56 protein-coding genes and 1 pseudogene (1 of these 57 only partly in view) are annotated in these 55,167 nt (G+C 72.9%); 16 read left to right on the top strand and 41 right to left on the bottom strand.

Translation table 11 applies throughout. The features are described 5' to 3' along the window. Nucleotides 1–72: 72 nt before the first annotated feature. Both rpsB and LRP67_RS18250 read right to left on the bottom strand, forming a co-directional pair. Nucleotides 73–1,119: a 30S ribosomal protein S2 gene (gene rpsB / locus LRP67_RS18255; protein ID WP_231271580.1), complete on the bottom strand. Its 1,047-nt coding sequence runs from the start codon at nt 1,117–1,119 to the stop codon at nt 73–75. A gap of 273 nt (nt 1,120–1,392) precedes the next feature. Beyond that, the gene (locus LRP67_RS18250) at nt 1,393–1,563 is read right to left on the bottom strand and encodes a hypothetical protein (protein WP_231271579.1); all 171 of its coding nucleotides are present in this window, start codon (nt 1,561–1,563) and stop codon (nt 1,393–1,395) included. Between the two features lie 147 nt (nt 1,564–1,710). Between LRP67_RS18250 and LRP67_RS18245 the strand changes: the two genes are divergently transcribed. From LRP67_RS18245 to LRP67_RS18215, 7 genes are all read left to right on the top strand, one after another. Further along, the gene (locus tag LRP67_RS18245; RefSeq protein ID WP_231271578.1) at nt 1,711–4,587 is read left to right on the top strand and encodes a Na+/H+ antiporter subunit A; all 2,877 of its coding nucleotides are present in this window, start codon (nt 1,711–1,713) and stop codon (nt 4,585–4,587) included. Then, entirely contained in the window at nt 4,584–5,078 is a 495-nt protein-coding gene (locus LRP67_RS18240) for a Na(+)/H(+) antiporter subunit C (RefSeq protein WP_231271577.1), read from the top strand. Before LRP67_RS18245 ends, LRP67_RS18240 begins: the two co-directional genes overlap by 4 nt. Next, nucleotides 5,075–6,766: a Na+/H+ antiporter subunit D gene (locus tag LRP67_RS18235; protein ID WP_231271576.1), complete on the top strand. Its 1,692-nt coding sequence runs from the start codon at nt 5,075–5,077 to the stop codon at nt 6,764–6,766. Before LRP67_RS18240 ends, LRP67_RS18235 begins: the two co-directional genes overlap by 4 nt. Continuing rightward, a complete protein-coding gene (locus LRP67_RS18230) occupies nt 6,763–7,323 on the top strand; it encodes a Na+/H+ antiporter subunit E (protein WP_231271575.1) in 561 nt (186 codons plus the stop codon). The genes LRP67_RS18235 and LRP67_RS18230 overlap by 4 nt, the downstream gene beginning before the upstream one ends. Further along, the gene (locus LRP67_RS18225; RefSeq protein WP_231271574.1) at nt 7,320–7,610 is read left to right on the top strand and encodes a monovalent cation/H+ antiporter complex subunit F; all 291 of its coding nucleotides are present in this window, start codon (nt 7,320–7,322) and stop codon (nt 7,608–7,610) included. Before LRP67_RS18230 ends, LRP67_RS18225 begins: the two co-directional genes overlap by 4 nt. Further along, entirely contained in the window at nt 7,607–7,972 is a 366-nt protein-coding gene (gene mnhG / locus LRP67_RS18220) for a monovalent cation/H(+) antiporter subunit G (RefSeq protein WP_231271573.1), read from the top strand. Before LRP67_RS18225 ends, mnhG begins: the two co-directional genes overlap by 4 nt. A gap of 109 nt (nt 7,973–8,081) precedes the next feature. Continuing rightward, nucleotides 8,082–8,717, top strand: coding sequence for a murein hydrolase activator EnvC (locus tag LRP67_RS18215; protein WP_231271572.1), 636 nt, complete (start codon nt 8,082–8,084; stop codon nt 8,715–8,717). Nucleotides 8,718–8,720: 3 nt separating this feature from the next. Here LRP67_RS18215 and LRP67_RS18210 read toward each other — a convergent pair whose 3' ends face one another. Together LRP67_RS18210 and LRP67_RS18205 are read right to left on the bottom strand one after the other, a co-directional pair. Next, nucleotides 8,721–9,620 carry a tyrosine recombinase XerC gene (locus tag LRP67_RS18210; protein ID WP_231271583.1) on the bottom strand — a complete coding sequence of 300 codons (900 nt, stop codon included), beginning with the start codon at nt 9,618–9,620 and terminating at the stop codon, nt 8,721–8,723. A gap of 91 nt (nt 9,621–9,711) precedes the next feature. Next, on the bottom strand, nt 9,712–10,347 hold the full coding sequence (locus LRP67_RS18205) for a hemerythrin domain-containing protein (RefSeq protein WP_231271571.1): 636 nt from the start codon (nt 10,345–10,347) through the stop codon (nt 9,712–9,714). Nucleotides 10,348–10,454: 107 nt separating this feature from the next. Here LRP67_RS18205 and LRP67_RS18200 point away from each other — a divergent pair, with 107 nt between their 5' ends. After that, nucleotides 10,455–11,693, top strand: coding sequence for a D-arabinono-1,4-lactone oxidase (locus LRP67_RS18200; RefSeq protein WP_231271570.1), 1,239 nt, complete (start codon nt 10,455–10,457; stop codon nt 11,691–11,693). 24 nt (nt 11,694–11,717) lie between these two features. Here LRP67_RS18200 and dprA read toward each other — a convergent pair whose 3' ends face one another. From dprA to LRP67_RS18180, 4 genes are all read right to left on the bottom strand, one after another. Next, entirely contained in the window at nt 11,718–12,848 is a 1,131-nt protein-coding gene (gene dprA, locus LRP67_RS18195) for a DNA-processing protein DprA (protein WP_231271569.1), read from the bottom strand. After that, complete coding sequence (locus LRP67_RS18190; protein WP_231271568.1) at nt 12,845–14,449, bottom strand: YifB family Mg chelatase-like AAA ATPase; 1,605 nt, start codon at nt 14,447–14,449, stop codon at nt 12,845–12,847. Before LRP67_RS18190 ends, dprA begins: the two co-directional genes overlap by 4 nt. Further along, nucleotides 14,449–14,817: a YraN family protein gene (locus LRP67_RS18185; protein WP_231271567.1), complete on the bottom strand. Its 369-nt coding sequence runs from the start codon at nt 14,815–14,817 to the stop codon at nt 14,449–14,451. Before LRP67_RS18185 ends, LRP67_RS18190 begins: the two co-directional genes overlap by 1 nt. A gap of 155 nt (nt 14,818–14,972) precedes the next feature. Continuing rightward, nucleotides 14,973–15,281: a DUF2469 domain-containing protein gene (locus LRP67_RS18180; RefSeq protein ID WP_134738610.1), complete on the bottom strand. Its 309-nt coding sequence runs from the start codon at nt 15,279–15,281 to the stop codon at nt 14,973–14,975. A gap of 69 nt (nt 15,282–15,350) precedes the next feature. Here LRP67_RS18180 and LRP67_RS18175 point away from each other — a divergent pair, with 69 nt between their 5' ends. Then, nucleotides 15,351–16,130, top strand: coding sequence for a YqjF family protein (locus LRP67_RS18175; protein ID WP_231271566.1), 780 nt, complete (start codon nt 15,351–15,353; stop codon nt 16,128–16,130). On the opposite strand, the gene LRP67_RS18170 is transcribed toward LRP67_RS18175, so the two are convergent. From LRP67_RS18170 to rpsP, 8 genes and pseudogenes are all read right to left on the bottom strand, one after another. Further along, nucleotides 16,062–16,790: a ribonuclease HII gene (locus LRP67_RS18170; RefSeq protein ID WP_231271565.1), complete on the bottom strand. Its 729-nt coding sequence runs from the start codon at nt 16,788–16,790 to the stop codon at nt 16,062–16,064. The two genes, LRP67_RS18175 and LRP67_RS18170, sit on opposite strands and share 69 nt — an antisense overlap. Nucleotides 16,791–16,794: 4 nt before the next feature. Continuing rightward, the gene (gene lepB, locus LRP67_RS18165) at nt 16,795–17,637 is read right to left on the bottom strand and encodes a signal peptidase I (RefSeq protein ID WP_231271564.1); all 843 of its coding nucleotides are present in this window, start codon (nt 17,635–17,637) and stop codon (nt 16,795–16,797) included. Nucleotides 17,638–17,675: 38 nt separating this feature from the next. Then, on the bottom strand, nt 17,676–18,026 hold the full coding sequence (rplS, locus tag LRP67_RS18160) for a 50S ribosomal protein L19 (protein ID WP_231242294.1): 351 nt from the start codon (nt 18,024–18,026) through the stop codon (nt 17,676–17,678). 218 nt (nt 18,027–18,244) lie between these two features. Next, on the bottom strand, nt 18,245–18,607 hold the full coding sequence (locus tag LRP67_RS21635) for a GNAT family N-acetyltransferase (protein ID WP_308189782.1): 363 nt from the start codon (nt 18,605–18,607) through the stop codon (nt 18,245–18,247). A gap of 120 nt (nt 18,608–18,727) precedes the next feature. Beyond that, nucleotides 18,728–19,405: pseudogene (gene trmD / locus LRP67_RS21630) on the bottom strand (tRNA (guanosine(37)-N1)-methyltransferase TrmD); the annotation flags it as partial. After that, entirely contained in the window at nt 19,402–19,950 is a 549-nt protein-coding gene (rimM, locus tag LRP67_RS18150; protein WP_231271562.1) for a ribosome maturation factor RimM, read from the bottom strand. The gene rimM and the pseudogene trmD, both read right to left, overlap by 4 nt. Before the next feature lie 69 nt (nt 19,951–20,019). Beyond that, nucleotides 20,020–20,262, bottom strand: a complete 243-nt coding sequence (locus LRP67_RS18145; RefSeq protein ID WP_134738606.1) for an RNA-binding protein — start codon at nt 20,260–20,262, stop codon at nt 20,020–20,022. 5 nt (nt 20,263–20,267) lie between these two features. Continuing rightward, nucleotides 20,268–20,771 carry a 30S ribosomal protein S16 gene (gene rpsP / locus LRP67_RS18140; RefSeq protein WP_231242291.1) on the bottom strand — a complete coding sequence of 168 codons (504 nt, stop codon included), beginning with the start codon at nt 20,769–20,771 and terminating at the stop codon, nt 20,268–20,270. 180 nt (nt 20,772–20,951) lie between these two features. Between rpsP and LRP67_RS18135 the strand changes: the two genes are divergently transcribed. After that, nucleotides 20,952–21,560, top strand: coding sequence for a hypothetical protein (locus tag LRP67_RS18135; RefSeq protein WP_231271561.1), 609 nt, complete (start codon nt 20,952–20,954; stop codon nt 21,558–21,560). A gap of 1 nt (nt 21,561) precedes the next feature. On the opposite strand, the gene LRP67_RS18130 is transcribed toward LRP67_RS18135, so the two are convergent. After that, entirely contained in the window at nt 21,562–22,632 is a 1,071-nt protein-coding gene (locus LRP67_RS18130; RefSeq protein ID WP_231271560.1) for an amidohydrolase family protein, read from the bottom strand. Between the two features lie 150 nt (nt 22,633–22,782). Here LRP67_RS18130 and LRP67_RS18125 point away from each other — a divergent pair, with 150 nt between their 5' ends. Next, nucleotides 22,783–23,952 carry an ROK family transcriptional regulator gene (locus LRP67_RS18125; RefSeq protein WP_231271559.1) on the top strand — a complete coding sequence of 390 codons (1,170 nt, stop codon included), beginning with the start codon at nt 22,783–22,785 and terminating at the stop codon, nt 23,950–23,952. 10 nt (nt 23,953–23,962) lie between these two features. On the opposite strand, the gene LRP67_RS18120 is transcribed toward LRP67_RS18125, so the two are convergent. The 6 genes from LRP67_RS18120 to LRP67_RS18095 all read right to left on the bottom strand — a co-directional run bounded on the left by LRP67_RS18120 (nt 23,963) and on the right by LRP67_RS18095 (nt 30,547). Then, nucleotides 23,963–24,331, bottom strand: coding sequence for an NYN domain-containing protein (locus LRP67_RS18120; RefSeq protein ID WP_231271558.1), 369 nt, complete (start codon nt 24,329–24,331; stop codon nt 23,963–23,965). Nucleotides 24,332–24,586: 255 nt separating this feature from the next. After that, nucleotides 24,587–26,170, bottom strand: coding sequence for a signal recognition particle protein (gene ffh / locus LRP67_RS18115; protein WP_231271557.1), 1,584 nt, complete (start codon nt 26,168–26,170; stop codon nt 24,587–24,589). Between the two features lie 53 nt (nt 26,171–26,223). Next, on the bottom strand, nt 26,224–28,443 hold the full coding sequence (locus LRP67_RS18110; RefSeq protein ID WP_231271556.1) for a [protein-PII] uridylyltransferase: 2,220 nt from the start codon (nt 28,441–28,443) through the stop codon (nt 26,224–26,226). A gap of 13 nt (nt 28,444–28,456) precedes the next feature. Beyond that, nucleotides 28,457–28,795: a P-II family nitrogen regulator gene (locus LRP67_RS18105; RefSeq protein WP_231271555.1), complete on the bottom strand. Its 339-nt coding sequence runs from the start codon at nt 28,793–28,795 to the stop codon at nt 28,457–28,459. A gap of 124 nt (nt 28,796–28,919) precedes the next feature. Further along, nucleotides 28,920–29,258, bottom strand: coding sequence for a P-II family nitrogen regulator (locus LRP67_RS18100; RefSeq protein WP_231271554.1), 339 nt, complete (start codon nt 29,256–29,258; stop codon nt 28,920–28,922). Then, nucleotides 29,255–30,547, bottom strand: coding sequence for an ammonium transporter (locus LRP67_RS18095; RefSeq protein ID WP_231271553.1), 1,293 nt, complete (start codon nt 30,545–30,547; stop codon nt 29,255–29,257). The genes LRP67_RS18100 and LRP67_RS18095 overlap by 4 nt, the downstream gene beginning before the upstream one ends. A gap of 310 nt (nt 30,548–30,857) precedes the next feature. On the opposite strand from LRP67_RS18095, the gene LRP67_RS18090 reads away from it, so the two are divergent. Next, nucleotides 30,858–31,781: a rhamnan synthesis F family protein gene (locus LRP67_RS18090; RefSeq protein ID WP_231271552.1), complete on the top strand. Its 924-nt coding sequence runs from the start codon at nt 30,858–30,860 to the stop codon at nt 31,779–31,781. Then, nucleotides 31,771–34,953, top strand: a complete 3,183-nt coding sequence (locus LRP67_RS18085; protein ID WP_231271551.1) for a glycosyltransferase family 2 protein — start codon at nt 31,771–31,773, stop codon at nt 34,951–34,953. The genes LRP67_RS18090 and LRP67_RS18085 overlap by 11 nt, the downstream gene beginning before the upstream one ends. A gap of 12 nt (nt 34,954–34,965) precedes the next feature. Here LRP67_RS18085 and LRP67_RS18080 read toward each other — a convergent pair whose 3' ends face one another. From LRP67_RS18080 to LRP67_RS18070, 3 genes are read right to left on the bottom strand one after another with little or no spacing between them, the layout of a single operon-like run. Then, nucleotides 34,966–35,736 carry a class I SAM-dependent methyltransferase gene (locus LRP67_RS18080; RefSeq protein WP_231271550.1) on the bottom strand — a complete coding sequence of 257 codons (771 nt, stop codon included), beginning with the start codon at nt 35,734–35,736 and terminating at the stop codon, nt 34,966–34,968. Beyond that, the gene (locus tag LRP67_RS18075; protein ID WP_231271549.1) at nt 35,733–36,755 is read right to left on the bottom strand and encodes a DUF563 domain-containing protein; all 1,023 of its coding nucleotides are present in this window, start codon (nt 36,753–36,755) and stop codon (nt 35,733–35,735) included. Before LRP67_RS18075 ends, LRP67_RS18080 begins: the two co-directional genes overlap by 4 nt. Before the next feature lie 45 nt (nt 36,756–36,800). Further along, the gene (locus tag LRP67_RS18070) at nt 36,801–37,577 is read right to left on the bottom strand and encodes a class I SAM-dependent methyltransferase (RefSeq protein WP_231271548.1); all 777 of its coding nucleotides are present in this window, start codon (nt 37,575–37,577) and stop codon (nt 36,801–36,803) included. Nucleotides 37,578–37,846: 269 nt separating this feature from the next. On the opposite strand from LRP67_RS18070, the gene LRP67_RS18065 reads away from it, so the two are divergent. Next, nucleotides 37,847–38,596: a sulfotransferase gene (locus LRP67_RS18065; RefSeq protein ID WP_231271547.1), complete on the top strand. Its 750-nt coding sequence runs from the start codon at nt 37,847–37,849 to the stop codon at nt 38,594–38,596. An 18-nt stretch (nt 38,597–38,614) separates the two neighbouring features. Here the strand turns inward: LRP67_RS18065 and ftsY are convergent, their stop codons facing one another. The 14 genes from ftsY to LRP67_RS17995 all read right to left on the bottom strand — a co-directional run bounded on the left by ftsY (nt 38,615) and on the right by LRP67_RS17995 (nt 53,400). Then, nucleotides 38,615–39,748: a signal recognition particle-docking protein FtsY gene (gene ftsY, locus LRP67_RS18060; protein WP_231271546.1), complete on the bottom strand. Its 1,134-nt coding sequence runs from the start codon at nt 39,746–39,748 to the stop codon at nt 38,615–38,617. 63 nt (nt 39,749–39,811) lie between these two features. After that, nucleotides 39,812–40,030 carry a hypothetical protein gene (locus LRP67_RS18055; RefSeq protein ID WP_231271545.1) on the bottom strand — a complete coding sequence of 73 codons (219 nt, stop codon included), beginning with the start codon at nt 40,028–40,030 and terminating at the stop codon, nt 39,812–39,814. A gap of 78 nt (nt 40,031–40,108) precedes the next feature. After that, the gene (locus tag LRP67_RS18050; RefSeq protein WP_231271544.1) at nt 40,109–40,555 is read right to left on the bottom strand and encodes a thioesterase family protein; all 447 of its coding nucleotides are present in this window, start codon (nt 40,553–40,555) and stop codon (nt 40,109–40,111) included. Next, nucleotides 40,552–44,109, bottom strand: a complete 3,558-nt coding sequence (gene smc, locus LRP67_RS18045; RefSeq protein ID WP_231271543.1) for a chromosome segregation protein SMC — start codon at nt 44,107–44,109, stop codon at nt 40,552–40,554. Before smc ends, LRP67_RS18050 begins: the two co-directional genes overlap by 4 nt. A gap of 132 nt (nt 44,110–44,241) precedes the next feature. Beyond that, complete coding sequence (locus LRP67_RS18040; RefSeq protein WP_231271542.1) at nt 44,242–45,483, bottom strand: MFS transporter; 1,242 nt, start codon at nt 45,481–45,483, stop codon at nt 44,242–44,244. A gap of 68 nt (nt 45,484–45,551) precedes the next feature. Continuing rightward, the gene (locus LRP67_RS18035) at nt 45,552–45,758 is read right to left on the bottom strand and encodes a hypothetical protein (protein ID WP_231271541.1); all 207 of its coding nucleotides are present in this window, start codon (nt 45,756–45,758) and stop codon (nt 45,552–45,554) included. A gap of 78 nt (nt 45,759–45,836) precedes the next feature. Further along, complete coding sequence (gene mutM / locus LRP67_RS18030; RefSeq protein ID WP_231271540.1) at nt 45,837–46,724, bottom strand: bifunctional DNA-formamidopyrimidine glycosylase/DNA-(apurinic or apyrimidinic site) lyase; 888 nt, start codon at nt 46,722–46,724, stop codon at nt 45,837–45,839. Nucleotide 46,725: 1 nt separating this feature from the next. Further along, nucleotides 46,726–47,469, bottom strand: a complete 744-nt coding sequence (gene rnc / locus LRP67_RS18025; protein WP_231271582.1) for a ribonuclease III — start codon at nt 47,467–47,469, stop codon at nt 46,726–46,728. Between the two features lie 16 nt (nt 47,470–47,485). After that, complete coding sequence (gene rpmF, locus LRP67_RS18020; RefSeq protein WP_149751386.1) at nt 47,486–47,671, bottom strand: 50S ribosomal protein L32; 186 nt, start codon at nt 47,669–47,671, stop codon at nt 47,486–47,488. 74 nt (nt 47,672–47,745) lie between these two features. Then, nucleotides 47,746–48,267: a DUF177 domain-containing protein gene (locus tag LRP67_RS18015; protein WP_231271539.1), complete on the bottom strand. Its 522-nt coding sequence runs from the start codon at nt 48,265–48,267 to the stop codon at nt 47,746–47,748. Between the two features lie 124 nt (nt 48,268–48,391). Then, on the bottom strand, nt 48,392–48,892 hold the full coding sequence (coaD, locus tag LRP67_RS18010) for a pantetheine-phosphate adenylyltransferase (RefSeq protein ID WP_231271538.1): 501 nt from the start codon (nt 48,890–48,892) through the stop codon (nt 48,392–48,394). A gap of 9 nt (nt 48,893–48,901) precedes the next feature. Further along, on the bottom strand, nt 48,902–49,489 hold the full coding sequence (gene rsmD / locus LRP67_RS18005; RefSeq protein WP_231271537.1) for a 16S rRNA (guanine(966)-N(2))-methyltransferase RsmD: 588 nt from the start codon (nt 49,487–49,489) through the stop codon (nt 48,902–48,904). 7 nt (nt 49,490–49,496) lie between these two features. Then, nucleotides 49,497–51,728 carry an ATP-dependent DNA helicase RecG gene (locus LRP67_RS18000; RefSeq protein ID WP_231271536.1) on the bottom strand — a complete coding sequence of 744 codons (2,232 nt, stop codon included), beginning with the start codon at nt 51,726–51,728 and terminating at the stop codon, nt 49,497–49,499. Nucleotides 51,729–51,738: 10 nt separating this feature from the next. Further along, nucleotides 51,739–53,400, bottom strand: coding sequence for a DAK2 domain-containing protein (locus LRP67_RS17995; RefSeq protein WP_231271535.1), 1,662 nt, complete (start codon nt 53,398–53,400; stop codon nt 51,739–51,741). Nucleotides 53,401–53,551: 151 nt separating this feature from the next. Here LRP67_RS17995 and rpmB point away from each other — a divergent pair, with 151 nt between their 5' ends. Further along, the gene (gene rpmB, locus LRP67_RS17990; RefSeq protein WP_134738582.1) at nt 53,552–53,737 is read left to right on the top strand and encodes a 50S ribosomal protein L28; all 186 of its coding nucleotides are present in this window, start codon (nt 53,552–53,554) and stop codon (nt 53,735–53,737) included. A 177-nt stretch (nt 53,738–53,914) separates the two neighbouring features. Here the strand turns inward: rpmB and LRP67_RS17985 are convergent, their stop codons facing one another. Continuing rightward, complete coding sequence (locus LRP67_RS17985; RefSeq protein ID WP_231271534.1) at nt 53,915–54,868, bottom strand: thiamine-phosphate kinase; 954 nt, start codon at nt 54,866–54,868, stop codon at nt 53,915–53,917. A 115-nt stretch (nt 54,869–54,983) separates the two neighbouring features. On the opposite strand from LRP67_RS17985, the gene LRP67_RS17980 reads away from it, so the two are divergent. Beyond that, nucleotides 54,984–55,167, top strand: the 5' portion of a protein-coding gene (locus LRP67_RS17980) for an Lrp/AsnC family transcriptional regulator (RefSeq protein ID WP_134738580.1). 53 nt of this gene lie beyond the right edge of the window; the window shows 184 of its 237 coding nt (coding positions 1–184); the start codon lies at nt 54,984–54,986; its stop codon lies beyond the right edge, outside the window.

Here is a 55,167-nt window from a genome sequence, read left to right as displayed (position 1 = left end):
GTGGGGGGGGGGGGTGCCTTCACCGGGGGGGGGGCGGCTTCCTTCGTCGGCCCCACCGCGGTCCGGAGACGGTCAGGCCGAGGCCTCGTCGGTCGCGGGCTCGGCGTCCTTCTCGGCGGCGGCGGTGTCGACCGACGCAGCCTCCGTGGCAGCGGCGTCCACGTCGGCGGCGACCTGCTCGGTCGTCGCCTGCGCGTCGCCGGCCGCGGGGGCGGGCGTCTCGTCGGCGGGCGCCTCGGTCGCGGCCTCGGCGACCTCGGCGGCGGCGGCGCCCTCGGTGGACGCACCCGTCGCCTCGGAGGCCGGAGCCTCGGGGTCGGCGGCGGTCGCCTTCTCGGCGGCCTTCTCGGCGTCACCCTCGAGGAGCTCGCGCTCCCAGTCGGCCAGCGGCTCGGCCGCGCCGGGAGCGGTGCTCTCGGACTTGGCGCCGGAGCGGGCGATGAGGCCCTCGGCCACGGCGTCGGCGACCACGCGGGTCAGCAGGCCGACCGCGCGGATGGCGTCGTCGTTGCCCGGGATCGGGAAGTCGACCAGGTCGGGGTCGCAGTTGGAGTCCAGGATGCCGATGATCGGGATCCGCAGCTTGCGGGCCTCCTCGACGGCGAGGTGCTCCTTGTTGGTGTCGACGATCCAGACCGCGTTGGGGGTCCGGCTCATCTCGCGGATGCCGCCGAGCGACTTGTTCAGCTTGTCGCGCTCGCGACGCATCTGCAGCAGCTCCTTCTTGGTGCGGCTGCTGCCGGCGACGTCGTCGAAGTCGATCTCGTCGAGCTCCTTGAGACGGTTGATCCGCTGGTGCACGGTCTGGAAGTTGGTGAGCATGCCGCCGAGCCAACGCTGGTTGACGTAGGGCATGCCGACGCGCGTCGCCTGCTCGGCGATGGCCTCCTGGGCCTGCTTCTTCGTGCCGACGAACATCACGGTGCCGCCGCGGGCGACGGTCTCCTTGACGAAGGCGAAGGAGCGGTCGATGTAGGCCAGCGACTGCTGCAGGTCGATGATGTAGATGCCGTTGCGCTCGGTCATGATGAAGCGCTTCATCTTGGGGTTCCAGCGACGGGTCTGGTGCCCGAAGTGGACGCCGCTCTCGAGGAGCTGGCGCATGGTGACAACTGCCATGATGGTTCTTATCTCCTGATTCGGAGCAGCGCCGTACGCACACCCTTGAGTCAGGGCGAGCCGGGGCTGGGCTCCGGGTCGTTTTCAGTTCGTCCACGACCGGCGGGTGCCGCTCGTGCCTGACGCCCGCGCGCGGCCCGACCTGCTCGACCTGGTGGTCTCACGGGACTGAGGGCCGTCGCCCACGGGTGGTCGGGACCCGGGGGCCCCATCGTGGTCGGCGAGCGTGCGAATTTCGGAGCGCGGTCGAGACCGCACGCCGATGTACCCAGCCTAGTCGAGCGCGGGCCGTCCCCGCGAATCCACCCGGGCCCGCGCGCACGAGGCGGCCCGGGCCACCCGCACCCGCCTGATCCGGGAGCGGTCATGGCGGGTCAGCCACACCTGGAGTGCGATCAGCGCCCACGCGATCACGGTCAGCACGATGCCGGCTGGTTCGCCCATGCTTCCATCGAACGGGCGCGGGTGGCGACGCCCCATGGGGTCTACCACCCATCTTCGCGTCGGCAGCCCTCCTGGGCGCCGGCGAGGAGCTCTCGCCTTGTAGAATCACGGTGATCCCCCGACGTTCGACAGCGAGGACCTTCGCCTGTGCTGGAGCTGATCGCCGCCGTGCTCACGGCGGCGGCGCTGTCGCCGTGGCTGGTCCTCCGAGCCGGCCGCCGCGCCTTCCTGCTTCTCGCCCTGGTCCCCCTGGCCGGAGCGGCCTGGGTGGGCGCCCAGGGCGGTCGCGTCGTCGACGGCGACACCCTGCTCGAGGTCCACCCCTGGGTCGGCAGCATCGGCATGGAGCTCGCCTTCGCGATGGGCCCGCTGCAATGGGTCATGGCGCTCATCGTCCTGGGCATCGGCGCACTCGTGCTCGCCTACTGCGCGTGGTACTTCGGCGAGGCCGACCCCGGCGTCCCCCGCTTCGCCGGCGTCCTGGTCGCCTTCATCGGCGCGATGCTCGGTCTGGTGCTGGCCGACGACCTGCTGCTGCTCTACGTCTTCTGGGAGCTGACCACGGTCTTCTCCTTCCTCCTCATCGGCCACGACCCCGGCCGGCGCAGCAGCCGGCGCGCGGCCATCCAGGCGCTCGTGGTCACCACCCTCGGCGGCCTGGTCCTCCTCGTCGGCGCCCTCCTCGTGGGCGGGCAGGCCGGCACGTTCCGCATCTCCGAGATCCTGGCCGCCCCCCCGACCGGCACGGCGGTGACCGTCGGCGTGCTCCTGATGCTCGTGGGAGCGATCAGCAAGTCGGCCCTGCTCCCCTTCCACTTCTGGCTGCCCTCGGCCATGGCCGCACCCACCCCGGTGAGCGCCTACCTGCACGCGGCGTCGATGGTGAAGGCCGGCGTCTACCTCGTCGCGCTCCTGGCGCCCGCCTTCGCGGACGTGCCCGGGTGGCGCGGCATCCTCCTGACACTCGGCCTCGCGACGATGATCCTCGGCGGCGTCCGCGCGCTGCGCCAGCACGACCTCAAGCTGCTGCTGGCCTACGGGACGGTGAGCCAGCTGGGCCTCCTCATCCTGGTGCTGGGCGTCGGCACCCGCAGCACGATGCTCGCCGGCCTGGCGCTGCTGGTGGCGCACGCGCTCTTCAAGGCCGCGCTCTTCCTCACCGTCGGCGTCATCGACCACAGCACCGGCACCCGCGACCTGCGCCGCCTGACGGGCCTGGCCCGCCGGATGCCGGTGCTCGCGGTGGCCGCCACCCTCGCGGCCGCGTCGATGGCGGGGGTGCCGCCCCTGCTCGGCTACGTCGCGAAGGAGAGCGTGCTCGTCGCGCTGCTCGACGTGGCCCGGAAGGGCGACGGCACCGGCTTGAACGCCGCGAGCGGCTGGCTCCTGCTGTTCGGCGTCGTCCTCGGCTCGGTCCTCACCGTGGCCTACTCCGCCCGGTTCGTGTGGGGCGCCTTCGGCCACCGCGAGGTCGACCAGGCCCCCGTCGTGCACGACCCGGCCCCGGCGTTCGTCGCGGCGCCGGTCGTCCTCGCGGGACTCTCGCTCGTCTTCGGCCTGCTCGGCGGGCCCCTGACGACGATGCTGCGCGGCCAGGCCGACACCCTCCCCCTCGGTGCGCACGAGCCCGAGCTCACCCTGTGGCACGGGGTGGGCCTCCCCCTGCTGCTCACCCTCACCACGCTCACGCTGGGCGGCCTGCTCTTCGTGGCCAGGGCGCCGGTCTCGCGCCTGCAGACCCGGCTGGCCCACGAGTGGAGCCTCGAGCGCGCCTACCACGCCGGGATGCGGCTGCTGGACCGCTCCGCAGTGGAGATCACCGGTGTGCTGCAGCGCGGCTCGGCAGCCGCCTACCTGGCGATCATCCTGATGGTCGTGGTGGTGCTGCCCGGCTCGACCCTGCTGGACGGTCTCGGGGACCTGCAGGTCCGCGCCTGGGACACCCCCATGCAGGCGGTCGTCGGCGTGGTGATCGTCCTCGCCGCGCTGATGACCACGCGCTCACGCCGGCGCATCCGCGCGGTCCTGCTCGTCAGCGTCACCGGCTACGGCACCGCGCTCCTCTTCGTCCTGCACGGCGCGCCGGACCTCGCCTTGACCCAGGTCCTGGTCGAGACCCTCACCGTGGTCGTCTTCGTGCTGGCGCTGCGGCGCCTGCCGGAGTACTTCACCGACCGGCCCCTGAGCCGTCAGCGCTACCTCCGGGCTGCGCTGGGCCTCGCCGTGGGCGTCGTGACGGCCGGCTTCCTGCTCATGGCCGGGGCCGCCCGCAACAGCGACCCGGTCTCGCTCGCCCTCCCGAAGGAGGCCCTCGACTACGGCGGCGGCGGCAACATCGTCAACGTCATCCTGGTCGACACCCGGGCCTGGGACACCCTGGGCGAGATTGCGGTCCTCGTGGCCGCCGCCACCGGGGTGGCCAGCCTGATCTTCGTCCACGCGCGAGGCGCCGACATCCGGCGCGTCCAGGACATCCCCTACCCCGCGGGCGTCAAGAAGCTCGCGACCTCCCCGGGCCGCCGAGCCTGGCTCCCGGGGTCGCGCACGCTGGCCCCGGAGAAGCGCTCGATCATCTTCGAGGTCGTGGTCCGCCTGATATTCCACACGCTGGTCGTCATCTCGGTCTACCTCCTGCTCGCCGGCCACAACGCGCCCGGAGGCGGCTTCGCGGCCGGGATGACCACCGGGCTGGCGCTGGTCGTGCGCTACCTGGCCGGCGGCCGCTACGAGCTGGACGAGGCGGCGCCGGTGGACGCCGGACGCCTGATCGGCTCCGGCCTCGCGATCGCCGCGCTCGCCGCCCTCTTCCCGCTGGCGTTCGGCGGCGAGGTGCTCCAGTCGGCTGTCGTCGACGTCCCGCTGCTCTTCCTCGGCGAGCTGCACCTGGTCACGTCGGTGCTGTTCGACGTGGGGGTCTACCTCGTCGTCGTCGGCCTGGTGCTCGACCTGCTGCGCGCCCTGGGCTCGCACATGGACCGGGACATCCAACGCGCCCAGCGCCGGAGCACGGCGGAGGCCGCATGAACGTCAACCTCACCCTCGTCCTCATCGCCGCCGCCCTCCTCGGCTGCGGGGTCTACCTCCTGCTCGAGCGCAGCCTCTCCCGGGTGCTGGTGGGCCTGGTCATGATCGGCAACGGCGTCAGCGTCGCCTTCCTGGTCGCCGGCGGCCCGGCCGGCCGGGCCCCGATCGTGACGAAGGACGGCGACGTCACCGGGCTCTCGGACCCGCTGCCTCAGGCGATGGTGCTGACGGCGATCGTGATCACGCTGGCGACCACGGCGTTCGTGCTGGCGATGGCCTATCGCAGCTGGCAGCTCAACGGCCACGACGACGTGCAGGACGATGTCGAGGACGCCACGATCCGCAGGCTGGCCGCCGGCGACGTCACCTCCGAGGCCTACGACGCCACCACGTCCGACTTCCCGGGCGACGACTCGAGCGGCGACCCCGGCGAGGGGCCCGACGACGACCCGCTCGCAGCGGACGCGGCCGAGATCATGGCGGCGAAGTGAACGCCCTGGTCCCGCTCCCCGTGCTGCTCCCGATCCTGGGGGCCGGCGCGTCCCTGGCGCTGCTGCACCACCCCCGCCTCCAGCGCTGGCTCAGCCTCGTCGTGCTGGTCGGCGTCGTGGCGAGCGCGGCGGTGCTGCTCGTCCAGGCCGACCACCACGGCCCGCAGACGGTCTGGATCGGCGCGTGGCCCGAGACGCTCGGCATCGTCCTGGTGGCCGACCGGCTGGCGGCGCTGATGCTGCTGGTCAGCGCCCTGGTGACGCTGGCCGTGCTGGCGTACTCGGTGGGCCAGGGTATGACGGAGGACGAGGAGGGGGCCCCGATCTCGGTCTACCACCCGACGTTCCTGGTGCTCGTCGCCGGCGTGGCCAACGCCTTCCTCGCCGGCGACCTGTTCAACCTCTTCGTCAGCTTCGAGATGCTGCTGTTCGCCTCCTACGTGCTGCTCACGCTCGGCGGCACCGCGACCCGGATCCGCGCGGGGACCATCTATGTGCTGGTCAACCTGCTGTCCTCCACGCTCTTCCTGATCAGCCTGGCCGTGACCTATGCCGCCACCGGCACGCTGACCCTGGCCCACCTGGCCGAGCGACTGGCCGCACTGCCCGACCACGTCTCGCTCATGATCCAGCTGCTCCTGATCACGACCTTCGCCATCAAGGCGGCGATCTTCCCGCTGTCGTTCTGGCTCCCGGACAGCTACCCCACGGCGCCCGCACCGGTGACCGCGGTCTTCGCAGGCCTGCTGACCAAGGTCGGCGTCTACGCGATCCTGCGGGTGCAGACCCTGCTCTTCCCCGACAGCCCGCTGTCCGACCTGCTCCTGTGGGCGGCCCTGCTCACGATGCTGATCGGGATCCTCGGCGCCGTGGCGCAGTCCGACATCAAGCGGATGCTCTCGTTCACTCTCGTGAGCCACATCGGCTACCTCGTGCTCGGCATCGCGCTCGGCAGCCGTGCCGGCACCGCCGGCACGACGTTCTACGTGGTGCACCACATCACCATCCAGACCGCCCTGTTCCTGGTGCTCGGTCTGGTCGAGCGTCGCGCCGGCAGCACCGCCCTGATGCGGATCGGCGGCCTGGCGCGCCTCGCCCCGCTGCTCGCCGTGCTGTTCTTCATCCCGGCGATGAACCTCGCCGGGATCCCGCCGTTCTCGGGCTTCATCGGCAAGGTCGGCCTGTTCCAGGCCGCCCAGCAGGAGGGCGGCTGGCTCGCCTGGACGCTGGTGGCCGGGGGCGCCCTGACCAGCCTGCTGACGCTGTACGCCGTCGCCAAGACGTGGGCGGTCGCCTTCTGGCGCACCCCGCAGGAGGCCCACGAGGCGCTCGAGGCCATCGGCGGGGGCGGCGAGCCGGTCCCCGGCCACGACACCGGCGTCGTGCACGAGCACCGCGGCCATGTCCACACCGCGGCCGGCACCGTCTCCAAGCAGGACATCGAGGAGGCACGCCGGCTCGGCGACGACGACCTGCCGGACCGGGACTTCCACACGCTCATCGAGGCCGGCGAAGACAACCGCCACTCCCCCATGGGGATGCTGGTCCCCACCGCCGGCCTGGTGGTGATGAGCGTGCTGCTCACCGTGGTCGCCGGCCCGCTGTACGCGCTGTGCGAGCGCGCCGCGGCGGACCTCCACGAGCGCGACCCGTACCTGTCCTCCGTGCTGGGCGAGGACCGCGGATGAGCCCCGTGACGCGCACCCGGCCCGACGGCAGGACCCGCCCCGCGCGGCACCGCGCCGTCCAGCCCCTGGCGGTGGTCTGGCTGACGCTCGTCTGGCTGGCGCTGTGGGGCGAGGTGACGCCGCTGCTCCTGGTGGGCGGGGTCCTGGTCGCCGTGCTGGTGTGCGTCGTCTTCCCGCTGCCGCCGATCGACCTGGTCTGCCGCGTGCGGCCACTGCTCCTGCTCGGGGTGCTCGCCTGGTTCCTCGTCGACGTCGTGCGCGCCAGCGCGCAGGTCGCGGGCGTCGTCCTGCGTCGCCGGCCGGTGCGCAACGCCGTGGTGGCCGTCGACCTCGAGAGCTCCTCCGACTTCCTGATGACGCTGGTCGCCGCCATGCTCTCCCTGATCCCGGGCTCAGTCGTGGTGGAGGCGCGCAGGTCGACCCACACCCTCTACCTGCACGTCCTGGACGTCCCCGACGCGGGCGCGGCCGAGGACTTCCGCCGCAGCGCCTTGATGCTCGAGCAGCGCCTGCTGAGGGCCCTGCCGCCCCACCCGGTCGAGGGGGAGGCCGCATGACCGCCGTACTCGTGGTGTCGGCCGCGATCCTGTTCGTCGCCTCCCTCCTGCTCCTGCTCCGGCTGACGATCGGTCCCACGATCCTCGACCGCAGCGTGGCCCTCGACGTGCTCGTCGCGATCACGGTCAGCGCCGTCGGCCTCTACACGGCTCACACGGGGGTCACGTTCGCGCTCCCGCTGCTCGTGGTGCTGGCCGGCTGCGGGTTCGTCGGCGCGGTGAGCGTCGCTCGCTACGCCAGCCGGAGCAACGACCTCGGAGACGGCGACGAAGGGGGTGCCCGGTGAGTTGGACCGCCCTCGCGGACATCGCCGCCGCCGCGTGCTTCCTGCTGGGCGCGCTGCTGGCCCTCGTCGCGGCCATCGGCGTGCTCCGCATGCCGGACCTGCTCAGCCGCATGCACGCCGCGACCAAGCCGCAGGTGCTCGGCACGATGCTCGTGATGGCCGGGGTCGCGCTGCGCCTGCGGGAGCCGGGCGTCCTCGGGCTGCTGGCGCTGGTCGTGCTGCTGCAGATGGCCAGCAGCGTGGTGTCGAGCCACATGCTCGGGCGCGCGTCGTTCCGCGCCGGGCAGGTGCGCCACGACCTCCTGGTCGTCGACGAGCTCAGCGGCGACCTCGAGCACCAGGAGCCGCGCGGCGCCCCCTGACGCCCAGAACAGGCCGTGAGTCGTCCACAGCGATGCCGCGCGCCGACGCTATCCCCAGTCCGGCACCTCGGCGGCACCCGATGTCGCGTTGCGCGAGCACCCTGGCGGCATGCGTCGTCTCGCGTCCCTCGCCCCCTGCGCCGCCCTGAGCGTCCTCCTGCTCTGCGGCGCCCCGTCCAGCGCCGCCGCCGACGCCGACGCCGACCCTCGCGGCTCCTGGCCGCTGCGTCCCGCCCCCGAGGTGGTCCAGCGCTTCGACCCGCCCGAGACGCCCTACGGCGCCGGCCACCGCGGCGTGGACCTCGCCGGCGCCGTGGGGCAGCCGGTGCGCGCAGCCCTGCCCGGCGCCGTGCGCTACGCCGGGCGGCTCGCCGGCCGCGGCGTCGTGGTCGTCGACCACGGGGCCACCCGGACCACCTACGAGCCGGTCACGGCCCACGTCGAGGTCGGCCGGGCGGTGGCGGCGGGCGAGGCGCTGGGCGCGCTCGAGCTGGCCGGATCTCACTGCTTCCCCCGCGCCTGCCTGCACTGGGGCTGGATCCAGGGCGAGACCTACCTCGACCCCCTCCGCCTGGTCGGCGCCGGCCCGGTGCGGCTGCTCCCGCTCTGGAGCCTCTCCCCCGCCCCGGCGCGGGCGGCGGCACTGCCGTACGCCGGGCTGCCGCTCTGGGCCACCTGGGTCACCACGCTGGGGCGCGCGGCCGGCGTGGGCGGCGACGCGATCACCGCCCGCGCACCGCCCTGATGCTCAGGCGCGCGGGTGCGCCTGCTGGTAGGCCCGGCGCAGCCGGTCGGTGGTCACGTGGGTGTAGAGCTGCGTGGTCGCCAGGGAGGCGTGGCCGAGCAGCTCCTGCACCGAGCGCAGGTCGGCGCCGCCCTCGAGCAGGTGGGTCGCCGCGGTGTGGCGCAGCCCGTGCGGGCCGATGTCCGGCGCGCCCGGCACCGCCGCGATGCGCTGGTGCACCAGCGTGCGCACCGCCCGGGGGTCGATCCGCCGGCCGCGGGCGCCCAGGAAGAGCGCCGGTCCCGAGCCGTCCACCAGCAGCGAGGGCCGGCCCTGGCGCAGCCAGAGCTCCAGCGCCCGCGCCGCAGGACGCCCGAAGGGCACCGACCGCTCCTTGCGGCCCTTGCCGAAGACCCGCACGACGTTGCGGTCCCGGTCGACGTCGTCCAGGTCGAGGCCGACCAGCTCCCCGACCCGGATCCCGGTCGCATAGAGCAGCTCGAGCATGGCGACATCACGCAGCCCGACCGGGCTGCCGTCGTCGGCGATCTCCGCGGCCGCGGCGATCAGGTCGGCGGCCTCGTCGGTGCGCAGCACGGCCGGCAGGGACTTGTGCGGCCGCGGCGAGCCCAGCGAGGCGCCGACGTCGGCGGGGGCGCGGCCGGTACGGGCCAGCCAGGCCGTGAAGACCCGTGCCGCCGTGGCCCGCCGCGCCAGCGTCGTGCGCGAGAGGCCCATGCTCTGCTGCTTGGCCAGCCAGCTGCGCAGCGTGCGCAGGTCCAGCTCGTCCACGCGGGCGCACCCCAGGCGGGCGGAGTGCGCGAGCAGGCCGGCGATGTCGGCGGAGTAGGCGCGCACGGTGTGCGCGGTGAGGTCGCGCTCGGAGACCAGGTGGCGCTCGTACTCCCCCAGCACGCGCGCCATCGGGTCGGGCAGCAGGTCGGGCTCCACGGCCGGTGTGGATTCGGGCTCGGCGCTCACCTGCCCAGCCTAGGGATGCGCACGCCGGTCGCGCTCAGGCGCGCCAGACGGTGGCCACGTCGCGGTGGTAGCGGCGGCCGAGGACCCGGCCGAGCACGAACGTCACCGGCCGCGGGACGCTGCGGCGCAGGAACGCGCGATGCTCGGGGTCCATCCCGTCCTGCAGCCAGGCGAAGAACTCCCCGGTCACCCGGGGCGGGGCCGAGCGCAGCCGCTTCTCGGTCGCTCGCCACTCGGGGGTCCCCAGGTACGGCAGCAGCACCGGCTCCAGCTCGTTCTCCTCGTGCGTGAGGTGCTGCTCGACGACCTCGCGGGCATCCGCCACGCGCACCCGCGCCGCGGCCGCCGCGGCCACGCTCGGGTCGGCCGCCAACGCGTCCATCGCGTGCGCCACGGAGGTGAGCGACTCGGCCATGGCGTGGTGCTCGGACTCCATCGTGCTGAGCAGTCCCGCGTCGACGCCGAAGCCGGCCAGCATCGGCCAGATGTGGGTGTCCTCCCCGACGTGGTGATGGTGCAGCTCCGCGCGCAGGTGCTCGTAGGCGCGGTGCAGGCCGGCGGCCCGCTCGGCGTCCCCGCCCGCAAAGTCGGCGAGTGCGGCCTCGAGCCGGTCCAGGTCGCGCCGGACGGCGGCGTGGATCACGCGGTTCATGTTCAGCGTCGTGCCCATCCAGGGACAGTAGGACGGCCTCCGCCCGCCCGCCAGCCCGGTTCAGACCTGCCTCCCGTCCCCCGGACGGCGGGTCCGGACTGGGAGTGGCGAGCGATGATGCGGGGATGCTGACGAACTGGTCCGGGAACCACCGCTTCGCGGCCGCTCGCCTGCACCGCCCCACGACCGTCGAGGAGCTGCAGACGATCGTCGCCGGCGCGGACCGGGTGCACGCCCTGGGCTCGCGCCACTCCTTCACCGACGTCGCCGACACCCCTGGCGACCTGGTCGCCACCGACACCCTGCCCGAGGAGATCGAGGTCGACGCCGGCCGCCGTGAGGTGCGCGTCTCGGGCGGGCTCACCTACGGCCGGCTCGCAGTCGCGCTGCACACCCGGGGCTGGGCGCTCGCGACGATGGCCTCGCTCCCGCACATCTCGGTCGCCGGCGCGGTCGCCACCGGCACCCACGGCTCCGGGGACCGCACCGGGTCCCTCGCGTCGGCCGTCACCGGGCTCGAGCTGGTCACGGCCGACGGCAGCCTGCGCACCGTCAGGCGCGGGGACCCCGACGCCGACGGGCACGTGGTCGCCCTGGGCGCCCTGGGCGTCACCACCCACGTGACGCTCGACATCGAGCCGAGCTACGAGATCCGCCAGGACCTCTACACCGACCTGCCGTGGGACGTCGCGAGCGAGCACCTCGACGAGCTCACCGGCAGTGCCGACAGCGTCAGCCTGTTCACCGACTGGGCCAGCGGCCGGATCGCCCAGGTCTGGCTGAAGAGCCGGGCCGGCACCTCGCCCACGGAGCTGTTCGGCGCACCGGCGGCCACCGGCACGCTGCACATGCTGGTCGGCGCCGACGTCGCGGCGGTCACCGAGCAGGGCGGACTGCCGGGACCGTGGCACGAGCGGCTCCCGCACTTCCGCATGGACTTCACCCCCAGCAGGGGCGAGGAGCTCCAGAGCGAGTACCTCGTTCCGCGAGCCCACGCAGCCGCGGCGTTCGAGGCTCTCCGGTCGCTCGCCGGCACCTTCGCACCTCTCCTCCAGGTCAGCGAGGTCCGCACCGTCGCGGCGGACCGGCTCTGGCTCAGCGGCGCCTACGGGACCGACGTAATCGCACTGCACTTCACGTGGGTCCGCGACGTCGCGGCGGTGTACGCCGTGCTGCCCGCCATCGAGGAGGGTCTGCTGGCGCTGGGTGCCCGGCCGCACTGGGGCAAGTGCTTCGCCGCCACCGCCTCCGAGCTGCGCCCGCTCTACCCGCGCTTCGACGACTTCCGCGACCTCGCCCTCCGGTCGGACCCGGACGGGGTCTTCCACAGCCACTTCCTCGCCCGCACGCTCGACCTGCGCTGAGCTGCACCGGCCGCACCCACCTCCTCACGTGTGCGCCGGCGCAGCGAGACGCCAGCCCGCGTCGTCCTGGACCACCAGGCCGGCACCCAGCAGGTAGGTGAGCGCCGAGCGCACCTCGACCACGCCCAGCCCGGCAGTGCGAGCCACCGAGTCGGTGCCCGCGCCGTAGGCCACCGGCACCGCATCGAGGACCTGCCGGTGCCGCGAGCTCAGCCGGTCGCGAGGATGGACCGGGCCGCGCGGCTCGTCGGCCAGGTGACTGCCCGACTCACCGACGAGCTCCAGCAGCTCCTGGCCGCTGGTGACGACGGTGGCCGCCCCCTGCCGCAGGAGCTGGTGGACGCCCTGGGACTGGGCGCTGGTGACCGGACCGGGCACCCCCAGGACGACCCGGTTGAGGCGGGCGGCCCAGTTGGCGGTGTTGAGCGCCCCGCTGCGCGCCGCCGCCTCCACCACGACGGTGCCGCGCGCGAGCGCGGCGATCAGCCGGTTGCGGGCAAGGAACCGGATCCGGGTGGGGGCGCAGCCCGGCGCCGCCTCCGACACCACGGCGCCGGTGGCGGCGATGTGGTCGATCAGCTGCTGGTGGGCGGCCGGGTAGACCCGGTCGGCGCCGCACGCGAGCACCGCCACCGTGGGCGCGTCGACGGCCACGGCGCCCCGGTGGGCGGCCTGGTCGATGCCGAACGCCGCCCCGGAGACGACCGGGAAGCCCGCGCGGGCCGCCACCGCGGCCAGCTCGCCGGCCACTTGGGCGCCGTAGCTCGTCGCGGAGCGGGCCCCGACGATGGCCACCGAGCCCGTGAGCGAGTCCAGGCGCACCGGGCCGCGGACCCACAGACCGATGGGCGGTCCGCCCCGCTCGTGGAGCTGGCCGGCCCGGACCAGGTCGTCGACCTGCGCGGGCCACTCGGCGTCGGAGGGGATCACGAAGCGCAGCCCCAGCCGCGCGGCCCGGTCGAGCTCGCGCTCGGGGTCGGACGAGGCGAGGCGCGCCGCGAGGTCGGTGCGGAGGCCCTCGGGGTCGCGCTGATCCACCAGCAGCCGGTGCAGCTCCTGGGCACCGAGCTCGGCGACCAGTGCGGTCAGGCGGGGGTCACCGGGCTCGGCGAGGCGGCTGAGCGCCGCCCGCGCCAGGCGGTCGGCGTGGCTCACGCGAACCTCACCTCCACCTGGCGCTGCGGCAGCGGCTCGGCGGTCCGCAGCAGCAGCGCCGTTCCCACCTCCGCCGGGCCGGGCGCCACCTCCCGCCCGCTGCGTACGGCGGTCAGGTCGGCCACCGTCCACGCGACCCGGTGCACGCGGACCGCGCCGCGACTGCTGAGCCGCCCGGAGAAGAGCTCGTCGTCGAGCCGGCGCTGCCCCTCGGGCTCCAGCGGCCACGCCTCGCGGAGCACCGGTCCGGGGGCGTGGGCGTTGAGCCGCCAGCTGCGCTCGGCATAGCGCTCCGCCTGTCGTCGCCGCGCCGCCGCCACCCGGTCGCGCACCACCGACGAGGGCTCGACGACCGCGAACCGGTCGGCCTGCTCGTGCGGCGCGACCGGCTCCACGTGGCGCACGATGTCGATCCGGTCGGCGAGCGGACCGGTGATCTTGGCCCGGTAGTCGCGACGCACCCGCTCTGCGCAGGTGCACCGGTTGTGGCTGGCCTTGGCGTGGTACTCCCCGCAGGGGCACGGATTGCTCGCCAGCACCAGCATCCCGCGGGCGGGGAGGGTGACCAGCTCCTCGCGCCGCGCGATCGTGACCTCGCCGCTCTCCAGCGGCTGTCGCAGCGCCTCGATGACGTCGCCGCGGAAGAGCGGGAACTCATCGAGGAACAGGACCCCGCAGTGGGCCTGGCTGATCTCCCCGGGGCGGATGTACCCGCTTCCACCGCCGATCAGGGCGGCCTTGCTGGCGTCGTGGTGTGGCGCGGCGTAGGGCGCCTGGGTGAGCAGGCCCTGGCCCGGGTCCAGCGTGCCGGCCAGCGAGTGGATCGCCGTCAGCTCCAGGGCCTCCTCGGTGCTCAGGGGGGGCAGGATGGTGGGGATCCGCTCCGCGATGCTGGTCTTGCCGCTGCCCTTGGGCCCGGACAGGAGCAGGTGGTGCCCACCCGCCGCCGCGACCTCCACGGCGTACTTGGCGTCGGCGAGGCCGCGCAGGTCGGCCAGGTCGACCTCCTCGAGCCGCTCGGCCCCGCGCCAGGCCAGCAGCCGGCTGCCGGACATCGGCGGCACCGGCGGCGCCTCCGGGACCTCCTCGCCCTGCAGCTCGGCCACGACCTGGGCCAGCGAGCGCATCCCGAACACGTCCATGCCCGGGACCATGGACGCCTCGCGCGCCAGCGGCTCGGGCACGAACACCCGGGCGATCCCCCGCTCCGCCGCGGCGAGCACCATCGGCAGCACCCCGGGCACGCAGCGCAGCCCACCGTCAAGGGTCAGCTCACCGATGAAGGCGGTCGCCTGCAGCTGCGCCACCGGCAGCCGCCCGTCGGCTGCGACGACCGCCACCGCGATCGCCAGGTCGAAGTGGCTGCCCCGCTTGAGCAGGTCGGCGGGCGAGAGCAGGATCGTGATCCGCTTGGTGCTCGGCCACCCGAGCTCGGAGTTGATCACGGCCATCCGGCACCGGTGCTGGGCCTCGCTCAGCGAGGCGTCCGGGCGCCCGACCAGCGTCGTGCCGACCTGCCCCGGCGACACGTCGGCCTGGACGTCGACGAGGTGACCGGTGGCGCCGTGCAGTGACACCGTGTGGGCGGTCGCGAACGGCATCAGCCGATCCCCCGCACGTGCTCCACGACGGCGGCACCGCGCGGCGGCCGCAGCACGGCCACCAGGTCGACCCGGGTCTCGGGCGGGTGCAGCCCGTGGTCCTCGGCCCAACGCTGCCCGAGGCGGCGCAGGCGGTCCAGCTTGGCCTCCGAGACCGCCTCGTGCGGTGAGCCGCACACCTCGCTGGTGCGGGTCTTCACCTCGCCCACCACCAACACCGCCCCGTCGCGCAGCACCAGGTCGATCTCGCCCTCGTCGCACCGCCAGTTGCGGTCCAGCAGAACCAGGCCCGCCGCCACCAGGTGGCGCGCCGCCACCCTCTCGCCGTAGGCGCCCAACGCCTGTCTGCTCGCTGCTGTCGTCGTCATCTCCGACCTCCTGATGACAGCCTCGTCAGGAGGATGGACAGGCGAGCGAGGCCGGCATCGCCCTGGGGACGCGCACCGTCGCGGACCGCGGCTGTGGACGGAGGGCGGTCTCTCGTGGGGCGCTCGGGGCGCTGGGGACACCTAGGGCCGGCCGGCTACCCCTTGGGCGGGTCGATCTCCGAGGTGTTGAGCTCCTCGACGTTGACGTCCTTGAACGTCAGCACCTTGACGTTCTTGGCGAAGCGCGCCGGGCGGTACATGTCCCACACCCAGGCGTCGGTCATCGAGACCTCGAAGAACACGTCACCGGCCTCGGTGCGGGCCTTCACGTCCACCTGGTTGCACAGGTAGAAGCGCCGATCGGTCTCGACGACGTACTTGAAGATGCCGACGACGTCGCGGTACTCGCGGTAGAGGGTGAGCTCCTGCTCGGTCTCGTACTTCTCGAGCTCCTCGGCGCTCATGGCCCTCCTGCCGGTCCTGGATGGTCGCTCACGGGCCGGACGCGACCTCGTTACTGGCATCGTAGACGTGTGGACCCGAGCAGCCGCGAGCAACCGTGGGTCGAGCCCGACGCGATCGATCCCGTCGCACCGCCCCTGCGCTCCTCCACGCTCGCGCACCAGTGGTGGCGCGACATCAGCTTCCTGCACTGGCGGGTCGAGGCGTCGCGGGTCGCCGACCTGCTGCCCCCGGGGGTGCGGCCCGACGTCATCGACGGCAGCACCTGGGTGGGCCTGATCCCGTTCCGGATGTCGGCCGCCGGCCCCGGCGGCCGGTGGTCGGTGCCGTGGGCGGGCGACTTCCTCGAGTACAACGTGCGGCTCTACTCCGTGGACCAGCGCGGCCGGCGCGGCATCGTCTTCTGCTCGCTCGACGCGCAGCGGCTCCTGGTGGTCGCCGGCATCAACGCCGCACTCCGGATCCCCTACCGCTGGGCCCGGATGTCGTGCACGCATCCGGCGCCCGGCGTCGACCCGTCCGGACAGCGGCTCGTCTACAGCTCCGTGCGCCGCGCCCCCGGGCGCGCGCGCACCCACCTGGAGGTGGAGGTGGGCGAGCCGATCGGGCGCCCCTCCGAGCTCGACCACTTCCTCACCGCCCGCTTCGGCGCCCACACGCACGCGTGCGGCCGCACCTGGTGGGTGCCGGTCACGCACGCGCCCTGGCCGCTGCGGCGGGCCCGGGCCCGAGTCGTCGACGACGAGCTGGTGCCGGCCGCCGGGTTCCGCGGACTGAGCGGCTCAGCCCCCGACTCGGTGCTCTTCTCCTCCGGCGTGCACGTCCTCTTCGGGCGTCCCGAGCGGGTCTGAGGCGGGCACCAGCCCGGCGGCTCGGCGGACGTTGACGAAGCGCATGCGGTGGATCGGCGAGGGGCCGTGCTCGTCGAGCGCCACGGAGTGGGCCTCGGTGATGTAGCCCTTGTGCGTCTTGAAGTCGTAGGCCGGCCACTCGCGGTCGAGGTCGGTCATCAGGCGGTCGCGGGTCACCTTGGCCAGGACGGACGCGGCCGCGATGCACGCGGCGACCCGGTCGCCCTTCCAGACCGCGAGCCCCGGCACCCCCAGACCGTCGACCGGGAAGCCGTCGGTGAGCACGTACGCCGGCGGCAGGTCGAGCAGCGCCACCGCGCGGCGCAGGGCCTCGACGTTGGCGACGTGCATGCCGAGCCGGTCGCACTCCTCGTGGCTGACCACGACCACCGACCACGCGAGCGCGCGACGTACGACCTGGTCGTAGCAGCGCTCGCGGGCCCTCTCGGTGAGCAGCTTGGAGTCGGCCAGGCCCGGGACGATGCCACCCTTGCCGGAGGGCAGGATCGCGGCCCCGGCGACCAGCGGCCCCGCGCAGGCACCGCGGCCGGCCTCGTCCACGCCGGCGACGGGCTCGATGCCGTGACGGCGCAGGGCGCGCTCGTAGCCGTAGAGCCCGGCGTCACGGCGGACCGTGAGGCCGCGTGGCAGCTGGCTCACGGCGTCACCTCCCCGCGGCGTGGGCTTCGGGTACGTCGGCGAACGCGTCGGGCCGGTCGAGCCAGTCGAAGCGGTCACGCGGCCAGGCCAGCAGGAACACCTTGCCCACCACGAGGTCGGTGTCGACGTACGGGTTGCGATGACACTGGGTCTCGTCGGCGGTGCACAGGTGCGCCGAGGAGTCGCTGGAGTGGTTGCGGTTGTCGCCCATCACGAAGAGCTGGCCCTCGGGGATCGGGCCGACCTTCCAGTCACAGCCCGGCATCGGGCCGCGGCACTCGACGTCGGTCTCGGGCTGGACGTAGTCGTCCTCTTCGAGCGGTTCGCCGTTGAGAAGCAGGCGGCCCTGGTCGTCGCAACACTCGATGACGTCGCCCTCGACGCCGATCACCCGCTTCACCAGGTGCCCGCCCGACGGGTAGAGGCCGACCTTGGCCATCAGCTTGCCGACCCCGTTGGTGGGGCCGGCGCCATCGGCCGGGTCGAGCCAGCCGCCGGGGTCCTCGAAGACCACCACGTCGCCGCGCGAGGGAGAGCCGCCGAACCAGTAGGAGACCTTCTGGACCAGGATCCGGTCGTTCTCCACGAGCCCGGGCTCCATGGACTCGGACGGAATGTAGAAGGCCTGGACGAACAGGGCCTTGATGACGACCGCGAGCACCACCGCGACGCCCAGCAGCAGCGCGGTCTCCTGCCAGATGGGCAGGCGCCGGCGCCGGGCCGGCTCGTCGGCGGGCCCGGGCGCGAGGCCGGACCCGGAGGGGTCGTCCTCGCGCACCGCCACGGCGTCGGCCCGAGGGGCGGGCCCGTCGACGTCGTCGAGGGGCTCGTCGGGGTGGTGGCTCACGCGCAAAGTCTAGAGAGGCGTCCCGAGAGGGAGGCTTCTCAGAGCTCGCGGCGCTCCTTGATCTTGGCGGCCTTGCCGCGCAGGTTGCGCAGGTAGTAGAGCTTCGCGCGGCGGACGTCACCGCGGGTGACGATCTCGATCTCCTCGAAGATCGGGGAGTGCAGCGGGAAGGTGCGCTCGACGCCGACGCCGAAGGAGACCTTGCGGACGGTGAAGGTGCGGCCGATGCCCGAGCCCTGGACGCGGATCACGACGCCCTGGAACACCTGGACCCGCGAGCGGCTGCCCTCGACGACCTTGACGTGGACCTTGATCGTGTCGCCGGCGCGGAAGGCGGGGACGTCCGCGCGCTTGTTGGCGTTGGTCAGCTCGGTGATGACGTTGGTCATGGTTCTCCTCGCGAGTGCCACAGGTCAGCCGCGGTATCGGATGTGTTCAGCTGGGTCGGTCCAACCGTGTTGGCCGGCGGCGCAAGGCTCCCCCTGTGGCAGGAGCCCGGCGCGGACCCTCCGGGCGTGCTTCGGAGCGGACCTTCGGCCGACTGGACCGACCTAGGAGTCTGCCACAGTCGGCGCCGTCGCCAGAAATCGGCCGGGACGGCGACGGGCTAGCGCCGGGCCTTGGTCAGGACCACCGCGAGCGGCGGCGCCGGGAGGTCGCGGCGGATCCGGAAGCCGGCCTTTCGGTACATCCTCAGGTTGTCCGCGCTCTGCGCGCCGGTGAAGAGCACGTACGACGTCGCCTCGGCCGGCGCGACGGCCTGGATGTGCTCGAGCAGCACCCGCCCCAGCCCCCGGCCCTGCACGTCGGGGGCCACCATGATCCGGCCGATGTCCCAGGCCGTGCCCTCCAGCCGGCCCCGGACGGCCCCCACGAGACGCCCCTCCACGCGCACGACGTACGTCGCCCACTGCGACAGCCAGGCGACGACGTCGTCGTAGGACTCCTGCAGGGCGGGGATGCCGCTCACGCTGTCGTTGGCGACGGCCTCCTGGAGCCAGCAGGCGCGCTGCAGCGTCAGCAGCTCCCCCGCGTCAGCGCGGGCGGCCGGGACGATCTCCCACTGCCCTGGCAGCGCGCTGGGGCTGAGCAGGTCCGGTCGCCTGGTCGCAGTACGACGCTCCGCCTGCTCGCGGCGCCACCGGGCGATGCGGCCGTGGTCGCCCGACAGCAGCACGTCGGGCACGTCCAGGCCGCGCCAGGAGGCGGGCTTGGTGTAGACGGGGTACTCCAGCAGCCCGTCCTCGTGGGACTCCTCCGTGAGCGACTCAGCGTTGCCCATGAAGCCCGGCAGCAGCCGTACGACGGCCTCGGTGACGGCCAGCGCGGCCACCTCTCCCCCGTTGAGGACGTAGTCGCCGAGCGACACCTCGACCACCTCGACGCGGCTCGCGGCGTGGTCGAGGACCCGCTGGTCGATGCCCTCGTAGCGACCGCAGGCGAAGACCAGCCGCTTCCGCGTCGCGAGGTCGCGGGCGAGCGCCTGCGTGAACGGCACCCCCGACGGGGTGGGGACGACGAGCGTGGCCCCGGGCGACCCGTCGAGGACCAGCTCGTCGAAGGCCTCACCCCACGGCTCCGGCTTCATCACCATGCCCGCGCCCCCGCCGTAGGGAGTGTCGTCGACGGTGTGGTGCCGGTCGTGGGCCCACCGGCGCAGGTCGTGGACGTGGACCTCGATCAGCCCGCGGTCGCGGGCCTTGCCCGGCAGCGACAGTGACAGCGGCGCCAGGTAGTCGGGGAAGATGGTGAGGTAGTCCAGCCTCACGCGTCGTCCTCCAGCGGCGTCACGAGGCCCGGGCGGTCGGCGACGACCAGCCGCCCGCCGGGCACGTCGACCTCCGGCACGAGCTCCTTCACGAACGGCACCAGCCCCTCGCGGCCCTCGGGCGTCGTGACCGTCAGCAGGTCCTGCGCACCGCCGTGGGTGATGGCGGTGACGGTGCCGAGTGCGCGCCCGTCGACGTCGTACGCCGCCAGGCCGACGAGCTGGTGGTCGTAGAACTCGTCGGGGTCCTCGGGGGTCTCGTGCGGGTCGACGGTGGCGACCAGCAGGACGCCGCGGGCGGCCTCGGCGTCGTTGCGGCTGGCCAGCTCCTCGAAGGTGGCGAGCAGCGTGGTCTGGTGCCAGCGGGTGCGGGCGACGGTGAGCGCGCGATGGCCGAACGCCGACCCGGCCGGCTTCTGGAGGGACAGCGTGGTGCCGGCGGCGAAGCGCCGGTCCGGCTCGTCGGTGCGCAGCTCGAGGGTCACCTCGCCGCGGATGCCGTGCGGCTTGCCGATGCGGGCGACGACGACCTCGATGGTGCTCACAGCTCTCCTCCTAGACGCAGAACGGGTGCCGTCCCGGAGGACGGCACCCATTCAAGCGGTTGTCGTGCGTCAGCGGCGGCGGTCGACGTCCACGAAGTCGATCCGCGCGCCGGCCTTGCCCGCGAGGGCGGAGACGACGGTGCGGAACGCGGACGCCGTACGGCCGCCCCGACCGATGACCTTGCCGAGGTCGTCGGGGTGGACCCTGACCTCCAGGATCGAGCCACGACGCAGCTGCTTGTCGCTCACGGACACGTCGTCGGGGTTGTCGACGACACCCCGGACGAGGTGCTCGAGCGCGTCGGCGAGCATGGCGATCAGGCCTTCGGCTCGGTCGCCTCGGTGGCCTCGGCCTCAGCGGCCGCGCCCTCCGGGGTCTCGTCGGCGGGAGCGGCCTCGGCGGCGGGCGCCTCCTCGGCCTTCTTCTCCGTCTTCTTCTCGGCCTTCTTCTTGGTGACGGCGTCGCCCTTGGGCTCGTTCGCCGACTCCTTCAGCGCCTCGTTGAAGATCTCCTGCTTGTCCCGCTTGGGCTCGGCCACCTTGAGGGTGCCCTCGGTGCCGGAGATGCCCTTGAAGGACTGCCAGTCGCCGGTGATCTTGAGGATCTTGGCCACGGCCTCGGTCGGCTGCGCGCCGACACCGAGCCAGTACGCCGCCCGGTCGGACACGACGCTGATGTAGCTCGGGTCCTCCTTGGGGTGGTACTTGCCGATCTCCTCGATGACCTTGCCGTCGCGCTTCTTGCGCGAGTCGACGACGACGATGCGGTACTGCGGCACCCGGACCTTGCCCAGGCGCTTCAAACGGATCTTGACGGCCACGGTTGTGGTGTCTCCTTGAGGTTCGTGGTGGGTGAAGTCGCGGAGCCGGGTGGGGAACACACGGTGCCGGTCCTTCGATGGGCCTTGTCGCGTCGCGGTGAGAGGGACCGGGCGCACAGGACTCAGCGGGTGATTCTGCCAGAGATGCGCGGGACAGATGAAATCGGGCAGGCTGAGGCGATGACCCAGCACCTCACGCCGTACGGCGCTGCCGCGGCCGCGCCGCGGACGCGTCCGAGCGCCTGGTGGTTCGCGGTCGGCGGCGCGCTCGTGCTCGCGGCCGTCGGCGCCGGGACCGCCCTGTTCGTGTGGACGCTCAGCGGCTTCCTCGAGACCGACGCCAGCATCCGCGCCGACGGGCAGCCGCACCGCATCTCGGTGCCGACCGATCGGGACCGGATGCTGTGGTTCGACGACACCGTCACCTACCCCGACTGCCGGGTGGTCGACGCCCGCACCGAGGAGGAGATCCCCCTCCGGTCGGTGTCCGGCGACTTCCGCCGCGAGGTCGGCTCCGCGGACTGGCTCGGCGTCCACCTGGTCGATCCGGGCAGTGGCGACCTCGAGGTCACCTGCCAGGGAGCACACGAGGGCGCCGTGGTCGAGATCGGCCCGGCCCCTGCCGTGGACAGCTTCGTCTTCGGTCTCCTCGCCACCGTCTTCGTCCCCCTGCTCCTCGGCGGCACCGGCCTGGTGGTCCTCATCGTCACCGGCGTCCTCTTCACCATCGGCCGCCCCCGCACCCCCACCCCCGCTGACCCGTCACCAACTGACCGCATTTCGCGCTGAGTCAGGCGACGACGCGGCCGCGGAGGACGACGCAGCGGGGGTCGAAGAGCGCGGTGAGGTCGGCGAGCGGGTCGCGGTCGTAGACCACGAAGTCGGCGGAGGCGCCCTCCTCGAGGCCGTCGAAGCCGAGCCACTCGCGCCCGCGCCAGGATGCGGCGCCCAGGGCGTAGTCGGCCGGGAGACCGAGCTCGGCCATCGCCACGACCTCCCCCGCCAGGTTGCCGTGCCGGCTGACCCCGCCGCCGTCGGAGCCGGCGTACAGTGCGACACCGGCCTCGTAGGCGGCCATGATCGTGTCGCGGCGACGGGTGTACAGGTCGGTCATCGTCGCGGCGTAGGCGGGGAACTTCTCGGCGCCGGCCTCGGCGTAGCTCGGGAACTTGTCGAGCTGCATCACCGTCGGCACCAGCGCGACGCCGCGCCCTGCCATCGCCTCGACCAGGTCGGTGGTCAGGCCGGTGCCGTGCTCGATGCAGTCGATGCCTGCCTCGATGAGACCGGGCAGCACGCCCTCGCCGAAGCAGTGCGCCGTCACCTTGGCGCCGTGCTCGTGGGCGGCGGCGATCGCGGCGGCGAACGCCTCGGCGGGGAACGACGGCGCGAGGTCGCCCTCCTCCCGCGAGATCCAGTCACCGACCAGCTTGACCCACCCGTCGCCGCGCTGCGCCTCCTGCACGACGTACGCCGTCAGGTCCTCCGGCTCGACCTCGTGGGCGTAGTTGCGGATGTAGCGCTTGGTGCGTCCGATGTGCCGGCCCGCACGGATCAGCCGCGGCAGGTCCTCGCGCTCGTGGATCCAGGCGGTGTCGGCCGCGGAGCCGCAGTCGCGGATGAGCAGCGCACCCGCGTCCCGATCGGCGACCGCCTGCTCCTCGGTGGTGGCCTCGTCGACCGCGCCATGGTCGTCGAGGCCCAGGTGGCAGTGGGCGTCGACCAGGCCCGGGACGATCCAGCCCTCGGCGACGAGGTGCGCGCCGGACGTCGCCTCGTAGGTGACGCGGCCGTCCACGACGTACACGTCGCGGGCCTCCCCGTCGGGCAGCACCGGACCTCGGAACCTGATGACCGTCATGCCCCGGACGCTACCGCCGCGCGCGCAGCCCCCAGCCGTACGGGTAGCGCGGGTGGTACGAACTCCAATTGAACGAGGCAATGCGTAAAGATCCGGCAACAACGACTTTTTAGTGCGCCTCCCGGATGAATCTTCCTTAGGCTCGGATCCATGGCTGCACCCAGCTCCGGGTCCCTCGAACGGCTCCGCGTCGCCAACCGCCGCGCGGTCACCTCGCTGCTGTCCGGCGGCCCGATGAGCCGGGCCGACCTGGCTCGCGGCACCGGCCTGTCCCGCACGACAGTGTCCAGTCTGATCGCCGAGCTCATCGCCGGGGGTCTGGTCAGCGAGACCACCGACCGCGGCCGTCCGCACAAGGGCGGCAGCGGCCGGCCGCCCGTCCTGGTCACCCTGAGCGCACCCTCGGGCGGCGTCGTCGGGGTCGACGTCGGCCACCGGCACGTCCGGGTGGCGGTCGCCGATCGCACCGGCCAGGTCCTCGCGGAGGACTGCGCCGCCGTGGACGTCGACACCCACGGCGCCGACACCCTGGACCGTACGGCGGTCATGGTGCGCGCGGCGCTGCATGCCGCTGGTGTGGAGCGCGACGAGGTGCACGCCGCCGCGATGTGCGTGCCGGCCCCGCTGGACCGCCGCTCGGCCCGGGTCAGCACCGGCATCATGCCCGGCTGGCGCGACCTCTCCCCCGGCGAGGAGCTGCAGCGTCGCATCGGGATACCGGTCTTCGTCGACAACGACGCCAACCTCGGGGCGCTGGCCGAGGTCGAGCGGGGGGCGGCCCGCGGCGCCAGCGACGTCCTGTACGTCAAGGTGGCCAGCGGCGTCGGCGCCGGGATCGTGCTCGGCGGCCGGCTGCATCGGGGGGCGTCCGGCATCGCGGGCGAGCTCGGGCACGTCCAGGTCGGGGAGGACGGGCCCGTGTGCCGCTGCGGCAACCGCGGCTGCCTGGAGACCATGGTGTCTGCCCCCCGGCTGCTGGACGTGCTGCAGCCGGCGTACGACGAGCCGCTCGACGTGCAGCGCGTCCTGGAGCTCGACGCGGACGGCGACGCCGGGGTGCGCCGGGTGCTCAGCGACGCGGGCCGCACGATCGGGCGGGCGCTCGCCGACCTGTGCAACGCGCTCAACCCCGAGCTGGTGCTCCTGGGGGGCTCGCTCGGCACGTCGTCGGCGCTGGCCGTCGGCATCCGCGCCTCGGTCGACCGCTACGCCCAGCCCGACACCGCCGCCGCCGTTCGGGTCGCCCCCGGCCGCCTCGGCGACCGCGCCGAGATCATCGGCGCCGTCTCGCTCGCGATCGCGCGGGTCGCCTCGGGCTGAGCGGGGGGGCTCAGAGGTGGTCGAGCAGCCAGCTCGGACTGAGGACCATGGCCCCGTGGTGCTCGACGCGGCCCATGAGGATCCGGTCGGCAGTGACGACGCTGACCCGGTCGCCGCGCTCGGCGGCCTTCTTGGCCTCGGCCACGATCGTGTCGTCACCGTTGCCCTTCGCGTGCACCGTCGTGACGTGGGCGTCGCGCCCGGCGCGGACGCCGCCCTTGGCCGCGCCCTCCAGCACCAGCACCACCCGGTCCTGCGGTACGTCGGCCACCATCAATTGGGCGTGCAGCCGGGCCGCCGCACCCGCGCGGTCCTTCCACCAGCCGTCGGGCCGGGCGCCCACCACGTTGGCACCGTCGATGACGAGGGTGGTGGTCACTTCCGCACCGCGGCCCGTAGGGAGCTCACGCATCCGGCATGAAACTTCGTCGGGGAGGCGTGAGTTTCACCGGGTGCCCGGTGAAACTCGCGGCACCGGGCACTGCGGCGCCCATCTCCCCAGTCAGCGCCGGCGATCACGAGTCTCCTAGTCACGGCAGCACCACGGGCCGTACGGAACTCACGCATCCGGCATGAAACTTCGTCGGGGAGGCGTGAGTTTCACCGGGTGCCCGGTGAAACTCGAGGCGCCCGGTCACTTCAGGAACTTGGAGAAGTCCTTGGGCAGGTTCAGGTTGGCGGCGGCGGCTTCGTAGTCGACCGGCTCCGCGTCGGGGTTGCCGAACGGGTTGGCGGCCGCGGCGGCGGCGCGCTCCTTGGCAGCGGCGGCCTCCTGGGCCGCCTTGGCGGGGTTGCCGGAGCGCTTGGCGCCCTTGCCCTTCTTGGGCTGCGCCTTCTGCTTGCCGCGCTTGCCGGCGCCCGGTAGACCCGGCATCCCGGGCATCCCCGGCATCCCACCGCCCTTGGCCATCTGCATCATCATCTTGCGCGCCTCGAAGAAGCGGTCGACGAGCTGGTTGACGTCGGAGACCATGCGGCCGGAGCCCTTGGCGATCCGGGCGCGGCGCGATCCGTCGATGATCTTCGGGTTGGCCCGCTCGGCCGGCGTCATCGACTGGATGATGGCCTGGATCCGGTCGATCTCGCGCTCGTCGAAGTTCTCGAGCTGCTCGCGGAACTGCCCCATCCCGGGCAGCATCCCCATGATCTTCGACATCGAGCCCAGCTTGCGGACCTGCTGCATCTGCTCGAGGAAGTCGTCGAGGGTGAACTCGCCGCCCTGCCCGCTCAGCTTGGCGGCGGCCTTCATGGCCTGCTCGGAGTCGAAGCTCTTCTCGGCCTGCTCGATCAAGGTGAGCATGTCGCCCATGTCGAGGATGCGCGAGGCCATGCGGTCGGGGTGGAAGAGGTCGAAGTCGGTCAGCTTCTCGCCGTTGGAGGCGAACATGACCGGGCGCCCGGTGAGCGACGCGATCGACAGGGCGGCACCACCGCGGGCGTCGCCGTCGAGCTTGGTGAGGACGACGCCGTCAAAGCCGACGCCGTCGAGGAACGCCTGCGCAGTGACGACCGCGTCCTGGCCGATCATCGCGTCGACGACGAACAGCACCTCGTCGGGCTGTACGGCGTCGCGGATGTCCGAGGCCTGCTGCATCAGCTCGGCGTCGACGCCGAGCCGGCCGGCGGTGTCGACGATGACGACGTCGTACAGCTTGCGCTTGGCCTCCTCGATCGACGCCCGGGCGACACCGACCGGGTCCCCCCCGTGCTCGACTCCTTGCGCGTTGCCCGGCTCGGGGGCGAAGACGGGGACGCCGGCGCGCTCGCCGTTGACCTGCAACTGCTTGACGGCGTTGGGGCGCTGGAGGTCGCACGCGACGAGGACCGGGGACTTGCCCTGGTCCTTGAGCCACAGCGCCAGCTTGGCCGCGAGCGTCGTCTTACCCGCGCCCTGGAGGCCGGCCAGCATGATCACGGTGGGCCCGGACTTGGCGTAGCGCAGGCGGCGGGTCTCGCCGCCGAGGATCTCGACAAGCTCCTCGTTGACGATCTTGATGATCTGCTGGGCGGGGTTCAGCGCACCGCTGACCTCCTCGCCGCGCGCACGCTCCTTGACCGCGCCCACGAACTCCTTGACCACCGGCAGCGCGACGTCGGCCTCCAGCAGCGCGATGCGGATCTCGCGCGCGGTGGCGTCGATGTCGGCTTCGGAGAGCCGGCCCTTGCCGCGCAGGTTCTTGAAGGTGTCGGCAAGCCGGTCGGAAAGGGTGGCAAACACAGGTGTGGCGTCCTCGGGCAGGCGAAGTCGGGAGTCTCGTGGAGGTGTCCAGCCTAACCGGGACCCGTGAGTGCCTCGCGTACGGCGTACGCCGCGGCCGCCGCGCGGGTCTCCGAGAGTGCTCCGGCCGACGGCTCCACCACGTAGAACACGTCGACGGCCTGCGGTCCCAGCGTGTCCACGTGCGCCGAGCGGACCTCGACGTCGAGGCGCGCCAGCGTGGCGCAGACCAGGTAGACCACGCCCGGCCGGTCGGCGGTGCGCACCTCGAGGACCGTCGCGTGGTCGCTGGCCTCCGGACGCACCACGACCGTCGGGGCGAGCGCACCGCCGCCCCCGGGCCGCAGCCGCGCCGACGGGTCGAGTCGCCCGTCGACGATCGCGTCGTACTTCTGCCGCAGGATGGCCTGGTCGAGGTCCTCGTCCGCGACCTCCCAGACCGAGATGCCGTGCTCCCCCTGCGCCCACACGCGCGCCGCGCGCACGGCCGTGCGCTGCAGCGCGAACATCGCGGCGAAGTCGGCGAGCAGCCCGACCCGGTCGATGGCGATGGTGGTGACGCGGGAGCCACCGGGCACGGGCTCCACGGAGATGTAGACCGAGTCGGGGCGCAGGTCGGCGGGGACGGGCACCTCGTCGCTGTGGATCGGCGGCAGGGCGGCGCCGGTGTCGAGGGCGGCGTGCGCGCGGCGGGCCAGGTCGAGGATCAGCCCGGCTCGCCAGGACGACCAGGCCTTGGGCGAGGTGGCCTTGGCGTCGGCCTCGGTGAGGGCGCCGAGGAGTGCGACCGCCTCGACCGAGCCCAGGCGCGAGGTCACCAGCTCGACGGTCGCGGGGTCGTCGGGGTCGCGGGTGGTGGCGCTCTGGGCGAGCAGCAGGTGCCAGCGCACGAGCAGCGAGATCAGCTCCACGCAGTCCGGCGCGAACCCCATGCGGATGGCGATCCCACGGGCGATGGGCTCGCCCGCGACGCTGTGCTCGGTCAGCCCGCCCTTGCCGATGTCGTGCAGCAGCGCGGCCACCATCAGGACGTCGGGGCGGGCGACGGAGCGGATCAGGGACGAGGCCTCGATGCAGGTCTCGATGACGTGCCGGTCGACGGTGAAGCGGTGGATGACCGAGGCATGCGGCAGCGAACGCACTCGCTCCCACTCCGGCAGGAAGCCGCTCAGCGCCTGGGTCTCCTCCAGCGTCTCCCAGACCGCGAGCAGACTGCGGCCGGACGCCAGCAGCCGCACCAGCAGCTGCCGAGCCTCGTCCGGCCAGGGATCGGGCAGCGGCGGGCACTCCCGCACCAGCCGCGCGGCGGTGGCCGGCGCGAGCACGACGTCGCGCTCGGCGGCGGCGGTCGCCGCACGCAGCAGCAGCACCGGGTCCTCGGCGGGGCGGGCCTTGCGGTCGAGCACGATCTCCCCCGCCGACAGGGCGACCCCGGCGGCGACCGGCTCGAGCGAGGGGCGTCGGGCCCCCTTCACCGACACCGGACGCGCCAGGACCGCGTCCACGCGCCGCCACGCCAGCCGCGACAGGTGCGCGATCCGGCGCCCGAGGTCGCGCACGTGCACCTGCGCGGCCAGGTCGTCGGCCAGGTCCAGCGCCTCGGCGAGGTCCGGCCACACCTCAGGGGCGATCCGATCGGTGGCCCGCCCGGTGGTGGCGTGCAGCAGGTCGCGGACGTCCAGCAGCGACCTCCGGCTGCGCTCGAGGTCCACGTGGGGCACGTCGACCAGCCACGTGGCGACCAGTCCGCGGAGCACGGTCGCGTCGCGCAGGCCGCCCTCGGCCTCCTTGACGTCAGGTACCGACAGATGGGCCAGCTCCCCCAGCAGGTCGTGGCGGGCCCGCACCAGGTCATGCAGGGCCGGCAGCCGCTCCCGGGCCCCGCGGCGCCACTCCGCGAGCATCGTCGTGCGCAGGCGCAGGGTCAGGTGGGGGTCGCCGGCGAGGTGGCGCACATCCAGCAGCCCGGACGCCACGCGCAGGTCCGCCGCGGCCGCGGTCAGCATCTCGGGCATCGTGCGCACCGAGTGGTCGAGCCGGCTCCCGCTGTCCCACAGCGGGTACCAGACCTTCTCGGGCAGGTCCCCGAGGTCGACGCCCTCGTCGGAGACCAGCACCACGTCCAGGTCCGAGTACGGCGCGAGCTCGCCGCGGCCGTACCCGCCGACCGCGACCAGGGCCGCCCCCGAGGCGGGGCCACCGGCGCCCTCGTAGGCGGTGACGCACAGGGCGTCGGCCTCGGCGGTCCGGGCGGCGCGCTCCGAGGCGGTCATGCGAGAGCGGCCACTAGATGGCCGCGTCGTCCCGGTCGCCGGTGCGCACGCGGACCACGGACTCGAGCGGGGAGGTCCAGATCTTGCCGTCCCCGATGCGGCCGGTGCCGGCGCTGGTCTGGATCGTCGAGACGATCATCGCGGCGTCCTCGTCGCCGACGACGATCTCGAGGCGGATCTTCGGCACCAGCGCGACGTCGTACTCCGCACCCCGGTAGACCTCCGTGTGGCCCTTCTGGCGCCCGTAGCCGCTGACCTCGGAGACGGTCATGCCGGTGACGCCGACGGCCTCGAGGGCCATCCGGACGTCCTCCCACTTGTGCGGCTTGATGATCGCGGTGACGAGCTTCATGCGTGCGCTCCTTGCTGGGGGGTGGGCGACAGCCGAGACGGTGCCGATGATGCCCCCACGACGTGCCGACGACCCGACCGTCTCAGGACGGCCGGGTCGTCGGGGCTCTCGAGGGGCGGGGAGGCTAGAGGGCCGCCTCGTCCTTGTCGCCGGTGCGGACCCGGATGACGGTCTCGACCGGGCTGACCCAGACCTTCCCGTCACCGATCCGGCCGGTCGCCGCGGTCTTGACGATGATGCCGACGATGTCGTCCGCGTCATCGCCGTCGACCACGATCTCGATCCGGATCTTGGGCACCAGCGCGATGTCGTACTCGGCACCGCGGTAGACCTCCGTGTGGCCCTTCTGGCGCCCGTAGCCACTGACCTCGGAGACCGTCATGCCGGTGACGCCGAAGGTCTCGAGGGCCTCGCGGACGTCCTCCCACTTGTGCGGCTTGATGACCGCGGTCACGAGCTTCATGCGCGTGCTCCTTCCGAGGCGGGGACGGTCTGGGTGCCGAGGACGCCGGTCTTGCCGCCGCCCCCGCCCATCCCGGTGTGCAGGTCGTAGGCCGTCTCACCGTGGGCGGCGAGGTCGATGCCCTCGACCTCGTCCTCCTCGGAGATGCGCAGGCCCAGCGTGTACTTGATGGCGAGGGCGATGACGGCCGTGATGATGCCGGAGAAGACGATTGCCACCAGCACGCCCAGGACCTGGTCGCCCAGGGAGCCGAGGCCGCCGCCGTAGAAGAGGCCGTCGACCCCACCGGCACCGTCGGCGGTCGAGAAGAGACCGATCAGGACGGTGCCGACGATGCCGCCGACCAGGTGGACGCCGACCACGTCGAGCGAGTCGTCGTAGCCCAGCTTGTACTTGAGGCTGACCGCCCAGGCGCACACCGCGCCAGAGATGAGGCCGATCGCGACCGCGCCCTCGATGTCGACCGCACCCGCCGCCGGGGTGATGGCGACCAGACCCGCGACGATGCCGGAGGCGGCGCCGAGCGAGGTGGCCTTGCCGTGCAGCAGGCGCTCGATGAGGAGCCAGCCGAGGATCGCGGCCATCGTGGCCAGGGTGGTGTTGGCGAAGGTGCGGCCGGTCTCGGAGAAGAACTGCGCCATGTCGGCCTCGGGGCTCTCGCCGCCGAAGACGATCGAGCCGACGTTGAAGCCGTACCAGCCGAACCACAGCAGGCCGGCGCCGAGCATCGTCAGCGTCAGGTTGTGCGGGCGCATCTGGTCCTTGGGCCAGCCGATGCGCTTGCCGAGCAGGAGCACGAGCACGAGGGCCGCGACGCCGGCGTTGATGTGGACCGCCGTTCCGCCCGCGTAGTCCTGGGCCCCGATCCGGCCGCAGATGAGCGAGTCGTCGGTGCAGCTGAAGACCATGTGGGCCATCGGGAAGTAGCACAGCAGCGCCCACAGCGGGACGAAGAGCACCCAGGCCGAGAACTTCATCCGGTCCGCGACCGCGCCGCTGATCAGCGCAACCGTGATGATCGCGAAGGTCATCTGGAACATCACGCCGATGTAGGCGTCGGTCGGGACGTCCTTCAGCCAGAACATGTCGAAGGGGTTGGCGAAGAACGTGCCGTCGCCAGCCCAGCCCATCGACCAGCCGACGGCGACGTACAGGATGCCGACGATCGCCGCGGCGACGTAGGACATCATCATCATGTTCAGCACGGACTTCGACCGCGACATGCCGCCGTAGAAGAGCGCCAGTGCCGGCACCGTCATCATCAGGACAAGGGCTGTCGCGATGAGCATGAAGGCGTAATAGCCGTCCACAGAACCTCCAGGAATCTAACCGGGGAGACGCGGCCCGCCGGCGACCGCACTGTCGCCGCGAGATCCCCACCTCATTGGTCAGAACTTTCGGGCTCCGAGGTTTCACGATCCGCCGTCCGATGTTGCGGGCAGGCAACGAGTCCCCACCCTGTGTTACGTCTGCGTTACGCGATCCCCGAGCCGCGACCGCGGGCGCCGACCGACGTCGGGGCTGATGCCGTCGCGTACGATCTCCGATCGCGCACACCCGCATCCGGCACCAGGAGGAGTCTTGTCTCGGTTGGCCGTGATGGCTCACTTCGACCCCCGCGGCCAGGTGGCCCCGCACGTGCGCCGCCACGTGGCGGCGCTGGCCTCGGCGGTCGACGAGCTGGTGGTCGTGTCCACGGCCGAGCTGGACGACGAGGGCGCGGCCTTCCTCGAGAGCCACGCCCGGCTGATCCGCCGGCCCAACTACGGCTACGACTTCTTCAGCTACAAGACCGGGCTGGAGGCGAGCCGGCTCACCGGGCACGACGAAGTGGTCATCTGCAACGACACCTACGTCGGGCCGTTGGTCGACTACCGCGAGATCTTCGAGGCGATGGCGGCCCGGCCCGCCGACTTCTGGGGGCTCACGGCCTCCCAGCGCGTCCACCCGCACGTGCAGAGCTTCTTCGTCGCCTTCCGGCCCTGGGTCGTCGACTCGCAGGCGTTCGCGCGCTTCTGGCGGGCCATGTCACCGGTCTCGGACCGGGGCAAGGTGATCGCCGCCTACGAGGTCGGGCTGAGCCGCTCCCTGGCCGACGCCGGGTTCCGCTGGTCGTCGTACTTCTCCGAGACCGACGCGGACCGCACGCTCGCGCAGCGCCGGGTGGCGTGGTGGACGGTGCACCGGCTGCCGCCGCCGCGATCGCGCCGTCAGCTTGCCTGGCTGCGGGAGCGGGCGAAGGACGCCTGGAACCCCGCCATCGCCCTCGCCGATGTGGCGCTCGAGAACGGGCGCCTGCCGTACGTCAAGATCGACACCCTGCGCTACGACCCTTACGGCCTGGGCGCCGACCGGTTGCTGAGGCTGTGCGAGCAGCGCTACCCCGAGGCCTTCACCGGGGTGCGCGAGTACCTGGAGGCCACGTCCGCGATCTCGACCGTGCGCCCTGACACCGTGCTGCGCCCGACCCCCCTGGCGCTGCGCCCGCTCCGACGACTGGTGGAGTACCGACGTGCCTCCTGAGACGCCCGACCTCCTCCGCCGTGCCCGGCGCGTCGCCGGCGCGGCCGCCCGACGCACCGGCCTGCGCCCCGGGGAACCGACCCCGCCCCGCAGCCGGGTCACCGCCAAGGGCCGTCAGGTCCTCATCGACACGCCGCTCTTCGACCAGCACTGGGTGGAGCAGCAGCTGGGGCGCAAGCTGGGCTCCAGGGCGGCGGCGGTGGACGCCTACCTGGACGATCCGGCGCTCTCGCCGCACCCGCTGTTCTTCATCGAAGCCGTCGACCCGCGCTTCGGGAGGCCGCAGGCACTGCGAAACCCCCTGCTGTGGTTCCTCAACAGCAACCGCGTGCGCAGCAAGGCCTCGCCCCATCCGCTCGTGGACGTGGAGGCCATCGCTCGCGTCGATCCGGCGGCCGCCGAGCACCGCCTCGGCCCCCTCGTGGGCTGGCTCGAGAAGGCGACGCCCGACTCGGTCCTCCCGGGCAGCCCGGACGCCCCGGCCGTGACCCTGGGAGAGGTGGCGGCGGCCAGCGCGCGGGCCCTGCGGCAGTGGCAGCGCGAGATGGGGCTGCGCAACGCGCCCCGTGTGAGCGCGGCGCGACCCGGCGACCTGCTCGAGCCCGGCACGATGCCGGCCGCACCCGACGACGGCACGCCGTTGGTGAGCATCGTGATGCCGCTGTGGAACCGCGCCACCGTGGTCCGCGACGCGGTGGAGTCCGTCCAGCGCCAGACGTTCGGTGACTGGGAGCTGCTCATCGTGGACGACGGCTCCACCGACGACTCCCTCGCCGTCGTGCGTGGCATGGCCGCCTTCGACGACCGCATCGTCGTCCTGCCCGCGGGCCATCACGGGGTCTCGGCGGCGCGCAACACCGCGCTCGCCCACGCCCAGGGCCGCTACGTCGCCTTCCTCGACACCGACAACCAATGGCGCCCGGGCTTCCTCCAGGTGATGCTCGCCGAGCTGGAGGCCCACCCCGCGTGGGAGATGGCGCACGCGGCACTGCAGGCGGCCAGGGACGGCGAGGTCTACTACCGCGCGTTCGAGGGCACGCACCGGCACCTGCTCGTGGCCAACCACATCGACCTGAATGTCCTGGTCGCCCGGCGCGAGCTCGTCGCCCGGGTAGGTGGCTTCGACGAGAGCCTGCGGCGGGGGGTCGACTACGACCTGCTGCTCAAGATGGCCGAGCTCACCTCACCTCACCTCGTGCCGTACGTCGGCGTCGACTACACCGACGACTCCGACGACGCGACCACCGCCGGCCCGCGCATCAGCAACCAGGAGTCGCCGGCCTGGCTCTCGGTCATCGCGTCGCGTCACCTCGTCGACTGGGACGCCGCACGCGCCGCCGAGCGGGTGCCGGGCCACACCAGCGTGGTGCTCCCCGCGGTGGGCTCCATCCGCCCCCTGGTCCTGTGGCTGCGGGCGGTGTCCGCGGCGGCCCGCGAGGGGCTTCCGGTGGACGCGGTCGTCGTCGGCGAACGACTCCCCCGCTCGCACCACGTGCTTCTCGGAGTGCTCACCGAGGTCCTCGGCCACGCCCGGCTGGTGACACTCCAGATGGACCGGGGCGCGGCGGTCCGGGCCAACGTCGGCTTCGCGGCCACGCACGGCGAGCGGGTGGTGCTCGTGATGGACCCCATCGATCCCGACCTGCCCGCCGCCCTGCGGCTCGCCGGGGCGCTCGAGGAGGGCGTCGCGTTCGCTCAGCCGCTGGTGCTGGACACGACCCGCACCGTGCAGACCGCCGGGGCGGCCTTCGACGACGACCTGGCCGTGCCCTACTCCTTCCTGGCCGGCCATCCGGCCGAGGACGCGCGCCGCGCCGGTCGGCGACCCGTCCCCGCCGCCGCGGGGCCGGTCGTCGCGCTGCGCGGCGAGCACCTCGCCGACCTGGACGGGCTCGATGCCCTGTGCGGCCCGTTGACCATCGTCGACCTCGCCCTGCGCGGGAGCGAGGCCGGCCACGGCGCCACGGTCCTGGTGCCCGACGTGGAGATCGTCGCCCGACCGACGCCGCCGGCCGACCCGGCGGTGACGGCAGCCGCGATGCGGACGCTCGCGGCGCGCCACCGGCCGCCGGACGGCTCGGCGGACGCCTGGCGTGCCGCGGGCCTCGACGTGGTCCGCCACCGCTACGACGTACTGCCGGGGCAGGCCACCGGGCCGGAGGACAACCCCGCCCTGTGCCCCAGCGCGGTGCTTCAGCCGCTGCGCGGGCCGCTGCAGGTCACGGAGGCGGCGCCCGTACTGCGGTGGGCGATCGACCTCGCCTCGCCCGCCGGCCCCAAGGGCCTCGCCTGGGGCGACACCCACTTCGGCGAGGCCCTGGCCGCCGCGCTGCGCCGGCGCGGGCAGCACGTCGCCGTCGACGCACGGGAGCAGCGGCACCGCCCGAGCCGCGACCTGGACGACGTCGTCCTCGTCCTGCGCGGCCTCGACCTCGTGGTGCCCCGTCCCGGCCGGGTCAACCTGGAGTGGGTCATCAGCCACCCCGACCTGGTGACACCCCAGGAGGTCGCGCGCTTCGACCGGGTGTACGCCGCCAGCGTCGCATGGTCCGAGCAGGTCAGCGCCGCCTGGGGCGTCGAGGTCCGGCCACTCCTGCAGGCGACCGACCCGACGCTCTTCCACCCGGCCCGCGCCGCCTTCGACACCGGGCCCGAGGTGCTCTTCGTGGGCAACTCCCGCGGCGTGTACCGCACGTCCCTGCGCCACGCCAACGCGGCCGGGCTCGCCGTCACCGTCCACGGCGCCGGCTGGCACGACATCCTGCCCGAGGGCGCGGTGAGCTCCCTGCTCGTCGACAACGCCGAGCTCGGTGAGCTCTACGCGGCCGCGGGCGTCGTCCTCAACGACCACTGGGAGGACATGCGCGCCGCCGGCTTCGTCTCCAACCGGCTCATGGACGCGGCGGCCGCGGGCGCCCGCGTCGCCAGCGACGACGTCCCAGGGGTGGACCTGCGCGAGCTGTTCCACGGCCTCGTGCAGCCGTGGCAGGACCAGCACGAGCTCGTCGGCATCGTCGCGCAGCGCGACACCCTGTTCCCCGATGAGGCCGGCCGACGTGCCGCGGCGGAGCTGGTCGCGGCCGAGCACTCATTCGACGCGCGCGCGGCGCAGCTGCTCGACGACGCGGTGCAGCTGCTCCGGCAGCGGTCTGCGCGGGCCCACGAGGACTGACCCGGTGGCAGGTCAGCCGGTCGCTTCGATGCCGGCCGGCTCGCGCAGCGCCCGGATCTCCCGGAAGATCTTCCCGAACGGCGCGAGGGAGAGGACGTCCTGCTGCAGCACGAAGTCCTCGAAGGAGAGCTCCGCCGTCGTGCGGACGGAGCGCTCGACCACCGAGGAGCGCCGCTGCCGCCACACCACGGCCACGCCGTGGTTGTTGCTCACCGTGCGGTAGGTCAGCTGCTGGCAGAAGGTGTCGATGAACCACAGCAGGCGGTAGACGTCACCCATCCAGTCCTTGTTGTCTCCCTTGACCCACTGCCGCACGCGGACGGACTGCAGGTGGTCGGGCAGGGAGGCGTGGTAGCTGCTCGGACGGACGTCGTCGATGACGATGATGCCGCCCTCCGACAGGTGGTCCAGCGCGTTGAGGAGGTCTCGCAGCGTCTGCTCGAAGGTGTGGAGCCCGTCGAGGAAGATGACGTCGAACCTCTCACCCTCCCCGATGACGGACCCGAAGTACTCGTCACTGGTCACCTGGTGGTAGGTCGTCGTGTCGCGGCGCTTCTCCTGCTCGGTCTGCCAGTCGAAGTCGAAGACCGGATCCACGGCCACCTTGCGGCGCGCCTTGACCGCGTGGAAGGTGACTCCCCGGCTCACCCCGACCTCGAGGTAGCTCGGCTCGTCGAAAAGGCTCAGCAGACGCTGGACGACCTTGGAGCGGGGGACGTACTGCTTCGCAGGTGAGCGCTTCTCGGCGGAGGGCTCGGCGTTGCCGAGGGGCGTCGCGGTCATCGGACTTCCTTCGTCGGTGGAGACATGAGATCGAGCTCGAGCTCGTCGAGTATGTCAGCGGCACGCCGTGCGGCAGGGACGAACGCGTGGTGGTGACCGCGCGCGGCGTCGATGACCCGCTGGTTGCGAAGGCCCTCGTGCGGGGCTCGCTCGTCACCGACCTCCACCACATAGGCCGGGTGCGACGCGAACGCGGAGAGATGGAGGGCGGAGCCCGAGTTGCCCCCGATCACCCGGCCCCCCGCCGCCAGACCGATCTGCTGGTCGACGCTCAGCTCCTCGGGGAAGAACACGGCGAACCCGGCACGCTCGAAGTCCTGGTCCAGCTCGCGGTCGCGTTGCGGCGACGAGCGCACGGGTCGGCCCCGGCTCACCGCGTCGGCGTTGTGGCGGGTGCGGGAGAAGTACACCCGGTCCGGGGACCGATCGGACGTGACGCCGGAGGCGACCATGCGCCACACGTCCACCGCCTCCGGGCGGGCCCAGCCGTTGACGACGTAGGGGCGCTCCGCGACGACCAACCGGTCCACCGCGTGCCGGGTGCCGACGACGCGCACGTCGAGACCCTGCCGTCCCGCGAGCTCGACCAGACGCTGCTGCCACGCGCTCACCTCACCGCGGGGTGCCAGCCAGGAGTGGAAGACCAGACCGTCGGCCGACGTCGCGGGCCACAGGCTCGTGAGCGTCTCGGTGATGAAGTGCCCGAACATCGGCATCCAGTGGCCGCCGTAGAGCCAGGTTCCGCGCAGCCGGCGACCCGGCGCCTGCTGCCCGAGATCCTTGAGCAGCGCGGGGTCGCTGGCGGCGTAGCGCTCGCCGCCGCCGCCGCAGACGCGCTGGGACTCCGACACGAGCGAGCCGTCCCTCGTGTGGACCGCCCCCCGGATCCAGCGGTCCGGACGACCGAGGGCCGCCAGGTTGCCATGGGTGGTCCGGGTCAGCACCGCGTCGGTCACCAGGCGCTCCACCAGCGGCTCCTGGGGGCGCTGGACGGGAGACTCAGGACGGGCCCAGGGCACGGGGACACGGTACGACAGGCGCGTGCGCCAGGCGGTGACCGTCGCTCAGTCGCGCGCCAGTGTCCGGCCGACTCGGCGCCGCACGGCCAGGGCGCCCGCCCGCGCGCTCTCCTTGATCCCCAGGGGCCGATCGCGCTCCTCCCTGAGCCGCTCGACCACCGAGCGCAGGCGACGAGTCTCCTGGCGCTGCCGGTCGAGCTCCCCGTGCAGACGGGTCATCTCGCCCAGCACCGCCGTCAGCGACCGGGTGAGCGACGTCGACGTCGGGGTCCGTGGTGGCGGCACCTCCGCTCCCGCGAGCGGGCGGGCGATCCAGACGAGCTCGTCGGGATTGACGTGCAGCCAGGTGCTCATCTCCGGGCCGAGCAGCGAGCGTGGGCTGACTCGCTGGATCGCGAGCCCCGACTCGACCAGGCGGTCCTCGAAGTCGTCGCCGTAGTAGCGGACGTGGTCGACCTGGCCGAAGCGCCGCAACCGCTCCTCCTCCGGAGCATCGGGATCCTCGTCCGTGCGCGTCCCCGCCCGGAACGGCACCTGCAGCAGGGCGATCCCCGACGTCGACAGGACCCGGGCGATCTCGCGCATGGCGGCCCGGTCGTCCGGGATGTGCTCGAGGACGTGGTAGCAGACCAGCAGATCGACCGAGTCGTCCGCCAGCGGCAGGTCGGTCAGGCTGCCGAGCACGTCGACCAGCCGGTTGTCCGCGCCGAGGTCCAGCCGGAGGTGCCGCCGCGGCTGCAGGCCTCCGAGGATCGGCGAGGTCTCTGGAGACGGCGCCACCTCCAGGAGGGTGTCGAGGTCTTCGAGGGTGGGCCCGAGCACGCTGAGCAGGATGGCGAAGAAGCGGTGCCGTTCGAGGCTGCGGCAGCGCGGGCACGACGCGTTGGGCCGCCCCCCGGGCCCGGGCCTGAACTCGCGCCGCACGACCTGGTGACAGACGCTGCAGTACCGCCGCGGATACTCGAGAAGCCCGGTCACCTCACACCACCTGTTCTGTCGTTGCTGGTCGTCCGCGAGGCACCCTAGCTCCCGCACCCCGACGAGCGGACAGCCGTGCCGTCCACGCATCCGACCTCCCTACACTGCTCGCCATGCCCCGCCCTCTCTTCCTGGCCGGACTCGGACGCTCAGGCACCACCGCGCTCACCGAGCTCTTCGACAGCCATCCCAAGGTGGCGATCGGGATGGAGCGTTACAAGGTCCTCGTGGGCCTCGAGATGAACGGCACCCTGACGCCCGAGCACTTCACGCGTGAGCGGTTCTTCGACTTCTCCGACGGGCTGACGAACATCCGCCCCGACGTCCACCCCCGCTGGCACGATTTCTACGAGTCGCTGGACCGCAAGTGGGACCACGCCGAGTACGTCGGCGACAAGCTGACCCACCTCCGGCTCCGTCCGATCCTGGAGTCGCTTCCCGACGCCCGGTTCCTCTGCATCATCCGGGACGTGCGCGACGTGGCGGACTCATGGGACCGGCGAGCCCGCAACGAGGACGACACGGCCTGGGCGGCCACCAACGGCGCTCGCGCCGCTCTCCTGCCCTGGAACAAGGCGCTCCGGCGCGTCGGCCGCATGAGGAGGACCCACCCACAGCGGGTGGCGGTCATCGAGTACGAACGACTCTTCGGCGACCCCGACGGTGCGGCGGCAGCGGCCGCGCTGCAGTGGCTCGGCCTCGAGAAGGACCCGCTCTTCGACGCGGCGTTCGCCCAGGCCCACCGCCGATACAGCCAGTCGATCGCCGGGCGAGAGCGCACCCTCTCGGACGAGGACACGGCCTACCTCGAGCAGGGGGCGGACCTCGAGCTGTGGGGCCGGCTGCGGCGGCGCAGCCTCTGAGCGGGACCCAGGGCCTGGCTAGCCCAGGAGCGCGTCGACGAACGCCTCAGCGTTGAACGGCGCCAGGTCGTCAGGGCCCTCCCCGAGCCCGACGAGCTTGACCGGCACGCCGAGCTCGCGCTGGACGGCCACGACGATCCCGCCCTTGGCCGAGCCGTCGAGCTTGGTGAGGACGATGCCGGTCACGTCGACGACCTCGCTGAACACGCGCGCCTGGATCATGCCGTTCTGGCCGGTGGTGGCGTCGAGCACCAGCAGCACCTCGGTCACCGGCGCCTGCTTCTCGATGACGCGCTTGACCTTGCCCAGCTCGTCCATGAGGCCCTGCTTGTTCTGGAGCCGGCCCGCGGTGTCGATGATGACGGTGTCCACCTCGGTGGCGGCCCCCTGCTTGACCGCCTCGAAGGCCACGCTCGCCGGGTCGGAGCCCTCGCTCCCCCGGACGACCTCGACGCCGACGCGCTCGCCCCACGTCGCGAGCTGCTCGACGGCGGCGGCACGGAACGTGTCGGCCGCACCCAAGGTGACCCGGAGGTCCTCGGACACCAGGATCCGGGCGATCTTGCCCACCGTGGTGGTCTTGCCGGCGCCGTTGACCCCCACCACCAGCACCACGCCGGGCTGCCCGTCCGGGCCGGAGACGTTCAGCCGGCGGTCCATGTCCGGGTCGACCAGCGCGAGCAGCTCCTCGCGCAGTACCGCGCGCGGGTCGGCCCCGCCCTCGGCCCGCAGCCGGGCCCGGAGGTTGTCTACCAGCTGCTGCGTCGGGGCGACGCCGATATCGGCGGTGAGCAGGGTGTCCTCGATCGACTCCCACGTGTCCTCGTCGAGCCGGTCCCGGCTGAGGAGGGCGAGCAGGCCGCGGCCGAGCCCGCCCTGCGACCCGGCGAGGCGCTGCCGGAGCCGGGCCAGCCGGGAGGCGGCCCCCTCGGGCCGCTCGAGCGTGGGGACCTCGGGCTCGATCGTCGCCGGTGGCGCCGAGAGCTCGACCGGCGCCTCGTCCTCGGCGACCGGGGTACCGAGGACGTCGGTGTGGGTGTTGGGCAGCGGCCGGGGGCGGCGCCGCCTGGTCGTCACCAGCCCCACGACCGCACCCACCAGGGCGAGGCCGACGACGGCGACGAGCAGGATCACGAGAGCCAGGGCATCCATGGGCTCAATCCAACCAGAGGGGCCTGCCAGGGTCGGCGACCGGCAGCAGTCCGAGGACGCCGGTCAGCGCGGGGCCCGCTGGTCCAGCGGAGACCCCGCAGCGCGCGGCTGCTCGTCCTCCTCGGCGTCCAGCGTCGGCAGGGCGTCGACCGCCTTGGCCATGCCCTTGCCGAGCCAGGGCGCCGTGGGCACGTCCGCGCCTCGGTGCGGGAACGCGACGTAGGTCAGGACCAGGCCGCACATGACGAGGATCGCGGCCATGACGAGGATGATGATGAGCACGGCGGGAGCCTTCCGAGACGTCGATGCGGGTGGGTCTGTACCCCACGATCCACGGTCGCACACCCGCGGTGGGGAGCGTCATTCGGCGGCGTGTCGGAGCAGCGGCAGTACGGCCGCGCGGATGGCGTCGGGGACCGGCGCCACGGGTCGCGCCGGGTCGGTGTTGTCGACGTACACGTGCACGAAGCGCCCCTCGGCCGCTGCGTCGTCGCCGGCGCCCTGGAAGAGGCCGATCCGGTAGACCACCGACGAGGTGCCGACCTTGTCGACCACGAGGCCGGTCTCGATGGGCGCCGGGAAGCCCAGCTCGCGGTAGTAGCGGCACGAGGTCTCCGCGACGACGCCGATCTGCGGCAGGGCTCGCACGTCGAGCCCCGTGGCCTCGTAGAGGTGGGCGTTGACCGCGGTGTCGAACAGCTCGTAGTAGGTGGCGTTGTTGAGGTGGCCGTAGGCGTCGTCGTCGCGCCAGCGGGTCGTGACCGTGCGCCAGGCCACGTAGTCGGCACGGGTGGGGCGGTGGGTCACGCGGCCCCGCCATCCTGATCCCGCAGCCGCTGGCTGATGACCGCGGAGACGCCGTCGCCGCGCATGGTCACGCCGTAGAGCGCGTCGCCGACCTCCATCGTGCGCTTCTGGTGGGTGATGACCAGGAGCTGGGAGTTCTCGCGCAGCTCCTCGTAGATCTCCAGCAGCCGCCCGAGGTTGGTGTCGTCGAGTGCGGCCTCCACCTCGTCGAGGATGTAGAACGGCGAGGGCCGGGCCTTGAACAGCGCGACCAGGAACGCGACCGCGACCAGGGAGCGCTCCCCGCCGGAGAGCAGCGAGAGCCGCTTGACCTTCTTGCCGGCGGGTCGCGCCTCGACCTCGATGCCGGTGTTGAGCATGTCGCCGGGGTCGGTGAGCACCAGCCGCCCCTCGCCGCCGGGGAAGAGCCGCGCGAACGTGGAGTCGAAGGCGTTGCTGACGTCGGCGTAGGCCTCGGTGAACACCGTCTCGACCCGGGCGTCGACCTCGCGGACGATGTCGAGCAGGTCCTTGCGGGTGCGCTTGAGGTCCTCGAGCTGCTCGGTGAGGAACTTGTGGCGCTCCTCCATCGCGGAGAACTCCTCGAGCGCCAGAGGGTTGACCTTGCCGAGCGTCGTCAGCTCGCGCTCGGCCTTGCGCAGCCGCTTCTGTTGCTCCTCGCGGTCGTAGGGCACGGGGTCGGGGAGGTTGCCCTCCTCGTCGGGCGTCGTCGCCGGCACCGGTTGGTCCGGGCCGTAGTCGCGGGCCAGCCCGTCGGCGTCCAGGCCGAGCTCCTCGAGGGCCTTCTCCTCGATCTGCTCGATCCGCATCCGCTGCTGGGTGCGGGCCATCTCGTCGCGGTGGACGGAGTTGACCAGCTCGTCGTGCTCCTTGGTCAGCTGGCGCAGCGTGCCCCGGACCTCGAGCAGCTCGCGCTCGCGGCCGCTGCGGGACTGCTCGACCTGCTGCCGGGCGACGGTGGCCTGGTGGATGGAGACCTCCAGGCGCGACAGGACGTAGGACGTCGCGACGCCGACCGCCTCCGCGGCGCGGCCCTCGCGCAGCAGCCGCTCACGACGCTGGGCGGCCTTGGCACGGGCCTCGCGCTCGGTGCGAGCGGCGCGCAGCAGGTTGTCGGCCCGGCCGTGCAGTGCCCGGGAGCGCTCCTCGTGGGTGCGCAGCGCCAGCCGGGCGTCCATCTCGGCCTGGCGCGACGCCTTGGCGGCCTCGACGAGCCGCTCCCGCTCGGAGGTGTCGGGCTCCTCGTCGGGCGCGTCCTCGGCGGTGGCCAGACGGGCCTCGAGATCGGCAAGGCCGGCCAGGTCCTGCGCACGGGCGGCCTGGGCCTTCTCGATGGCCTGCGTGAGCCGGTCGGCCTCGCCGCGGGCGGAGCGCGCCTGGGAGCCGTACTGGCCAAGCTCCTCGGCCACGGCGGCCAGGGTCGCGTCGGACTCGTGCAGCTTGGCCAGCGCCACGTCGGCGCGCTTCTGCGCCTCCAGCCGCTCACTCTCGAGCCGGGACAGGTCGAAGGTGAGGCGCTCGGCGGAGGCGACCGCCTCGGCGAGCATCGAGGCCGCCTCGTCGACGGCCGCCTGGATCTCGATCAGGCTCGGCTGGCTGCTGGAGCCGCCCGCTGCGAAGTGGGCGCCGAGGACGTCGCCCTCGCGGGTGACCGCGGTGACGTCGGGCAGGTCGGCGATCAGTGCCTGGGCGGTCGCGAGGTCCTCGACGACGGCGACCTTGAACAGCAGCCGCGTCAGCGCGGGACGCAGGGTCTCGGGGCACTCGACGACGTCGACGGCGTACGACGCATGGCCGGGCAGGGCGGGCCACGGCCGGTCGTCGGTCTCGGCGAGCCCGCCGAGCAGCATCCCCGCGCGGCCCAGGTCGTCACCCTTGAGATGGCCGATGGCCGCCACGGCCGACCCGGCGTCGGTGACGGCCACGGCGTCGGCGGCCGAGCCCAGCGCACTGGCGACCGCGGTCTCGAAGCCGCTGCGCACGGTGAGCAGCGCGGCGACCGAGCCCATCAGGCCCGAGACCGAGTCGGTGGCCGCGAGCAGCGCCCCGGCGCCGTCCTTGCGGTTGAGGCCCATCTCGAGGGCGTCCTTGCGGGCGGCCAGGGTCGACCGGTCGCGGTCGGCCTGCAGTGCCTCCTCGCGCGTCTTGGCGAGGCGATCCTCGATGTCGGCGAGCGCGTTGCTGGCGGCCTCGTGCTCGGCGTCGAGGCCCTCCTCCCCCGCGTCCAGGCCGGCCACCTTGGTCTCCAGCGAGGTGAAGTCGCGCTGCGCGCGGTCGGCGCGGGCGACGGCCTCCTCGCGGGCCAGGCTCAGCCGGCCGATCTCGTCGTCGGCGGCGGCGGCGCGGGACCTCAGCGCGTTGACCTGGCCGTGCAGCCGGGCGAGCCCCTCGCGCCGGTCGGCGGCGGCGCGCACCAGGCCGGCGACGCGGCGCTCCTCCTCTGCCGCGGCGTCCTCCGCCGTGCGGCGTGCGGTCACGGCCTCCTCGAGGCCGGTGCGAGCGGCGTCGACCTCCGCCGCGATCTGCTGCTCCCGGACGCGCACCCGCTCGGCCTCGGCCTCGAGCTCGTCGGGGTCACGGCCCTGCTGGAGCTCGGTCTCGGTGATGCCAGCGGCGTTGCGGACCCGCTCCGCGGCGAGCGACTGGGTGCCGCGCAGGCGCTCGCGCAGGCCGTTGAGCGCGTACTGGACGTCCTGGGCGCGCGACAGGGCCGGCAGGTCCTCGCGCAGGGCCGCCTCGAGTGCCGCCTCGGCCTCGCGGCCCTGGGCGAGCTGGGCCTCCACCTGCTCGCGCCGCTCGACCAGGATGGTCTCGTCGGCCATCTCCTGCTCGAGCGCGGTGCGGGCGGTGACCAGGTCGTCGGCCATGAGTCGGGCTCGGGCGTCGCGCGCATCGGCCTGGACGCCGGCCGCGCGCCGCGCCACCTCGGCCTGGCGCCCCAGCGGCTTGAGCTGGCGGCGGATCTCGCTGAGCAGGTCGGTGAGTCGGTTGAGGTTGCCGTCGGTGGAGTCGAGCTTGCGCAGCGCCTTCTCCTTGCGCTTGCGGTGCTTGAGGACGCCTGCGGCCTCCTCGATGAAGCCGCGGCGGTCCTCGGGGGTCGCGTGCAGGATCTGGTCGAGCTGGCCCTGGCCGACGATGACGTGCATCTCGCGGCCGATGCCGGAGTCGGAGAGCAGCTCCTGGACGTCGAGCAGCCGGCAGGAGGTGCCGTTGATGGCGTAGTCGGACCCGCCGCTGCGGAACATCGTGCGGCTGATCGTCACCTCGGCGTACTCGATCGGCAGCGCGCCGTCGCTGTTGTCGATCGTGAGCAGCACCTCGGCGCGGCCCAGCGGCGGTCGCCCGGACGTGCCGGCGAAGATGACGTCGTCCATCTTGCCGCCGCGCAGCGACTTGGCGCTGGCCTCGCCCATGACCCAGGCGAGCGCGTCGACGACGTTGGACTTGCCGGAGCCGTTGGGACCGACGATGCAGGTGATGCCCGGCTCGAGCTGGAGCGTGGTCGAGGAGGCGAAGGACTTGAACCCCTTGAGGGTCAGGCTCTTCAGGTACAACGCGAGACTCCATCAGTGGTGGACAGGGCATCTACGGCACTGAAGCGCGGGTGGGTCGCACCCGTCGCGGGGGAAGCTCAGCGCGCCTCACCCTACCTTCCTCCGGCCCGCATCCGGGGAACGACGGCCCGCTCAGCCGGGCACCGGCGCCTCGTCGGCGTGCGCGATGTGGGTGAGCTGGCGCCAGATGAGCACGAGGAACACCGCGGAGCCGGCGAACGCGAACCAGAACGGCGCGGTGACGCCGTGGTGCTGAGCGAGGAGGCCGCCGATGCCGGCGCCGACGACCAGGCCGCCGAAGACGCCGACCAGGTTGACCGAGCCCACCCGTCCCTGCAGCTCGAGGGGCACGGCGCGCTGGCGGACCGTGGTCGAGGTGGTGCCCCAGACGAACGCATGCGTCCCGAACACGAAGAACACCGGCATCGCCACCCAGGGGCTGGTGGTGAGCGCCAGCGCGAGATGCACGAGCGTCTCCAGGACCAGCCCGACCCGCATGATGTCGCCCAGGGAGACGCGGCGGGTGAGCCACCCGTAGGTCAGCGTCCCGAGCAGCCCGCCGACGGCGGTGACGGTGGTGACCAGTCCGAAGCCCACCGCGCCCAGACCCAGACGCTCGGTGGCATAGAGCACCAGGACCGACCAAGCCGCACCGAAGGTGATGTTGAAGGTGAAGATCGTGAGCACCAGGGTCCGGACGGCGGCGTGGCGGCGGACCCACCGGAAGCCCTCGGCGATGTCGTGCCGGATGTGGGTCCTCGCGGCCGGGTCGCGTCCGTGCGGCGGCAGCCGCACCTGGGTGAACAGCGACAGCCCCACGAGCACCAGCAGCGCCTGGGTCGCGAACGGCCAGGCCATGCCGGCCGCGAACAGCGCCGCGCCCACGGGCGGCCCGGCCAGCTGGTTGACGGTGATGAAGCCCGTCGTGATGCGGGCGTTGGCGATCGCGAGATCGTCGCGGTGCACGATCATCGGCAGGAGCGTGCTCGCGGCGTTGTCGGCGAACATCTCCGCGGTGCCGATGAGGAACAGCGCGAGCAGCACCAGCCAGATCGACACCATGTCGGTTGCCACCGACAGCGTGAGCAGCATCAGGACGGCGATCCGCACGAGGTTGACCCCGGCCACGATGAGCTTGCGGTCCAGGCGGTCGGTCAGCGCGCCGGCGTACAGCCCGAAGAGCAGCGGCGGCGCCCACTGGAGCAGCGCGGCGAGGGCGACCAGGAAGGCCTCGTCGGTCTGCGACGCGACCAGCAGCGGGCCGGCCGCGAGCGCGATCCCGTCGCCGACCTGGCTCACCCAGGACGAGGCGAGCACCCAACGGAACGGGACCCCGAGCCGGCGCGGGGCGACGGTGTCGAGGATGCGGCTCACAAGGTCGACAGGCTAGTGCCGCCGACCGGCGTGGTCGGAGCGGTCTGCCTGCGTGGGAGCCCGAAGGCTCAGGCGGGCTGCATCTCCTGCAGGTGCGCGGGCTCGAGGTCGAGCAGGTCCGCCGCGCGCGACGCGACGAGCCGGCCGTTCTCCTCGGTGAGCCGGAGGACGAGGTCCTCGAGCTCTCCCACACGGGCGCGCAGGCGGGCGTTCTCGGCCGCCAGGCGGGGGTCTCGCAGGTCGCTGTTCAGGTAGCCGATCAGCGCCTTGGCCATGGATGGAGCCTTCCGGTCTCGAGAGGATGGACGGCCCAGGTGGGCCGTCTTCAAGAGTCCCACCAACACCGCGTGCGGTCAATCTGCCAGCGGCACCACGGGCGGGACGCTGCGCCGCCGCCGCGGGGCCGGCTGGCAGGTGGGGCAGAAGTACGACGAGCGGTTCATGAAGGCGATCCGGCGGATGGGAGTGCCGCAGCGGTCGCAGGGCTCCTGCTCGCGGCCGTAGGCGTGCAGCGAGCGGTCGAAGTAGCCGGACTCGCCGTTGACGTTGACGTACAGCGAGTCGAAGGACGTCCCACCCTGGCCGAGTGCCTCGGACATCACCTCCCGGGCGTGGCCGAGCAGGCGGCGCAGCTGCGGCCCGCTCAGCCGGTCGCCCGGCCGGTCGCCGTGGATCCGCGCGCGCCACAGCGCCTCGTCGGCGTAGATGTTGCCGATCCCGGACACCAGGCCCTGGTCGAGCAGCAGCCGCTTGACCCCCGCGGTGCGGCGACGCGCCCGGCGTACGAACTCGGCGTCGTCGAAGAGCGGGTCCAGGGGGTCGCGGGCGATGTGCGCGATCTCCGCGGGCAGCTCGGCTCCCCCAGCCGAGACCGAGAGCCCGCCGAACATCCGCTGGTCGACGAAGCGCAGGCCGCGGCCCCCGGCGGAGCCGTCGAGGTCGAGGCGCACGCGCAGGTGCCGCTCCGGGGGCAGAATCGGCGGCTGGACCAGCAGCTGGCCGCTCATGCCGAGATGGCCGAGCAGCGCGTCGCCGTTGTCGAGCGGAAGCCAGAGGTACTTGCCACGACGGCGGGCCGCCTCGATCCGGCGGCCGGTCAGCGCCTCGGCGAAGCCGGTGGGTCCGCGCGGGTCGCGGCGCACGGACCGCTCGTGGAGCACCTCGACGCGGGTGATCGTGGCGCCGAGCACGTGGCGCTCGAGGCCGGCGCGGACGACCTCGACCTCGGGCAGCTCGGGCACGTCAGTCGGGAGGGGGCTCGGCGCCGGCGGCGGCGTCGGTCACCCCGACGCGGGCGGAGAGCACGCGCATGATGTCGCCGTAGGCGGTCTCGGCGCAGGCCTGCTCCGCCTCCTTCTTGGAGCGACCGACGCCCTCGCCGTAGATGCCGTCCCCGACGCGCACGCGGGCGGTGAAGGTCTTCATGTGGTCGGGTCCCTCGTCCTCGATGAGGTACTCGGGCACGCCCAGGCTGTGCTCGGCGGCCAGCTCCTGAAGGGAGGTCTTCCAGTCGAGCCCGGCCCCCATGGCCGACGCGGCCTCGAGGAGCGGGTCGAACAGCCGGTGCACGACCTCGGCGGAGGCGGCGATGCCGCCGCCGCTGAGGTGGATCGCCCCGATGACCGCCTCCACGGTGTCGGAGAGGATCGACGCCTTGTTGCGCCCACCCGTGGCCTCCTCGCCGCGACCGAGCTTGACGTACTCACCCAACCGGATGCCGCGGCCGACCTCGGCCAGGGCGCGCGCGTTGACCACCGCGGCCCGCAGCTTGGCCAACCGGCCCTCGGAGAGGTCCGGGTGGGCGAGGTAGAGGGTCTCGGTGACGACGACGCCGAGCACCGAGTCGCCCAGGAACTCCAGGCGCTCGTTGGTCGGGAGCCCGCCGTTCTCGTAGGCGTACGAGCGGTGCGTGAGGGCGCGCTCGAGAAGCTCGGGATCCAGGATCGGGTCGCCGAGCGCGCTGCGGAGCTCGCCGTAGTCGGTCAGCGGACTGGCGACGAGGTCAGAGGACCTGACGACGGTCGGCCTTGGCGCCGTACTGGCCGCAGGTCCCGCACGCGCGGTGCGGGAGGTGCTTGGCACCGCAGGCGGGGTTGGCGCAGGTCACCAGGGTCGGCGCGACGGCCTTCCACTGCGAGCGACGGTGGCGCGTGTTGCTGCGCGACATCTTCCGCTTCGGGACAGCCACTGTGATCTCCTCATACGTCGACCGGGGGCCCGGTCAGGCTCTGACAGCTTGGAACAGCTCAGGTTAGCTGCTGGTCAGTCTTCGTCTTGCTTCAGCGCGGTCAGCCCCGCCCAACGCGGGTCGATCGCGGCTTCGTGCGAGTGCTCGGGATCGTCCGCCAGCCGCGCGCCGCACTCGACGCACAACCCGGGACAGTCGTCCTCGCACACCGGCTGGAAGGGTAGTGCGAGCACCACCGCGTCCCTCAGCAGGGGCTCCAGGTCGACCAGGTCGTCCTGCAGCATGCTGACCCCGTCGTCCTCGGGAGCTTCCCCGGGGGCGACCTGGTCGTCGTAGAGGCACAGCTCCTGGAACCGTACGTCGATCTCGTCGTCGATCGGCTCCAGGCACCGCACACACTCGCCCTCGAGCGCGGCTTGCGCCTCACCCGTGACCAGGACGCCCTCCATGACCGCCTCGATGCGCAGGTCCAGCTGGACCGGCGCGCCTTCGGGGACGTGGAGGACTTCGATGCCGAGATCTGGCGGAGCCGGGACCGTCAGTGACACCTCGCGCTGGGACCCCGGGCGGCGGCCGAGCTCGCGAGTGTCGAGCACGAGCGGCGCTCTCGGGTCCAGTTTGCTCAGTGGATCACTTTCAGGTTCCGGGCACACAACAGATCACAGGAATGGTATCCGCCGGTCACAGGAGGGGCAAAACGCAGCCGTCGTCGCGGCCCGCTCAGCCCTGCCCGGTGGCGGCCTGTCGTTGGGCCAGCCGCTCGGACAGCGCGGCGTGGACGAAGTCCGGCAAATAGGCCGAGACGTCACCGCCGAAGGTCGCGACCTCCTTGACCAGGCTCGACGACACGAACGCGTGCTCGGGGCTGGTCGACACGAAGACCGTCTCGACCCGGGTCAGCGAGGCGTTCATCTGCGCCATCTGGAGCTCGTAGTCGAAGTCGGAGACGCCGCGCAGGCCCTTGAGGATGGCCACCACGTCGTGCTCCGCGCAGTAGGTCGTCAGCAGGCCGGAGAACCCGTCGACGCGCACGTTGGCGAAGGGAGCGCACGCCCGCTCGAGCATCGCGATGCGCTCCTCGGCGGAGAACAGCCGGCTCTTGGACTGGTTGACGCCCACGGCGACGATGACCTCGTCGAAGAGCCTCGAGGCTCGGGCCACGATGTCCAGGTGGCCGTGGGTGACGGGGTCGAAGGACCCCGGGCAGACGGCTCGGCGCACGGCGACTCCTCAGCTCGGTTGGCCCGGCGCCTCAGCGGGGGCGGCGTGACCGTACCAAAGCACGGTCTCCCCGTAGCGCTTGGACCGCTCGCCGACCAGCCCCGCGGGCCAAGCCGGCTCGGTGCTTCGCTTGGCGCGCTCGACCACGACCAGGGCACCGGGCGCGAGCCACCCGTGCTCCACGAGCGCGGCGAGGTCGGCGGCGACCGCGTCGTCGGGCAGCGGGTACGGCGGATCGCTGAACACCACGTCGTAGGGCGCCGCCGGGCGGTGGCGCAGCGTCGCCGCCACCGACGAGGCGCGCACGTCGGCCTCGGGGAACCCGATGCTTCGGGCGTTGTCGGCCACCAGCGCGGCGGTCCGGCGATCCTGCTCGACGAGGGTGACCGCCTCGGCCCCGCGCGACCAGGCCTCGAGCCCCACCGCCCCGCTGCCGGCGTACAGGTCGAGGACCCGTAGGCCGTGCAGCGAGCCGGCCCACGACTCGACGGCGGAGAACAGCGCCTCGCGCACCCGGTCGCTCGTGGGGCGGGTGGCGTCGCCCTTGGGCGTGGCCAGACGGCGCCCCTTGGCGCGTCCGGCGATGACTCTGGTCACGGGCGCCTCACGACTTCTCGATGAACTGGCCCTGCTGGCTCAGCTCCAGGTCGGCGACCTCGACGGCCAGCGCCGGACTCCCGAGCAGGTCGGGGTCGCGGTCGAGCAGGTCCTCGGCTGCGGCACGGGCCTCGAGGATGGTCTGCTCGTCGCGCAGGACGCGGAGGTTCTGCAGGCCGGAGCGTCCGCCGGCCTGCGAGCGGCCGAGCACGTCGCCCTCGCGGCGCAGCTCGAGGTCGACCCGGCTCAGCTCGAAGCCGTCGGTCGTCGACGCGACCGCGTCCAGGCGCTCCAGCGCCGAGGAGTCGACCGGGGCGTGGGTCACCAGCAGGCAGAGGCCGGGGTGTCCGCCGCGGCCGACGCGGCCGCGCAGCTGGTGGAGCTGGGAGACCCCGAAGCGGTCCGCGTCCAGGAGCACCATGGTCGTGGCGTTGGCGACATCGACACCGACCTCGATCACGGTCGTCGACACCAGGACGTCGATCTCCCCCGCGCCGAACGCGCGCATGGTGGCGTCCTTGGCGTCGGGGGCCTGCCGGCCGTGCAGCGCGGTGACCCGCAACCCCTTCAACGGACCCTCGCTCAGCTCGGCCACGACCTCCTCCACGGCGGCCAGGGGTGGCCGGTCGACGGTGACCGGGTTGCCGTCCTCGTCGAGCTCCGGCTCGTCCTGCTCGCCCTGCTCGAGCTCGTCGCCGGAGATGCGCGGGCACACGACGTAGGCCTGGTGCCCCTTCGCCACCTCCTCGCGGAGGCGCTCCCACACCCGGTCGACCCAGGTCGGGTGCTCCAGCAGGTTGACGACGTTGGTCTGGATCGGCGCGCGACCGGCCGGGAGCTCGGTCAGCACCGAGGTCTCCAGGTCGCCGAAGACGGTCATCGCGACGGTGCGCGGGATCGGGGTGGCGGTCATGACCAGGACGTGCGGCGGGACGACCGCCTTGCCGGTCAGCGCGGCCCGCTGCTCGACGCCGAAGCGGTGCTGCTCGTCGACCACGACCAGGCCGAGGTCGGCGAACATCACGCGGTCCTCCAGCAGGGCGTGGGTGCCGATCACGATGCCCGACTCTCCGCTGGCCAGGCGCGACATCGGGGCCGTGCGCTGGGACTTGGTCATCGAGCCGGTGAGCAGCTCGACCGCCGTGCCCTCGGCGGGTCCGCCGAGCATGCCGCCGAGCGCGAGGTCGCCGAGCATGGCGGTGATCGAGCGATAGTGCTGCTGGGCCAGGACCTCGGTCGGCGCGAGGAGGGCTGCCTGGCCACCGGAGTCGACCACGCGCAGCATCGCGCGCAGGGCGACGAGCGTCTTGCCCGAGCCGACCTCCCCCTGGAGCAGGCGGTTCATCGGGTGCGGCTGGGCCAGGTCGGCCTCGATCTGCCGGCCGATCTCGCGCTGGCCGTCGGTGAGGGTGAAGGGCAGCCGCGCGTCGAACGCCGCGAGCAGCGCGCCGTCGCCACCGGTGCGCTCGCGGGCGCCGAGGGCGCGGACCGCACGGCGCCGCCGGCCGAGCACGAGCTGGGTGACCAGGGCCTCCTCGAAGCGGTAGCGGCGGCGTGCCTTCGCGACCTGCTCGAAGTCGTCGGGCCCGTGGATCCAGTCGAGAGCCTGGACGGCGTCGATCACGTCGTAGGCCTCGCGGACCTCGTCGGGCAGCAGCTCCGCCGGCGGCTCGACGACGCTGCGGGCGAAGGCGATGGCACGCTGGAAGTCCCAGTGGTCGACGCCCTTGGTGAGCGGGTAGAGCGGGTAGAGCCCGCGGAGCTGGTCGGGGCGGATCATCTCCTCGTCGTCGTCGGGCCCGCCGAAGAGCACCATCGTGGGGTTGGTGAGCTGCCACTGGTTGTTGAAGTGCCCCGCCTGCCCGATGAAGAGGCCCTTGCGCCCGATCGGGAGCCGCCGCTGGTGGTACTTGGAGACCCAGTCGTTCTTGGCGAAGAAGGTCATCCGCAGCGACGGCCCGTCGGTGCGCAGCACGGTCTCGAGGCGGTAGGCCGGCTTGCCGGTGCGGCGGTCGGTGTAGGTGCGCGGCTTGCTCTCGGCGATCTCCCCCACCACCGTGAGCATCTGGCCGACCTGCAGGTCCTCGACCCGGGTGAGCTCGCCGGTCTTGATGTAGCGACGAGGGAAGTGGCGCAGCAGGTCGCCTACGGTGACGATGCCGAGGTTCTTCACGATCTTGTCGCGCTTGTGCTTGGCGTCGCCGAAGACGGCGGCGACCGGGGAGTCGAGACTGATCACGCGGGGCCCTTCACTCGACGGACAGCAGCAGCGGGTAGCGCTCCTGCCCCCCGTCGTACACCACGACGTCGACATGGGGGTGGCGCTCGTCCACCCACGCGGCCGCGCGCTCGGCCAGGCCGTCGCCGCCGGCGCCGGACACCAGGGTCACCAGCTCCCCGCCGCCGGCGAGCAGCCGGGCGAGCACGCCGGTGGCCACCTCGTCGAGGTCGCGGCCCACCACCGCGAAGTCGCCGGCGATGACCCCGAGGACGTCGCCGGGCTCGCACGGGCCGGCCATGGTCATCGCCTGGCGCGCCGCGATCGTGACCGCGCCGTGGCGGGCGTGGCGCGCGGTGGCGGTCATCTCGAGGACGTCCTGCTCGAACGACCGGGCCGGCTCGTGGACGGCCAGCGCCGCGAGCCCCTGCACCTGCGCCTGGGTCGGGATCACCGCGACGCGGACCCGGCCGGCGAGCGCGGGGTCGTTCTCGACCATCTGGCCCGCGATCTGGGCCACCCGCACGGAGTCGGCGTCGTTGGGCAGCACCACCACCTCGCTCGCACCGCAGTCGGTGATCGCCTCGAGGATCTGGCCGGTCGACGGGCGCCGCCCGGGGCCGCCCGGGACGACGAGCGCGCCGGCCTCCTCGAACAGCGCCGCGAGCCCCGGCCCGGCTGCCACGGAGACGATCCGGCGCCCGTCGCGCTCGTGGCCGGCGCCGTGGCGGGCGGCGACCTGCTCGGCGAAGTGGGTCACGCGCACCCGGTGCGGTCGCCCGGCCTCGATGCCGGCCTCGATCGCGGCGCCCACGTCGTCGACGTGCACGTGGACGTTCCACAGGCCCTCGCCGCCCACGACGACCAGCGAGTCGCCCAGCCCGTCCAGCGTCTCCCGCAGCGCCGGGAGCGCCTCCGGTGCGGCGTCCAGCAGGTACATGACCTCGTACGCCGGCCCGTCGGGGCTCAGGTCGCCCGCCGGGAGGCTGTCGGTCAGGGGGATCGGGATCGCGTGCCGGCCGATCGGGTTGGCGACCGGGACCGGTCGTCGCCCGGTGAGCGCGGTCTCGGCCGCGTCCAGGATCACGCTGAGGCCGCGACCGCCGGCGTCGACCACCCCGGCGTCCTTGAGGATCTGGAGCTGCTCGGGCGTGCGCGCCAGCGCCTCGCGGGCCGCCCGCGCAGCCGCCGTGAACACGTCGCGAGCGCGCACCTGCGGGTCCCCCGCCAGTGCGACCGCGGCCTCCGAGGCCGCGCGCGCGACGGTCAGCATGGTGCCCTCGACCGGCCGGCCCACGGCGGCGTAGCTCGCCTCGGTCGCCCGGTGCAGCGCGTCGGCCATGATCTCGGCGTTGCGCTCCCCCGGCGCCGCCGCGGAGATCCGCCGCGCGATCGCGCCCAGCATCTCGCTGAGGATCACCCCCGAGTTACCGCGGGCGCCCAGCAGGGCGCCGCGGCCGAACGCGGCCAGCGCGACGTCGCGGTCGGCGCCGCCCTCGACGACCTCGCGGATCGCGTCGCGGGCCGCCGAGACCGTGAGGAACATGTTCGTGCCCGTGTCGCCGTCCGGCACCGGGTAGACGTTGAGGGCGTCGATCTCCTCGCGCGCCTGCGCGAGCGCGTCCGTGGCGATGTCGACGAACCGGAGCACGACCGCGAGCTCGATGAGGCCGCTGCGGGGTGTCTCTTCCATCGCCTGCCTAGGGTCGCGGGGGTCGGGTGTCGGTGGCCACAGAGTAGTGGGAGGCGCACGATTTTCGGCTCCGGCGCGGTTCGGATACTCTTGTGCGGTTGCCCGCCGAGCGGGCCCCTTGTCTGTCACCACTACTCAGGAGTCAATCACCGTGGCTGCCGTCTGCGACATCTGCGCCAAGAAGCCCGGCTTCGGCAACAACCGTCCGTGGTCGCGCAAGATCACGAAGCGCCGCTTCGACCCGAACATCCAGCGCGTCCGTGCCAAGATCAACGGCACGCCCCAGCGCCTCAACGTCTGCACCGGCTGCCTGAAGGCCGGCAAGGTCTCCCGCTGACCTGAGCAGTCCCGCCGTCACGGCCGTCACCTCCGGGTGGCGGCCGTTTCTGCGTCTCCGGGCGCTCGATGAGTTTCACCGGGTGCCCGGTGAAACTCACGGCTCCCGTACGAAACTTCGTAGGGGAGGCACCAGATTCACCGGGTGCCCGGTGAATCTCGTGACTCATGCGATCCGCTAGAAGTGCGTCCAGCCGGTGGGCCCGTCGTACGCGCCACCGTCGACGGTGACGCCCATAGGGCCGGCGAGGACGTCCCCGATGACCTGCCAGCCGTCGGGGACGGAGGCCCTGTCGCGGAAGGTGGCCAGCAGCGCGTGGTCGTCGCCGCCGCCGAGGATGAAGGACAGCGGGTCCGCGCCGGTCGCGGCGCCGACCGCGACGAGCGGCTCGGGGATCTCGAAGGCGCCGCGGTGCACGTCGATCGCGACCCCGGAATCGGCGGCGAGGTGGCCGGCGTCGGCGAGGAGGCCGTCGGAGACGTCGATCATCGAGGTCGCGCCCGCCGCTGCGGCGACCGGCCCGGCGTCATACGGCGGCTCGGGACGCCGGTAGGCCTCGACCAGGACGCGCGGCGAGCGGAACCCGCGGCCGAGGACCGCGAGGCCGCCGGCGGCCCAGCCCTGGCGACCGGTCAGGGCCAGGACGTCGCCCGCCTCGGCGCCGGAGCGTACGACGGGTGCCTGGAGGCAGGCGCCGATGACGGTGACCGCGATGACGATCTCGTCCGCGCGGGTCACGTCTCCCCCGACGACGCTGGCGCCGACGAGCCCGCACTCGGCGGCGAACCCGGCGGCGAACTCCAGCGCCCACTGCGCCGGCAGGTCCGGGGGCGCGGCCAACCCCACGGTCAGGGAGTGGGCGCGTCCACCCATGGCGTTGAGGTCGGAGAGGTTCTGCGCCGCGGCGCGGTGCCCCACGTCCTCGGCGCTGGCCCAGTCGCGCCGGAAGTGCCGGCCCTCGACCATCAGGTCGGTGGAGACCACCACGTGGCCGGTGCGCACGCGCAGCACGGCCGCGTCGTCGCCCGGGCCGATGAGGACGTGCTCCCCCTGCGGGAAGAGCCCGACGATCTCGGAGATGAGGCCGAACTCACCAGCATCGGCCAGGGTCGCGTCGGGCGGGAAGGTCATGCAGGCATCCCACCAGATCGCGGCCTCCGGGCGGCTATGGACACTCACCGCGGGCGCGATAGGTTGACCGTCACACCGCCCGTCGCAGCTGTCACGAGATTCGAGGGAGACCCCCATGGTCGTCCAGGCGTACATCCTGATCCAGACCGATGTCGGCAAGGCTGCGGAGGTCGCCAAGTCCATCGCGGCGGTCAAGGGCGTCACGCTGGCCGAGGACGTCACCGGGCCCTACGACGTGATCGTGCGCGCCGAGGCGCGCAACGTCGACGAGCTGGGCAAGCTCGTCGTCGCCAAGGTGC

Source organism: Nocardioides sp. cx-169, from assembly GCF_021083605.1.
Lineage (GTDB): Bacteria > Actinomycetota > Actinomycetes > Propionibacteriales > Nocardioidaceae > Nocardioides.
Note: the sequence above shows the minus strand (reverse complement) of the source record. Positions and strands in the feature narration are given on the sequence as shown.

Coding starts and splice junctions, on each gene's coding strand:
- rpsB (WP_231271580.1), bottom strand. CDS start 1,119: ATGGCAGTTGTCACCATGCGCCAGCTCCTCGAGAGCGGCGTCCACTTC.
- LRP67_RS18250 (WP_231271579.1), bottom strand. CDS start 1,563: ATGGGCGAACCAGCCGGCATCGTGCTGACCGTGATCGCGTGGGCGCTG.
- LRP67_RS18240 (WP_231271577.1), top strand. CDS start 4,584: ATGAACGTCAACCTCACCCTCGTCCTCATCGCCGCCGCCCTCCTCGGC.
- LRP67_RS18230 (WP_231271575.1), top strand. CDS start 6,763: ATGAGCCCCGTGACGCGCACCCGGCCCGACGGCAGGACCCGCCCCGCG.
- LRP67_RS18225 (WP_231271574.1), top strand. CDS start 7,320: ATGACCGCCGTACTCGTGGTGTCGGCCGCGATCCTGTTCGTCGCCTCC.
- LRP67_RS18215 (WP_231271572.1), top strand. CDS start 8,082: ATGCGTCGTCTCGCGTCCCTCGCCCCCTGCGCCGCCCTGAGCGTCCTC.
- LRP67_RS18210 (WP_231271583.1), bottom strand. CDS start 9,620: ATGGCGCGCGTGCTGGGGGAGTACGAGCGCCACCTGGTCTCCGAGCGC.
- LRP67_RS18205 (WP_231271571.1), bottom strand. CDS start 10,347: ATGGGCACGACGCTGAACATGAACCGCGTGATCCACGCCGCCGTCCGG.
- LRP67_RS18200 (WP_231271570.1), top strand. CDS start 10,455: ATGCTGACGAACTGGTCCGGGAACCACCGCTTCGCGGCCGCTCGCCTG.
- LRP67_RS18190 (WP_231271568.1), bottom strand. CDS start 14,449: ATGCCGTTCGCGACCGCCCACACGGTGTCACTGCACGGCGCCACCGGT.
- LRP67_RS18185 (WP_231271567.1), bottom strand. CDS start 14,817: ATGACGACGACAGCAGCGAGCAGACAGGCGTTGGGCGCCTACGGCGAG.
- LRP67_RS18180 (WP_134738610.1), bottom strand. CDS start 15,281: ATGAGCGCCGAGGAGCTCGAGAAGTACGAGACCGAGCAGGAGCTCACC.
- rplS (WP_231242294.1), bottom strand. CDS start 18,026: ATGACCAACGTCATCACCGAGCTGACCAACGCCAACAAGCGCGCGGAC.
- LRP67_RS18145 (WP_134738606.1), bottom strand. CDS start 20,262: ATGCTCGCCGACGCGCTCGAGCACCTCGTCCGGGGTGTCGTCGACAAC.
- LRP67_RS18135 (WP_231271561.1), top strand. CDS start 20,952: ATGACCCAGCACCTCACGCCGTACGGCGCTGCCGCGGCCGCGCCGCGG.
- LRP67_RS18130 (WP_231271560.1), bottom strand. CDS start 22,632: ATGACGGTCATCAGGTTCCGAGGTCCGGTGCTGCCCGACGGGGAGGCC.
- LRP67_RS18125 (WP_231271559.1), top strand. CDS start 22,783: ATGGCTGCACCCAGCTCCGGGTCCCTCGAACGGCTCCGCGTCGCCAAC.
- LRP67_RS18110 (WP_231271556.1), bottom strand. CDS start 28,443: ATGACCGCCTCGGAGCGCGCCGCCCGGACCGCCGAGGCCGACGCCCTG.
- LRP67_RS18105 (WP_231271555.1), bottom strand. CDS start 28,795: ATGAAGCTCGTCACCGCGATCATCAAGCCGCACAAGTGGGAGGACGTC.
- LRP67_RS18100 (WP_231271554.1), bottom strand. CDS start 29,258: ATGAAGCTCGTGACCGCGGTCATCAAGCCGCACAAGTGGGAGGACGTC.
- LRP67_RS18095 (WP_231271553.1), bottom strand. CDS start 30,547: ATGCTCATCGCGACAGCCCTTGTCCTGATGATGACGGTGCCGGCACTG.
- LRP67_RS18090 (WP_231271552.1), top strand. CDS start 30,858: ATGGCTCACTTCGACCCCCGCGGCCAGGTGGCCCCGCACGTGCGCCGC.
- LRP67_RS18080 (WP_231271550.1), bottom strand. CDS start 35,736: ATGACCGCGACGCCCCTCGGCAACGCCGAGCCCTCCGCCGAGAAGCGC.
- LRP67_RS18065 (WP_231271547.1), top strand. CDS start 37,847: ATGCCCCGCCCTCTCTTCCTGGCCGGACTCGGACGCTCAGGCACCACC.
- ftsY (WP_231271546.1), bottom strand. CDS start 39,748: ATGGATGCCCTGGCTCTCGTGATCCTGCTCGTCGCCGTCGTCGGCCTC.
- LRP67_RS18035 (WP_231271541.1), bottom strand. CDS start 45,758: ATGGCCAAGGCGCTGATCGGCTACCTGAACAGCGACCTGCGAGACCCC.
- LRP67_RS17995 (WP_231271535.1), bottom strand. CDS start 53,400: ATGGAAGAGACACCCCGCAGCGGCCTCATCGAGCTCGCGGTCGTGCTC.
- LRP67_RS17985 (WP_231271534.1), bottom strand. CDS start 54,868: ATGACCTTCCCGCCCGACGCGACCCTGGCCGATGCTGGTGAGTTCGGC.